The organism is Flavobacterium sp. (assembly GCF_043778725.1).
Lineage (GTDB): Bacteria > Bacteroidota > Bacteroidia > Flavobacteriales > Flavobacteriaceae > Flavobacterium.
On the sequence record NZ_JAYWFT010000039.1, the window covers coordinates 1 to 52,228 of the forward strand.

A 52,228-nucleotide genomic window follows, 5' to 3' on the forward strand; every position below is an offset into this window, starting at 1 on the left:
TTTTGATCCAATGAGTGCTGGTCGTCAAATGGGCGGACACTTTGCAACGCATTCACTAGACGAAAACGGAAATTGGAACAACCTAACCCAACAAAAAAACTCTAGCGCCGATATTTCTCCAACTGCTGGGCAAATGCCTCGTTTGTTAGGATTGGCGCAAGCTTCAAAGATTTTTAGAAATGTAAAAGGTCTTGAAGATAAAACCAATTTTTCTGAAAACGGAAACGAAATTGCTTGGGGTACAATTGGAAATGCTTCAACATCGGAAGGTTTATTTTTTGAAACCATCAATGCTGCTGGCGTTTTACAAGTACCAATGGTAATGAGCGTTTGGGATGATGAATACGGAATTTCGGTTCATGCAAGACACCAAACTACTAAAGAAAATATATCTGAAATTCTAAAAGGATTTCAACGTGACGAAGACAACAAAGGATATGAAATCATGAATGTAAAAGGTTGGGATTATCCAACTTTGGTGGCTACTTATGAAAAAGCAGCTGCAATTGCTCGTGAAGAACATGTTCCTGTTTTAATTCACGTTCAAGAATTAACACAACCACAAGGACATTCCACTTCTGGTAGTCACGAACGTTATAAAAATGCCGAACGATTAGCTTGGGAAACCGAATTTGATTGTTTGACACAAATGCGATCTTGGTTAATTGAAAACAATTTGGCTACAACCGAAGAGTTAGACGAAATTGACAATCAAGCAAAAAAAGACGTTCTTGAAGGTAAAAAAGCCGCTTGGATTGCCTTTGTAACTCCAATGAAAGAGGAACAAAAAGAATTGGTTGACTTATTAAATTCAATTGCAAACACTAGTGATAATAAAGTTTTTATAGATAAAATCACTGCCGATTTAGCAGCTATTAAAGAACCAATTCGCAAGGAAATTTTGACTACTGCACGCAAAGTATTGCGCATGATTATCAACGAAAATAGAAAATCAGAATTGGCAACTTGGATAACCAATTATACCAATAAAATTCAACCAAAATTCAGTTCGCACTTGTTTTCGCAGTCAGATAAAAATGTATTAAATTCAGTTGAAGTTGCTCCAACCTATGATAATGCTGCTGAAGAAGTTGATGCACGTTTGGTTTTGAGAGATAATTTTGATGCGATTTTTACAAAATATCCAGAAACATTAATTTTTGGAGAAGATTCTGGAAATATTGGCGATGTAAACCAAGGATTGGAAGGAATGCAAGAAAAATATGGTGAACTTCGTGTTGCTGATGTCGGAATTCGTGAAGCTACAATTCTCGGACAAGGAATTGGAATGGCCATGCGTGGCTTGCGTCCGATTGCCGAAATTCAATATTTAGATTATTTGTTGTATGCCATTCAAATAATGAGTGACGATTTAGCAACATTGCAATACAGAACTGCCGGAAGACAAAAATCACCATTAATTATTAGAACGCGTGGTCATCGTTTAGAAGGCGTTTGGCATTCGGGTTCACCAATGGGAATGATCATTAATGCCATTCGCGGAATTCATGTTTTGGTTCCAAGAAACATGACTAAAGCAGCCGGATTTTACAATACTTTACTGCAAACAGACGAACCAGCTTTGGTTATCGAATGTTTGAACGGTTATCGATTGAAAGAAAAAATGCCAACAAATCTTGGCGAATTCAAAACGCCAATTGGTGTTGTTGAAACTGTTAAAGAAGGAAATGACATTACATTGGTTTCTTATGGTTCAACATTGAGATTGGTAGAACAAGCAGCAAAAGAACTAGAAACTGTCGGAATTAATTGTGAAATTATCGATATTCAGTCGTTGTTACCATTTGATGTAAATCATGATATTGTAAAAAGTATTGCAAAAACAAATCGTCTTTTAGTAATTGATGAAGACGTTCCTGGTGGCGCAAGTGCTTATATTTTACAAGAAATTATAGAAGTTCAAAAAGGCTATAACTATTTAGATAGCGCACCACAAACATTAGCTTCTAAACCACACCGACCAGCCTATGGAACAGATGGTGATTATTTTTCGAAACCATCAGTAGAAGATATTTTCGAAAAAGTGCATGCTATTATGAGCGAAGCCAATCCTGAAAAGTTTAAAAGTTTGTACTAATTTCAAATAAAGAAACTAAAAACCATGCAGAAATGTGTGGTTTTTTTATACTAAAAAGTGGGATTTTAAGTTAATACAAAAGAAATAGTTATGTTATGAAAAAAATAGTTGTTCTAATTTTAATAAGTGCGTTCCTATCTTGCAAAAGCAAGAAAAATGGAACTACAACAGTTGCTGAACCTTATAATCGATACGTAAAAGTTGCTGTTGATGAAGTAATTGCAATAAAAACAAACAGAGCGTACGACTTGGGACGAAGATTATTAGAAACTTGCAACACGTCTAGATTTAAAACCTTTACTAAAAACGAAGCAACAGACAAAGTCATCCAAAACGCAACCGTTGAAAAAATTACCAAAACTTGCCAGAAAATGAACAATAGAAATGGCAAATTTATCGATTTACAACTTATAGAAGTCATTCACGATGTAGAAACCGATAATTATCAGTTTCGATATAAAATAATTTATGAGAAAAAATATTTTGAAAGAGAGCTAAGTGTTGTAGTAAATCCTGAAAATAAAGTGGATGCAATTTCAACTAAGGAAGTTCCTAAAAAACCATTGTAGTTCACGAGGTCGTTTAAACTTTTTTCATTGAAGCGAAAAATTAGGGTTTTTGTTTCAGATTTAGCTTTTTTTTATTGCATAGTAGCGCTACGGAATTAAAAAAAGATGAAATATGGGATGAAAATACAATTTTGCAGCCAATTGAAAAAAGTTTAAATGACTTCCATATAAAAAAACCTCCAAAATATTATTTTGGAGGTTTTATTTTTTATGAAAAAATTGTCTTGTAATTAGAAAACAAAAATAGCTCTTTCGCTCATCATTTCGTTTACTTCATCAGCAACTTGCTCAATAACAGCTTCGTCGGTGTGATTCATTAAAACTCTATCAATAAGTTCTACAACCTTTTCCATGTCTTGTTCTACCAATCCACGTGTTGTAATTGCAGGCGTTCCTACACGAATACCTGAAGTTACAAAAGGTGATTTATCATCAAATGGAACCATGTTTTTATTTACAGTAATTTCTGCTTTTACAAGTGCGTTTTCTGCTTCTTTACCAGTAATATTTTTGTTTCTCAAATCAATCAACATCATGTGATTGTCTGTTCCACCAGAAATTAATTTATAACCTCTTTTGTTAAAAGCTTCCGCCATAGCTTTTGCATTTTTTTGAACTTGCATTGCGTATCTAAAGAATTCATCTGTAAGACATTCGCCAAAAGCAACAGCCTTAGCAGCAATAATGTGCATTAACGGTCCGCCTTGATTTCCTGGGAAAACGGACATGTCCAAAATATGAGACATCATTCTAATTTCGCCTTTTGGAGTGGTTAAACCCCATGGATTTTCAAAATCTTTACCCATCATAATCATTCCGCCTCTTGGTCCGCGCAATGTTTTATGTGTAGTAGTCGTTACAATATGACAATGCGGAATAGGATCATTCATTAATCCTTTAGCAATTAATCCTGCAGGATGCGAAATATCAGCCAAAAGCAATGCTCCTACTGAGTCTGCTATTTCTCTAAAACGTTTAAAATCCATATCACGACTATAAGCAGATGCACCAGCAATAATCATTTTAGGTTGCTCTTTAGTAGCAATTGCTTGAATTTTATCATAATCAAATTGTCCAGTTTCGGGTTCAACACCATAAAAACTTGGAGAATATAATTTTCCTGAAAAGTTTACTGGAGAACCGTGTGTTAAATGTCCACCATGTGACAAATCGAATCCTAAAATTTTATCTCCAGGTTGCAAACAAGCAGCAAAAACAGCAGTATTAGCTTGTGATCCAGAGTGTGGTTGTACATTAACATAGTCTGCACCAAATAGTTGTTTGGCTCTATCAATAGCGATTTGCTCTACAATATCTACCACTTCACAACCTCCATAATATCTTTTTCCAGGATATCCTTCGGCGTATTTATTTGTTAAAACAGAACCAGCAGCTTCCATTACTTGGTCACTTACAAAGTTTTCAGAGGCAATTAGCTCTATTCCATGGATTTGTCTGTCTTGCTCATCAAGAATTAAGTCAAAAATTTGTTCGTCGCGTTGCATTTTTTTTGATTTTCGTTAAAAACTTTTCAAAATTACGAAATATGTTTGTCAAATAAATTCTAAATGATATATTTGATTACAATTTTTTCAACAACAAATCAACATATCAAAATATGCCAAATATAGCAAATGACCCAACTAGAAAATCATGGATTAATGTTCCCGAAAATAGTGATTTTCCAATTCAAAATATTCCTTTTGGAGTTTTTCTTACTAAAGAAGATGTAATCACAATTGGAACTAGAATTGGAGATAATGCTATAGATATGGGTGCTTTACAACAGTTAGGATACTTTGAAGGAATAGAATTAACAGACGATATGTTCATGCAAGATACCTTGAACGATTTTATATCGGATGGTAAAAAAACTTGGCGCTTAGTTAGAAACAGATTGGCTGAGTTATTTGACGAAAAAAACGCAATACTTAGAGACAATAAAGACCATTGTGAAGTAGTAATCTTCAATATTAGTGATATTGAAATGCTTTTACCAGTTCAAATTGGTGATTATACCGACTTTTATTCAAGTAAAGAACATGCAACTAATGTAGGAAAAATGTTTCGTGATCCAGAAAATGCATTATTACCAAACTGGCTTCACCTTCCGGTTGGATATCACGGTAGAAGTTCTACAATAGTTCCGTCTGGAGTTTCTGTACACCGACCAATGGGACAAACATTGCCAGCTGGAGAAACCTCTCCAGTTTTTGGACCGTCAAGATCAGTAGATTTCGAATTAGAAACAGCTTTTATAACGACTGATGTTAATGTTATGGGAGAAAATGTATCTATAAATGAAACCGAAGATTATATTTTCGGAATGGTTTTACTGAATGATTGGAGCGCAAGAGATATTCAAAAATGGGAATATGTGCCACTTGGACCATTCTTAGCCAAAAATTTTGCTTCCTCAATTTCTCCTTGGATAGTAACTATGGATGCGCTAGAACCTTTTAGAACCAAAGGTCCAAAACAAGAACCAACACCACTTCCTTATTTGCAACAAAAAGGAAAACATGCTTACGACATTAATCTTGAAGTATATATCGAACCTGAAAATGTAGCGCCATCATTGGTTTCTAAATCTAATTTTAAATACATGTATTGGTCAATGAGTCAGCAATTGGCGCATCATACTTCTAATGGTTGCAGAGTAAATTCAGGCGATATGATGGGTTCTGGAACTATTTCTGGACCAACAGAAGGCAGTTTTGGATCTATGTTAGAACTAACTTGGGGTGGAAAAAATCCGATAAAGATGAACGATGGAACCGAACGTAAATTTATCAATGACAACGATACGGTTACTATGAAAGGATTTTGTCAAAATAGTTCTGTACGAATTGGTTTTGGTGAAGTTTCTAGCAAATTGTTACCTCCTTTTGTTAGAAAATAATTAGCATTTATCTTTAGGCTCAATATTTGGATTGCTCCAAATAAAAACCATAAAACTATAAATCATGAAATCGAAGATTCACGAATTCAAAAAAATAAAAGCGCATGAGTAAAAAAATTACTTTACTAGTAACCTTTTTTGTGCTGATCACTTCTTGTGGTGTAAGACAAACTAGAGAATCATTAACTTCTGGCGACTACGACACGGCGATTCAAACTGCTGTAGAAGGTTTAAGAAATAGAAAAGACGCCAAAGGTAAACAAGATTATATTTATTTATTAGAAGAAGCTTTTGCAAAAGCTAAAGAGCGCGATTTACAAAACATCAATGTTTGGTTTAAAGATGCAAATCCTAGTAATGCCGAGAAAATTTACACAACTTTTGTTCAATTAAACAGCCGTCAAGAATTAATTAAACCAATTCTTCCGTTGAAACTTATTAAAGAAGGACGCAATGCTATTTTTCCATTTGAAGATTATTCCGATCAGATAATTAGCAGTAAAAATGCTCTTGCAAAACATCTTTATGACAATTCTAAAGCACTATTGGCAACAAAAGACAAAATGAGTTTTCGTCGTGCTTATGATGATTTGGTGTATTTGAATACGTTAAACCCAAACTACAAAGATGTTGCTGCTTTAACTAACGAAGCGCAATTAAAAGGAACTGACTTTGTGAGTGTTTATACAAAAAACGAAACCAATATGGTAATTCCGGTTCGTTTAGAAAGCGACTTACTAGATTTTAGTACTTTTGGATTGAACGACAAATGGACGGTTTATCATAGTAATAAGCAAAAAGGAATTACTTACGATTACGGATTAATAGTAGGTTTTAGACAAATAAATATTTCTCCAGAACAAATAAAAGAAAAAGAATTAATTAAAGAAAAACAAATTCTTGATGGTAAAAAAGCCTTGTTAAATGCTCAAGGTCAACCAGTAAAAGACAGTTTAGGTCACACTATTATGGTTGATAATTTTAAAACCATTAGTGCAACAATTTATGAATTTAGACAAAATAAATCGGCTCAAGTAACTGCCAAAGTAGATTATATAGATTTTAAGACCAACCAACTTATTGAGACATTTCCGCTTGCTAGCGAATTTATTTTTGATTATATCTATGCAAAATACAATGGCGACAAACGCGCTTGTGAAGAAACCTATTATCCAAATTTTGATAGAAGAGCTGTACCATTTCCTAGTAACGAGCAAATGGTTTATGACTCAGGTGAAGACTTAAAAGCAAAGCTAAAAGAGATTATTACTAGAAATAAATTTAGAAGATAATTTTCTTTTCTCTTAAAAATCTAAAAACCAAACAAATAAACTGGTTTATTAATTGTTAACTCCTTTGTAGTTGCTATTAGTAAGCCAGTTTCTTCATTTCTATCAAATACCGAAATCAAATTAGAACCTTGTGTTGCCACTAAAACATTCTTTTGATTGGTAGTAATTATAAAATTCCTTGGTGTTTTGGCTGTTTTTATAGTTTGAACAACCTCAAGTTTTCTGCCTTCGTTAATTTTTAAAACTACAATTTGATTGTCATTTCCTCTCACCGAAGCATACAGATATTTTTCATCTTTGCTCAATCTAATTTCAGCAGCCGAACCAGTTTTGGTTGGAGCAGTCAAAGCAATTGTCTCAATTTGCGTTAATTTATTGTCTTTATAATCAAATACCGCAACTTCATTAGTCAGCTCGTAAGTAACATACAAATGGTTTCCAGCTTTATTCCAAACCAAATGTCTTGGACCAGAACCAGCAGCAACTTTAGTAGAAATAGTTTCGTTTTCTTTCAAAAAAGGCGTCGAGTTTTTGTCAAACGGAATCAATTCTATAGCATCCGTTCCCAAATCGGCAACCGCAATTTTAGATTCTTTTGGATGAAAAACGATGCAATGCACATGCGGTTTTTCTTGACGCTCAGTATTTACACTTTTACCAACATATTGAATCAACTGATTGTTATCCGAAAGATTTCCAGCTTTATCAATAGAAAAAACACTAAGATTTCCGCCCGAATAATTTCCTACCAAAACATAATCTTCGTTAGGACTAAAAGCCACCGTACACGGATGATTTCCTTTAGTAAAAAAAGACGTTAATTTTTCAAAACTTTTGGACGATTTAGTATAAGAATAAGAAGTTACTTTGCCGCCATTATCACCTGCCGTTTCTTCTACCGCTAAAACAATTGTTTTGGATTTATTGGTAATAACAAACGATGGATTTGCAATTCCGGCAACAACAGATTGCAACGAAATATCCTTAGTTTTTTCATTAAATTTAATAACGTTAATGCCTTGACTTGAAGTATCGGCGTAAGTTCCAACCAAAAAGTTAGTTTCTTTTGTTGCCGAACATCCTACTAATAATAAAGTTAAAAAAAAGGCAGTTGAGTATAGAATTTTCATTTTTTTGTTAGTTTTTTTTATAAATATCGTTCTAAATCATTAGCATCAATATCGCCATGAGATACATTATATATTGCATTTCCATTTTTTATTACAATCAATTGTGGTGATTGATGTTCAACGTCAAAACGACTTGAAATCTCGTTAGAAATCGCTCTGTAATTTAGTAAATCCAGAAAGTACAACGTTATTTTATCGTCTAAAAGAAATTCGTTTTCAAATTGCTTTAATGCCATTCTACTAATACTGCAACGCGTGCTGTGTTTAAAAATAGCTACCGCTTTTGTGTTTGATAATTCACTAATTTCATTCAACTGACCCAAATCAGTCAATGGATTCCAATTCAGTTTTGAAGTTTTTGGTTCCTCTTCTGAACCTCCAAATATATTTTTAAATAAACTCATTTTTATTTTTTTAGTAGTACGTCTAATTGTTGTTGCAATATTACAGCATCTTTTTCTAAATCGTGTTCTTTTAAATAACTTATTAATCCTTTCAATCGCTGCTTATCGTCATATTTTAAATTCCAAGATAATTTTTTCAAACATTCCGAACACAAAACATTAGGCTTACTATCCGATTCCACAATATGATTAACGCCATTCATCAGGCAAACGGCATGCTTACAATGTTTCATAGAAAACATGTGACCAATTTCATGAACAGCCGTTTTTATAGTTCTATCCAAACAAAGTGTAAAATCATCATTTGTAAGAAACCTATTAAATGATGAAATTCCGGTTCGCTTTTCATAATTTGCCAAGCCAAAAACATAATTCCAGCTCGGACTAGGATATAAATCTTTAGCCGTAATTGCCATCAATACAATACCGTCTTTGGGAATCTTGTTAGGCAAAATTTTATTATTAATATAACTAGCATCCAATTGTTCAATTCCGTATTTAATTCTTTTTTTATTTGCAGGAATATAATTTTCTGAAATTGTAGGCAATACCAAGGTTTTTAATTTAAAAAATAACGAAATATAAGCTACTGTGTTTTCAACAATTTGGTTCTCCTCAGAAGTAAACATTCCAATGGGTTGAATATAAATTACCTTTCTTTTATCAGAAATTGAAATGGGTTTTATAGAACAATATTTTTCAAAACTTTGCGCGTCTTCTGGATGTTCAGCAAGCCACTCACCTTCTTTTGGAACACTTAATTTCACATCTAATTTAGCCAATTTATCCAATGGATTTTGCTTATCAACTGTAGTACAAGAAATCAAAAACAAAAACAGCAAACAAAAACTAACTACTTTCATAAAGTCCTTTTTATAAGTAACTGAATCTTTTTAAATTTAGTATAGAAAAACTGAAATTATGTCGCTCAACCCGACTTTTTGTCGTAACTTTAATAGTGTTTTCTTCTCAAAATCAGTCATTTTGACCTAAAATACCGATTGGAATAACTATTGACCAAAACATGAAAAACAACATACAACTAAAAATTACAAAAACACAACGTTAACAATATGAACTTCAAAATTTTAACCATTAAATCGCAAGAAGCTTTGCAACAAGCACAGCAAATTGCACAAAGTTTTGGGCAACAACAGCTCGAAAACGAACATATTTTCAAAGGAATTTTGGAAGTTGATGAAAACGTCACTCCGTTTCTATTGAAAAAACTCAACGTAAATGTTGACCTATTTAAAAAAGTACTAGATGCAACCATTCAAAGCTTTCCTAAAGTTTCTGGTGGCGAAATCATGTTCTCTCGTGAAGCCAATCATACATTAAACGAAGCAGAAAGTATTGCCAAAAAAATGAACGACGAATTCGTTTCTATCGAACATTTGGTACTAGCAATTTTTAAATCTAAAAGTAAGATTGCTCAAATATTAAAAGACCAAGGTGTAACCGAAAAAGGACTTGAAACAGCAATTGCCGAAATGCGAAAAGGCGAACGTGTAACCTCTGCTTCTGCCGAAGAAACCTATAATTCGCTAAACAAATACGCTAAAAACCTCAACGAATTAGCCAAAAACGGTAAACTCGATCCTGTAATTGGTCGTGATGAAGAAATTCGTAGAGTATTGCAAATTTTAACGCGTAGAACCAAAAACAATCCAATGCTAGTTGGTGAACCTGGTGTTGGTAAAACTGCCATTGCCGAAGGATTAGCCCACAGAATTGTTGACGGCGACGTACCAGAAAATCTAAAAGATAAAATTGTTTATTCGTTAGATATGGGCGCATTAATTGCTGGTGCTAAATACAAAGGCGAATTTGAAGAACGTCTAAAAGCAGTCGTAAAAGAAGTAACTTCTAGCGAAGGCGATATCGTTTTGTTTATTGACGAAATTCATACGCTTGTTGGAGCTGGCGGTGGCGAAGGCGCAATGGATGCTGCCAACATTCTAAAACCTGCTTTGGCTCGTGGCGAACTTCGTGCTATTGGTGCAACAACACTAGACGAATACCAAAAATATTTTGAAAAAGACAAAGCGCTAGAACGACGTTTTCAAAAAATAATAGTCGATGAACCCGATACCGAAAGTGCCATTTCTATTCTCCGCGGAATCAAAGAAAAATACGAAACACACCACAAAGTACGCATCAAAGACGATGCTATTATTGCAGCGGTAGAACTTTCGCAACGTTATATTACCAATCGTTTTTTACCAGATAAAGCCATTGATTTAATGGACGAAGCTGCGTCCAAATTGCGAATGGAAATCAATTCAAAACCCGAAGAATTAGACGTTTTGGATAGAAAAATCATGCAATTGGAAATAGAAATTGAAGCCATTAAAAGAGAAATAGAATATTCGTCGAACTCCTATGAAAAAGATAGCAATGTGAGACAGAATGATGAAACCAAACTGAAAGTTTTAGGAATGGATTTGGCAAACCTTAAAGAAGACCGAAACGAAATTTTTACCAAATGGAAATCAGAAAAAGACGTTGTCGATAACATTCAAAACATAAAACAAGAAATTGAAGATTTCAAAACCGAAGCAGAACAAGCAGAACGCAATGGCGATTACGGAAAAGTAGCCGAAATTCGTTACGGAAAAATAAAAGAAGCACAACAACGATTGGACGTTTTACAAAAACAATTAATCGAAAACCAATCGGGAACATCGTTAATTAAAGAAGAAGTTACTCGTGAAGATATTGCCGAAGTAGTGGCCAAATGGACAGGAATTCCGGTAATGAAAATGCTACAAGGCGATCGAGAAAAACTATTAAAACTAGAAGAAGAATTGCACCACAGAGTTGTAGGTCAAGAAGAAGCTATCGAAGCTGTTAGCGATGCTGTACGCAGAAGTCGTGCCGGATTGCAAGACATGAAAAAACCTATCGGAACCTTTCTTTTTCTAGGAACAACTGGCGTTGGAAAAACCGAATTGGCAAAAGCATTGGCCGAATATTTATTTGACGATGAAAACGCAATGACGCGTATAGACATGAGCGAATACCAAGAACGCCACAGTGTGAGCCGATTGGTTGGTGCGCCTCCAGGATATGTAGGTTACGACGAAGGCGGACAATTAACCGAAGCCGTGCGAAGAAAACCCTATTCTGTGATTTTGTTAGACGAGATTGAAAAAGCACATCCCGATACTTTTAATATTTTATTACAAGTATTAGATGAAGGACGATTGACAGATAACAAAGGTCGTGTTGCCGATTTCAAAAACACCATCATCATCATGACATCCAATATGGGAAGCGCAATAATTCAAGAGAAATTTGAAAACCTCAAAGGTGGCGTAGAAGCCGCAACCGAAGCAGCCAAACTAGAAGTCTTGGGATTGTTGAAACAAACCGTTCGACCAGAGTTCATCAACAGAATTGACGAAATTGTAATGTTTACGCCATTAACAGCGGCCAATATTAAGCAAATTGTTGGCTTGCAACTAAAAAGCGTAACCAAAATGCTAGCACAGCAAAACATCACAATGGACGCAACACCAGAAGCAATAGACTATCTAGCACAAAAAGGCTACGATCCACAATATGGAGCGCGACCAGTAAAAAGAGTCATTCAAAGAGAAGTACTAAATCAATTGTCTAAAGAGATTTTGTCGGGAAAGGTAACCACCGACAGCATTATTTTACTAGACAGTTTTGACGGACAATTGGTGTTTAGAAACCAAAGCGAAGAATTGATTACTAATTGATACCATTTAATTAGATTTGGTTTTAATTGATCAGACTAGATAGGTTTTAGAACTTGTCTAGTCTTTTTTTTAAATCTTAACTTGTTTCACATTCTCTGCATTTCAATGCTACAATGTTTGTCATACCGTAGGAATCTCTTTTTTTTGAGCGAATAGTTTGGTAGCTTTTGCGAACCATTTTCCTGCTGTCCGCACTACACGGTAGTTGCTCCCATCTGGGCTAAGCGGTGATGGTCTTTTATAAATACAGTATTTCAAGAGATAAATTAAAAAACCAATAACCATACGTTTGCTACGCTACAATTTTGCAACCCATTTATTAGCAAGTAGTACCTATTTGTGCGTTTCATACAAGATTTACTAGGACATAGCAGTAGTAAAACTACCGAAATCTATCCTATGTAAGCACCAATAGTATTCAGTAAAAAAAAAGTCCATTTGATGATTTGCAATTTATTTTTATATATTTGATTAAAATACGCTATTGAGTAGCGTTAATCATACCAAATATGGGTGTATAGACGCTATGATGTAGCGCCTATATACTAGTTAGTGGCAATATTTTCGGAACTCGCAGAAAAAAAGACAATATCAAAAATGACAGAACTAAAATTATACAAATCTAACTCGAAAGGAATAAAAATTCTTGCTTTGTGTTTACCTTTTGTGTTAATTGGAGTTTGGATGATTTCTGAAAAGCAAAATGGAACTTTTGATTATTATATGGGTTGGTTTATTGCTTCTTTTTTTGGTTTGGGAATTCCAGTTAGCATATTTACTTTATTAGACAAAAGACCTCAAATTATAATAAATGAAAATGGAATTTGGGACAGAACAACAAAACAGAAAGAAATCAAATGGGAACAAATTAAAGAGTGTTATTTGATAGATATTTATAATCAAAAATTCATATCTATAGTTGTCAACGAAACATTTGTGTTCAAAAAAAATGCTTTTAGTTGGTTAAACAAGTTAAATAAATATGTTGGAGCTCAAGAGTTGAATATAAATTTAAGTCAAATAAAAATTGACGAAAACAAACTGACAGATTTTATCAACAATATTAGAATGTCAGATAAAAATCTTCGAAATAATCAAATCAAAAACTTCAATTCTAATTTAACATTAAATAAAGCTTCAAATACTCAAAAATACATTACTTATTTGCTAATCTTAATTTGTATGCTAATTGCTTCTTTAGCTAATTTTTATGCGTTTTGGGTTATTATGATAACAATGGGAATTGGAGGCTTCATAGCAAGATGGTATAGAGGAACAAATAATAATTCCAACTTGAGAAAATACGCTGAACGATTAGCTTATTTAGGATTTACTAATATGGTTTTAATTGTACTTATTTTTAAAACTTATGATTACACAGCAAATAATATTGGAATTAAATTGACCAATAAAATAGAAACTTATAAAACTGAAAATGGAAATTATCCAAATGAAATAAAAACGTTAAAAGAAAAACTAAACTTAAACTTAATTGAAAAATATATTGCTGACAAAATAGTCTATAAAAAACTAGAAAATGAATATATTTTAGAACTTAAATTCTTAAATCACAACTTGAAAGAATTTGACACTGAAATTAAGGAATGGTATTAATACTGCCACTAACAGGCGTTTGGCAAGATTGCGAATTTTGTAGTAAATTCACGTTTACATTTCGCAAGAATTATTATCTTTAACAGAAAATAATCGGTTCCGAAGTTCGCAACCTCGCCAAGCGCCGGAACGTTATGCAACATTATATGAGACCACAACGAAATAACATACTTCTGATAATATTTTTTGCAACTTGTAATTTAACATTTTGCCAAAATAATTCTTATAAACTCGCTGAAAAAATTAATATTACATATATCGATCTGATTAAAGTGAAAGAAGCTGTTTATGGAAATCACAAACTTATAAGCTTGAATTTTACTCGAAAGAATGATAGTATTTCTTACATTACTAAAATCTACAACACTGATTCTGATCAAGAGAGATTTAATAAAATACCTTCTGAAATAAAAACTTCTATTTTTGACGAATTTGTTCAAAAACTAAACCAACTAGATATTGAAAAGCCAGAAATAGACTTCAACATTGCGGACGGAATTACATACTCTTTGTCTTTTGGCGATGGAAAACATACAATTAGTTTATCTGCTAATTCGGTTGACGAAAATGAAAGAAACAACTTTCTCGATGTTTTTTATTTTATTTGGAAAAAGTTTGAAGAATAACGTTGCATAACACAGGTTTTATGCTATTGCTGCGCTTGGGCTTTTTTGGACGCTTGGTCTCTTATCTTTTTTCTTTTTCATCATGTTTTATTTCCAAAAGTTTTCGGTATATTTGCTTTGGTCTGTGACAAAAACAGCAACAGACATAAAGCCTGGGAACGTTGGCAGAAACCTTTGACGAAAATTACGCATAATAAAAATGTTAAAAAAGCGTTAAACAAAAAACAGTTTCTAAAACGGATTTAAATAACAGCCTTGCACTTTGCGAAATGAGATAAAATAATAAAAATTAAATTATGAAACAAAAATTTAAAATTATTCCAAAGCTTTTAGGAGTATTAGCATTTTTTATGCTAACCAATTGTTCAAAAGATGAATTTGTAGAAAACATTAAAAATTCAAATGACAAAAACAATATATCATTTGAACAATTTAAAAAGGAAACAGGGTTAATTAACTTTGAAAGCTCTATTAGTATTAAACAAAACACAAACATTTCATCTGCAAGAACAGCAGATGGAAGTTATGAGTTGAGTGATTTTGATATTGATACTGATATAATTAAAAAGTGTGTTAATAATGAAAAAATAACCTACACTTTTAGAATTGAACCAAAAGAAAGAATAAATAAAAGTATTTTTAATTTGACAATGTTTTATAAAGATGGTTGGCAATCAACAATTCTTGAATTAAAACCTACTGAACAAAATTTAATTCAGTTAAAACAAGGTTTAACTGAAAAATTTGAAGGAACAGTTGCTAATCTTTATCAATCTAATCGTCAAATAGGTTCTCCGTGTACTTTTATTACTATAGAATTTTGGCATTGTACAGGAACAGGTCAATGTGCAAGTGGGACATGCGACCAATGCCATTGGTGCGTTAGTTATGATATGTACACGTTATGTGGTACAGAATCATCACATCCAGATTTGCATATAGAAGCTGGTGGTTCTAGCGGAGGCGGAGGCGGAGGCGGAAGTGATGGATCTTCTCCTAGTGGCAACACTCCAACAACACCAAGTGACAACGAAATTGCTATTTTACCAAATCTTGAAAATATTGAACCAGATATCGATGGTAATCCTAACACTATTGATGATGCGTCTAACATTAGACAATTGCAAAAATTAACCGATAATAAGTCTGATGGAACAAAAACATCTATAAAATCAAAAATTGATGGACAAAGAACAACATTGACATCAGGTTTATATGAAGGCGGTGCAATGTATAATTCAAGTCAAACTCCAATAAATCCTGATGTAACAACAGGAATATCTACAAATTGGTCTAATGTTCCAAAAGAATATTATATTAAGTTGCATCGCCATCAAAACAATTATATTCCAGCTGGAAGTAATACTTTGACTCCAACAAATCCAGTAGAATCAGATATGGATGTTGCAAATTTTTTAAAGCTAATTGATTACACAAATAACAATAATACAACCGATCTTTTTGTTTCTCGTGCTGGTACTTTTGCATTAAGAATTAGCAACAAAGATGATGCAAAGGATGCTTGGAATGCTTTATTTAATTCACCTTCAGAATGGACTTTGTTTACTCAAGAATATGATAAAAAAATTATTGATTTATATCAGCAATCCCCTCTTGATGTGGATAAAATGAAAAATGAATTTATCAATTTCATAAAAACATATGTTGTACATAAAGGACAAGAAAATGAACATGGAATGGGTATTTCAATATTTGAAGCAATCTTTGATGCTCAAGGAAATATAACTTGGATTAAACGCTAAATATAAAATAAATGAAAAATATTATAAAAATAATAACGATTATAATTAGTTTGCAACTAAACGCTCAAACTACAACTCCTGTTGAGCAAATGATGACTTTCATTAGAAATAATAATGAACAAAATCATTATTTTAAAGATGTTAATGGAGTTTTTGATAAATTTATTGGAAATTGGAAATATGAAACAGCAACAGAGAAAGTTGAGCTATTAATAGTTAAAGTTGAAATGGTAAATGGGCAAAATTACTATGAAGATGTAATTAACATTCTATTTAAATATACCAAAAATAATGTTGTCATTTTTGATACTATAAGTTCTAATATTAACTACTATATTTTTGGGGAAGGATTTTGGGAAATAGATAATTTTAATAAACATCATTTTAGATACTGGGAACCTAATCAAGATAGATTTGGAATTTATCAAACCGTTGATATTGAATATATACCAGTAAATGTCGGACAACCACAATTGAATTGGGTAGCAAAATATGAGCCAAAAGATTCATATACAGCTTCTCCACCCGAAATGCCAATGAATATGGTATTTACAAAATTGCCATAAACTAAGTTTAGAAAACAGGTTTGGCGTAGCCAAACCTGTTTTTTTTATGTTTAAAACCAATCGTAATAAGAAAACGAATTTTAAAGAAAAATAAAGGAATCTGCCAACAGCCGTTTCTCACAATTACGAATTTTGTAGTAAGTTCACGTTTGCGTTTCGCAAGAAATATTATCTTAGTAGAAAATAATCAGTTCCGAAGCTCTCTACTGCATGTAGTGCCGAAACCTTAGCAGTCATTTTGGAATTCCGTAATATGAAAAAATATTTCGTTACAATTTTAGTATGTATTCTAATAAGTTGTTCTTCTGCAAAGAAAATGACAGACAATTTCTATTCTGAGGATAAAAATGTAAATCTTTTTGCTTTTGTTGGCAAGAAAATATCCGTAACACAGTTTGATCCAAATGCTGAAGAAAAAGAAGTAATATCTACTGATAGTTTAACTGGAGAGAAAATCGTACAAAAATCATATATAATGGATTCTGGTTTTCGTTGTAAATATTTGGTTCTCAAAAATGTTTATAATCGTGTGGAAAATGACACCGTTGAATTTGTAGCATATGATCATTATAGAAGACCAAATTTTGAAAAATCTGAATATGTCTTATTATATATTTCTAAAAGTTCAAAAGGAAATTCCTATTTCCATCAAAAATATCAATATGATAACTTAAAAGTTGATACGGACAATAATTTCTATGGATACATTTTTAAATTGAAAAATAACACTTGGATTAAGCAAGAGAAAAAAGTTTCTGTCAGAGAATTATTTGATGAGAAGAAAAGAAATGTATTTAAAGAATTATTCAAATAAAAACGTATGCTAACGAAGAACTGTGCTTAAAATCAAATAAAATTAGATTTATTTTCACTATTTTTGGGTAGGAAAAACAAATTTAGTCTTGCCAGGAGAAAGTAATTTATTTCATTTTCTCTTTAAAAGAAAATTTAAATCATTTTGGGCTGCACTTCTATAATTTTCATTGTACTCCACTCCCGATTTTGCTTTGGCAAACTCTTGTTTTAACAATTTATTACAAACAGCAATAAATGCTAATTTCTTGCTGTTTCCATTTTCTGTAAACCATATAGTGCAAATATATCCACAACGGATAGTGCGGATTTGCAATCTACTATAAAGAAAACGTTGCTTAGTTAGAGTTTCTTTAAGAGTTAACTTCAAGCTTATATCCTTTGCCGCGAATAACAACTATATTACTATTCGGATCAAGCTCCAGTTTCTTTCTAAGTTTTGATATAAACATATCCAAGCTACGTCCTACAATAACTCCTTCATCTTCCCATATTTCTTTTTGCAGTCGGCTGCGCGCTATAGTTTCATTGGGAGACAATGCAAAAATGAGCAGCACTCGGGTTTCGGTTGCAGTTAGGTCTATGGTGTTATCATTTATTACCAATTGCCGCTTTGGCGCATCAAATAAAACCGAACCAAAAGTAAAAATCTTGCTTTCCTCCTCTTTAGGTAGATCTTTCTTGGGCTTAACCGATTTCTTAAAAACAAAACCAAAAATTGCTAAAAATGAAAGACTACCTAGAATATAGCCAATCTTTGCAGTATATCTTCCTACAGGTTTAAATTTAACGTTAATTACATAACATGCTTTAGGTTGCTTTCTTCCAATACAGCTTATAATATCCTCTTTTCTATTTTTGGATATAACAAATCCATAGACTATACTCGAAGTAACACAATTAAGTACGTTAACGACATAATCACCTGCAAACGCGTCTTTGGTTAACAAACGTTGTGTGCTATTTACTAGAAAATCAGATTGAAAAGTAAGCTGATTCTCAAAACTGATTTGGTATTCATTTTCGGCTATATTTTTTATGGGAAGAACTCTTGATGTGCTGTCGCCAGATTGTAAAAGTAGTTCGTGTCCGATTCTGCGGAGTAAAATTTCTCTTTTGGCAAAATTAAATTCGTCACTTTCTTCGCTACTAAAAGCCATGCAGATTATCGCAATAAACAAGAGTACCATCAATGGAAACAGGCACATGCGTTTTCCAGAAAGGAGATTTCGACTAAAATGCATAGTGTAAAGTTTATATTTACAAAGTTTACATTTTTATTTACAATTTAAATCCCTAAAGCCAAAAAATATCAAAGTAATTTCGCTAAATCAATTTAAAAAAATAAGAAACATATGAAAAAAATCTTCTATGCGCTAATCGTATCACTGGTTGTGGTAAGCGGACTAGTATTTGCAAATCATGAAATTAAAAACGAAACTAAGCCATCCCAAAAACCTTTGTCCATTACTGACAAGAAAGTCATGTTGGATAAAAGAAAAAAATGGGAAGCTTCACCAGATGGTATTCAATACAAAAAATGGGAAGTTTCTCCTGAAGGTAAAAAGGTATATGCCAGTCATGATAAAATAAGAGCTTCCATAAACGCTTTTACCGATATGGAAGCCGTTGTAACTTCTGTTACTTTTCGGCGTGAAAACGCAAAATTATCAGGTCCAAAATGGCTAATAGTCAGAATTAATGACGATGAATACATGATGCAATTTATTCCTAAAGAGTTTGAACAATTAAAAAACCTGAAAGTTAATGACAAAATAATTGTAAGAAGCCACAGCGCAGGTTATTCGCATAATCATCCTTACTTGATTATATCAGGCGATTATATTGCGCAAAATAATAAAGTACTTTTTAAACGTGACTTTAGCAAAAATAACGGTTGCTAAGAAGTAGGACTTTAAAAACCTGATGGTGTAAACTTGTGATCAGTGCTTATAAACAAAATCAAAAACTGCAATCCAAAATCTTGCAGTTTTTTTATATATTTACTCTTCAAAACTAAATCCATGAAATCAAAAATTGTCATTTTACTGCTCTTGTCTGTTTTCTTTGGTAAAGCACAAACCAATGCCATTAAAAAAGAAATAAAAGAAACAAACAACCAAAAACTAATTGAGTATGTGGAGCGTCAAGATAAGGTTTTTGAAGAACTTGAAAGCTATTTAAAAGAAATTAGCCAGCAGGATTTCAAATCTATAAATGATTCTATAAATGGCGCAAAGTTTTCAAAACTAATGGGGTTTTATTATCTGTTGAACAGAAATTCCGCCAAGTCATATTTGGCTCCACAATCTAAAAATCAATATATATTACTTGAAAATTATACAGTAAATCGCTTAAAAACTATTGATAGCCTATATGCAATTTTCACTTCTAAAAGAGTTGAAGAAAAAGTTCCATCCGAAACAAGCACAGTTTTATCGGTTAATGATAGTGGTCTTGAAATTCAACCACTATATGAATTATGCAAAGGCACGCCCGATGAAAAAACGTGTACATTCGATTTTATTCGAAAAAAATTAGCCAATAATTATCAAACTCCTGACCTGCGAGAACTTGGAAATCAAAGATTAAAAACAGTAGTACAATTTATCATTTCTAAAAAAGGTCAAATTGCTTTTGCATCTAATTCTAGTAGTTGCGGCTTTTTCGAATACGATATGGAACTTATTAGGGTTTTTGCTGAAAAATTTGCCAATGATAAATTCATACCAGCCATTCAAAACGGAAAAAATGTAAATTGTAGGTATGCAATTCCAATGACGGTTGTTATACAAGAATAAGTTAGTGAAAAGTTAGTAAAAATCAAATCTCCGAATTCAATAATTTAATGAAAAAAATAATAATTCTAATTGTTATCACTATTTGTACCAATGTTTTCGGTCAAGAAAGAGAAGCGACAATACTTTTCAATGACAGCACTTCAGTCAAAGGTTTTGGTGAAATCAAAAAAGAAAAAATATATTTTAGAGTAAGTTTAGATGCTAAAATAAAGGAATGGGATTTTAAAATGGCTTCTGGATTAATTTTTTCTGGCTATGGTTTCTCAGAAAAATATTTATACATTAAACCTGACAAATACTCAAAGAAACCAATCATAATGGAGGTTATGGAAGAAGGAAATGTTAACCTTTATAAAAAGTCGTTTATAACTCAAAAAGCTTATGTTGATCCGACTAAATCTTTAACTTATTTTAATTATAGAAAAATTTACGTTTATGATTTTGAAAGTACTTACTATGTAAAAAGAAAAAATGAAGAGAATGCAACTGACCTTTCATTTAGCTTTAAAATCAATTCAGTAAAATATTTTTCTGACTGCAAAATACTAGTTGAGAAAATAAACAAAAAAGAATTTAAAAAAGATAACATTGTAGAAATTGTCTACTACTACAACGACTATTGTGATGAAGAAGAAAATTAATTCCAAAAGCTAACAATTGTTTTCAAAAACCTAATTAAACATTAAAAAAACCTAACCAAAATAATAAAAATGGAAGAAAAAAGCCATCACAATTAACTGATCAAGAATTATTACAAGTAGCTAAAAAACTAAAATCGGCTTCTATCATCAATGCGATTTAATTGTATTTCTTATAGGAATTGTATTTTACAGTATTATCCAAAACAACTTAGATTTTTTTACAATAATACCGTTATTTTTTGCCTGAAAATTGAGCAATAATTCTAAAAATAATACCAAAGAATTAGAAAATATTTTAAAAAAGAAAATTTAAAATAGGTAAAATAACAACTCCTAATTTTATATTTAAAATGAATGTAGCAGCACAAATTAAAGAATACATTGCCAGTCAACCCGAGCTAAAAAGCAGCGACATGCAAACATTGCACAGCATGATTTTACAAATAAAACCTGAAAGTAAATTATGGTTCTTGGATGGCAAAAACAGCGAAAACAAAATTGTTTCAAATCCCAATATAGGCTATGGACTTCACAATATAAAATATGCAGATGGTACAACCAAAGCCTTTTATAAAATTGGTTTAAGCGCAAACACATCCGGAATATCTGTCTATATTCTTGGCATTAGTGATAAGAAATACTTACCCAAAACCTACGGAGAATTAATAGGTAAAGCAAGCGTTACTGGATATTGCATTAAGTTTAAAACGCTAAAAGACATTAATATTGATGTACTTAAAGCAGCACTACTTTTTGGGTTTGACCAAGAACAAAAACCATAAAAAGATTAGTTACTAAAATTGTTTTAAAAATAATTAACAACTAAAAAAGGAAAAGATAAACAGCTAAAAACTAGTTTTAAATCATTGCTGATATTGTGCTTAATTAATATACTTTTTTGTATTTTTTAGATTTATGTAGTATTGTAAATTTAGTTTCAATAAATCTGCATCAGACATATAAAATGCTAAAAAAATGACAAGTTGAATAACTCAATATGTCAAAACTCATAAAAATTACAAAAAAAAATCTGAATTTTACTTCAGATTTTTTTTATTTATTTAAGTTCTTTAATTTTTATATTTCTAAACCACACGTTATTTCCATGATCTTGCAGGCATAATTTTCCTTTTTTATAGGTTCCAAATCCCGGGAATTCATGAAACTTAGATTTGGCGATCATCGATCTCCATGCATCGTCCCACATTGTTGTTTCTACAACCTTAACTCCGTTTAAATAAAATTTTAAACTTCCATTATCAGATATAATTTCGGCATGATTCCATTGTCCATATTTTTTTACAGTTTCTATAGATGTTAATAAGTCATACAAATCACCAGCTCTATGTTTAATAATTTTTGCATCTGGATGACCATCATTATCTAAAACTTGCATTTCTGGTCCTGTCATCCATGGATATTTATATTGTGCTGGATCTTCATGAACATTAAATATTATACCGCTGTTTCCGTCTTTAGATATTCTCCAATCTACTTTAAGATGAAAATTTGCAAATTCATTGGTAGATAAAATATCTCCACCATTTTTTGTTTGCCAATCTTTCTTGTCTGAAACTTCAAGATGTATAGATTTATCGTTTATAACCCATGCTTTTCCTATAGAATCTGTGCCATACTTGTGCCAACCTTTTAAACTTTTTCCGTCAAATAATAATTTCCATCCTTCGGCTTTCTCTTTACTTGTTAAGGTATTTTCTTTGGCAACTTCACTTGTCATTGGTTGTTCATTTACAGCAAGCAATTTGGTTTCTTTTTTACAAGATAACAATGCAATTGCAATTGCTACCATTAGAATCATTTTTTTCATGTAACTTTATTTTAAAGATATAATATATTTTACCATTTGTGTTGCATCTTCTTTAGAAATACCTTCGTGTGCTGTCATTGGAATTTCACCCCAATTTCCTTTTCCTCCTTCAATTATTTTTGTAACCAACATAGCTTCATCTTTAGCACTATACTTAGCTGCAACTTCTTTGTAAGATGGACCAACAAGTTTTTCATCTATTTTATGACAACCCAAGCAATCGTTACTTGCAATTAGATCGGCTCCTTTTTTAAACTCGGCCGCAATTTCTGGTTTTACCGCTTCTGTTTTGGTAAATGAGGTATCTGCTGGATTAATTTCTACATCTTCTGTTGTTTCTTTTTTCTTATCACCACATGATGCCAAAATCGTTACAAAAGTTACTGCTATAATTAATTTCTTCATAAAAATATTCTTTGTGTTTTTTAAATTCCTAATACTCTTTTATTAAATTCTTTGTCTTGTGCTACTCCTGCAAAATCATCAAAGGCTTTGTCTGTAACTTTAATAATGTTATTTTTTATAAACTCTACACCTTCTTTAGCACCATCTTCTTGGTTTTTATAACAACATTCCCATTCTAAAACTGCCCAACCAGGAAAATCATAATGTGCTAATTTACTAAAAACTTTTTTAAAATCTACTTGACCATCACCTAGCGATCTAAATCGTCCTGCTCTGTCTGTCCAGTTTTGAAATCCGCCATAAACGCCTTGTTTTCCTGTAGGATTAAACTCGGCATCTTTTATATGACAAGCTTTAATTCGTTCGTGATAATGGTCTATATAAGTAACATAATCAAGACATTGTAAAACAAAATGTGACGGATCGTATAATAAACAAGCCCTTGAATGTTGGTTTACTTTATCCAAAAACATTTCATAAGAAATTCCGTCATGCAAATCTTCACCAGCATGAATTTCATAACATAAATCAACACCAGAAGCATCGAATTTATTGAGAATAGGTGTCCATCTTTTGGCTAATTCTGTAAATCCTTCGTCAACCAATCCTGCAGGACGTTGTGGCCAAGGATACACATTTTGCCAAAGTAAAGAACCGCTAAAAGTGGCATGAGCAGTTAAACCAAGATTTTCTGATGCTTTGGCTGCCCACATTAATTGTTGTACGGCCCATTTATATCTAGCAGATGGATTGTTTTTACATTCTTGAGGTGCAAAACCGTCAAATAATAAATCGTATGCCGGATTAACTGCAATTAACTGTCCTTGCAAATGGGTAGATAATTCGGTTATTTCTAGTCCGTAGCTATTTATCATAGCTTTATATTCTAGCGCAAAAATTTTATCTTCTGCAACACGTTGCAAATTAAAATAATTGGAATCCCAAGTAGGAATTTGAACGCCTTTAAAACCAAGATTTGCTGCCCATTGACAGATGTTTTCTATAGTATTAAAAGGTGCTTTTTCACCATAAAACTGAGCTAAAAATAGTGCTGGACCTTTAATTGTTTTCATTATAATTTATACTTATTTTCTAACTATTTTTTCATTTTTTTTAAATAATCAGCGCTTTGTTGTGCATCAAATAACACACCTTTATCATCATATTTTTCTTGCTCATAAATAAAATATTCCATTCCTAAAGCTTTTGCTTTTTTCAAAATTGCAGGATATTGTATTACACCTTCACCAAGAGTACACGATGCAAAAGGTTCTGAATTATTTTTTAATCGATCTTTAATATGACATAATTTAAAACGATTTTTGTATTTTGTCATGTATTCTATTGGATCAATACCAGCTGTAATTACCCAATAAATATCCATTTCAAAATCTACTAAACCCGCATCGGTTCTATCCAACATAAGTTGTTGCGGTATTTGTCCGTCTAGTTCTTTGAACGAATAATCGTGATTATGGTAGGCAAATTTAATACCTTCTTTTTTACAAACTTCACCAGCTTTATTAAATAAATCGGCATAGTTTTTAAAGTCGTCAATTGATTTTTGAGGTCCAAGCCACGGACAAATTAAATATTTTCCACCAACGCTAGCTACTTCTGCGGCTTTTCTTTGCAAATCAGTTTTCCAATCGCAATGAGAACTAATTAATTTTAAACCTTCACCATCAAGAAAAGATTTAAATTCGTTGGGTTTCATACCCCAAAAAATTCCTTTTTCACCTTCAAAACTCTCAATTTGTGTGTATCCCATTTTTCCAACCTCAGCAATTGTTTTTTGCGGATTGGCATTAATTATATCACGCAAAGTCCATAATTGAATTCCAAATTGTGTATAAATTCCTTTATAATCTTCATTTGTAGATGCGCAAGCAATATTTGGAAATATAGCTAACAATGCAGCTGCTTGAGCGCTTCGAGTAACAAATTTTCTTCTATCCATTTTTATTTTATTGATTTAAAAATTTAATCCAGCATACATTTTGTCTCCTTTTTTGTAAGGTACATCGCCAATAAATTTTCCTGGAACTGGAGTGTATCTAAACGAAGCTTGCAATCCTTTTTCTGATGATAAATAACTAAATAAAATAATTTGATACATAGCTAAAAACCCTTTGTCTTTTGGATTTTTTACTTTGTTAATTAATTCGGCTCTTTTATCTGAAGATAATTTTACAAAATCGTCACCCATAAGTTCTTTAGACTTATCATTAATCATTGTTAGTGCAGCTATAAATTGACTTTGTTCTTCTTCACTGTAAATATCTTGAAAAACTTTACTTATAAATTGGGCTACATTAGTTGCTTTAGCACCAACGGTTTCTGTTTCTGGAATAATAGTTTCACTAATTTCTGACAATAATTTTAGTAAATCTTCACTCAATACCATACTTCCAGCATCATCTCTTTTACAACTAGTTAAAAGAAAATTAGAACCAATGAACAAGCCTCCACTGATAATTGCTATATTTTTTATTAATTCTCTACGGTTCATACTTTTTATGTTTTAAAATTAATTGAATAGCTATTATAAATTTCCAGATTTTAATTCGCTAACGGCAAAATCTGCTGCTCTTGCAGTTAAAGCCATGTAAGTTAATGAAGGATTTACACAACTTGCAGAAACCATACAAGCTCCATCGGTAACAAATACATTAAGACAATCCCACACTTGATTGTTTTTATTCAATACAGAAGTTTTAGGGTCTAATCCCATTCTTGCAGTTCCCATTTCATGAATTCCCATTCCTGGAGTATAGGTACTTTCAAATGTAGTAACATTTTTAGCACCTGCAGCTTCCAACATTTCTTTCATGTCGTTTTTCATATCGATTTTCATCTTTTGCTCGTTCTCTTTAATTTCGATATCAAAATTTAAAACTGGCAAACCCCAATTGTCTTTTTTAGATTGGTCCAAAGAGATTTTATTGTCATGATACGGTAAAATTTCGCCAAACGCTGTTGCTCCAATATTCCATCCACCAACGGTACCAATAACATTTTTTAAGTCTTTCCCAATATTCATCTCGGCAACTTGGCTTTCCCATCCGCTTCTAGAGGCGCTACCTTGATAACCAAAACCTCTTTTATAATCGCGTTTTTCATCACCGTTAAGGTTTCTATATCTTGGAATATAAAATCCGTTGGGACGGAAACCATAATAGTAAGAATCTTCAAAACCTTCAAAATCTCCTGATGCACCAACTCTAAAATGGTGATCCATAGCGTTGTGTCCTAATTCGCCACTGCTACTACCCAAACCTTCTTTCCAAACATCTTTAGCAGAGTTCATTAATATCCAAGTAGAATTAAAAGAAGAGGCACACAAGAAAACAATTTTACTTGTAAAAATCATTTCTTCTTTACTTTGGGCATCAATTACGGTTACGCCAGTTGCTTTCTTAGTGGCTTTGTCATAGTTCACTTCTTTTACGATAGAAAACGGACGCAAGGTTAAATTTCCTGTTTTTACAGCAGCTGGCAAAGTAGATGCTTGAGTAGAAAAATAACCACCAAACTGGCAACCATTCCAACACATATTTCTAAACTGACATGGAGTTCTATCTTTTATAGCTTTAGTTACGTGTGCAACTCTACCTATTATTAAGGTACGAGCATTTTTATAATGTTCTTTAATTCTTGAAGCAACTGTTTTTTCAACAATATTTAAGTCCATTGGTGGTAAAAATTCACTGTCTGGCAATTGTGGTAAATTTTCTTTAGATCCACTTACTCCAATAAATTTTTCTACATAGCTGTACCATGGCGCAATATCTTTGTAACGAATAGGCCAATCTATTGCAATTCCGTCTTTTAAATTGGCTTCAAAATCTAAATCGCTCCAACGATAGGTTTGTCTTCCCCACATTAAAGAACGACCACCAACATGGTAACCTCTAAACCAATCGAATGGCTTAGTTTCTGTATATGGATTTTCTTTATCGCTTGCCCAATAAGACAAGTTTCTCTCGTTTAATGGATAATCACGTTTTAGAACAGGATAATCCTCAATCATTTGTTTGGTTGGTCTATAATGACGGTGCGGATATTCCCACACTGGTTTATTTTGCTCGGCATAATCTTTAATATGCTCAATATTATGACCTCTTTCTAAAAGCAATACTTTTAGTCCTTTTTCTGTAAGCTCCTTTGCTGCCCAACCGCCCGAAATTCCTGATCCAACAACAATTGCATCGTAATGATTATCTGCCATTTTTAGTTATTTTTTATATTATATTTTTTTTATATGTCGCACAATCTTACAGCTTGTTCTAAAGCCTTATTTTTATTAATTGCTAGTGGCATAAACTCTTGTGCAACATAGCCTTTATATCCAGTTGAAGCAATTGCTTTCATTATTGCTGGATAATATAATTCTTGTGAATCATCAATTTCATGACGACCAGGAACACCAGCTGTATGATAATGACCAAAATAGTGATGATTGGTTAGAATGGTATTTATAATATCGCCTTCCATAATTTGCATGTGGTAGATGTCATACAATAATTTAAAATTTTCACTGCCCAATGCTTTGCACAGCTCAATTCCCCAACTAGAGGAATCTGCCATATAATTGGGATGATTAATTTTACTATTAAACAATTCCATTTGAATAATCACACCTCTTTTTTCGGCTTTATTAATAATTTGTTTCAATCCAATCACACAGTTTTTTAATCCTTGCTCGTTTGAAATTCCGTTTCTGTTTCCGCTAAAGCAAATTAGATTTTTATAACCTGCATCTGCAACTAAATCAATATGTCTTGAATAATTATCTATAAGAATAGGATGGTTTTTTAAATCATTCCAACCTTCTGTAAGGCTTATTAAAGCGCCAGTACACATGGAGGAATAGATACCATATTTTTTAAGGATTGGAAAATCTTTTGGTTCCACCAAATCTATTGCAGAAAAGCCTATTTTTTTCACCAATAGGCAAAGTTCTTCAATTGTTAATTGGTCAAATGTCCATCGGCAAACCGAATGATTAATTGTACCTTTTAAAGATTTATTTGATTTTTCTAACGTTTCCGAAGAAGTAAAATTAAGTAGTCTTGGCAAGACCAAACTTCCCAAGGCTAAATTTTTTATGACTTCTCTTCTTTTCATTGTGTTATTTTTTAAAAGTAATTAAGCAGTTTTAACTTTAGTTTTTTCTCTAAAGAAAACAAAAAACAATAATGAAATTCCGGCTGCAAAAAGACAAGGGAAAATCCAAATTGCGTTCCAGTTGTGAGTCGTTCCAGTTACATTTTGGTCAGCAATCATTCCGGCAACATAGAAACCAATATACATACCAACGCCATAAGTTGCTAAAGTAATTAATCCTTGAGCAGAAGAGCGCACATTTTCACCTGCTTTTTGATCGGTATAAATCTGTCCAGTTACAAAGAAAAAGTCATAACAAATTCCGTGAAGAATTATTCCTAGATATAACATCCAACTGTTTTCTTCAATGTTTCCGTAAGCAAACAATAAGTAACGTACAACCCAAGCAATCATGCCTATTAAAAGCATTTGTTTAACTCCAAATCTAACAAAAAATAGAGGCATAAGCAATAAAAACATAGTTTCTGATACTTGTCCCAAAGTCATTTTGGCGGCAGCGCTTTCTAAACCTGCTTCATTAAGAAACTGATTGGCTTGACCATAATAAAATGCTAACGGAATACAAATTAGTATTGATGCAATAAAGAAAACTAAGTAATTTTTATCGGCCAATACTTTTAGAGCGTCCAAACCTAACGTTTCTGCAACACTCACTTTTTTACCAGCTTTTGGCGGAGGCGTATTGGGTAAAAAGAAACAATAAATTCCGAAACCTACAGAAACTGCTGCTGCAACTAAAAAAGTAATGTTAAGTGATTTCGGAGAAGCTTCCCAAGCCATCCAACCTATTGTTAATCCTGATGCTATCCATCCTATTGTACCCCAAACTCTAATACTGGCAAACTCTTTTTCGGCATCCTTAATTTGATTTAAAGAAATTGAATTTACTAATGCTAATGTTGGCATAAACAATATCATGTAAAATAACAATAAGGTATAAAAAGAATCAAATTCTGTTTTGGTCGATAGTAAGTAAAGTAAACCAGCACCAACCAAATGGAGAACGCCCAGAATTTTTTGAGCAGAAAAGAATTTATCAGCAATCATACCCACAATAAAAGGAGCAATAATTGCACCTAAACATTGAGTTCCATAAGCCAAGCCTGTTTGTGTACCAGACGCTGCAATATTTCCTTTAGTAAGAAATGTACCCATGGTTACAAACCAAATTCCCCATATAAAGAAATTGAAAAACATCATGGCAGAAAGCTGAATTCTTGTATTAATTTTCATATTTATTATCTTGTAATTATTGATAAATTATTATTATATATGTAAAAAATGTTCCTCAAAATTTAGTTTAATTTATCAAACTTACAAATTAATTTCATTTAATATAAAAAAAAAGTACTAAAAAATTGAATAAAAAAACAATTGCTTCATTTTCAAGCAATAATGACATTTAATTTATTTAAATGTTGTAAACATTATTTTTTTTATGCAAGTTTGCAATACAATTATTAAAATACAGCAGTTTATGAAAGCAAGAAAATTAAGAATGGGAATGATTGGCGGCGGAAGAGGTGCTTTTATTGGGGCAATTCATCGCCATGCATTGTTGATGGACGGTTTAATAGAAATTAAATGTGGCGCACTAAGCATTTCTCCTGAACTTGCTATTGCATCTGGAAAAGATTTGTTTCTTGATGAAAATAGAACTTATAAAGATTATCAAACTATGCTAACCAATGAAGCAAAATTATCTCCAGAGGAACGAATTGATTTTGTTACCATAGTCACGCCCAATTTTGCTCATTTTGAACCAGCAATGATGGCATTGGAAATGGGTTTTAATGTGGTTTTAGAAAAACCTATGACGCTAACTCTAGAACAAGCCAAATTATTAAATGCTAAAGTTAAAGAAACTGGTTTACGCCTTTGCCTTACACATACCTACTCTGGATATCCAATGGTAAAACAAGCCAAAGCAATGCTTAAAAATGGCGATTTGGGTGTGGTAAGAAAAGTATGGATTGAGTATCCGCAAGGTTGGTTAACTAACTTGTCCGAAAGTGAAGGAAATGCTCAGGCTGCATGGCGAACAGATCCAACAAAAAGCGGAAAAAGTGGAAGCATGGGTGATATAGGAACTCATGCAGCACATTTAGCCGAATACATTACAGGATTACAAATTACAGAATTATGTGCCGACTTGAGCATTAAAGTTGCTGGAAGAAAACTTGACGATGATGGCAATGTTTTACTTCGTTTTAATAATGGTGCAAACGGTGTTTTAATGGCTTCGCAAGTTGCTGCTGGAGAAGAAAATGCTCTAAAAATTAGAATTTATGGTGAAAAAGGTGGTCTTGAATGGCATCAAATGGAACCAAATTCATTGCAAGTAAAATGGCTTGACGCACCAACGCAAATATTGAGAACCGGAAGTAACTATGGAACTCTGAGTCCGTTTATGACTGCCAATTGTAGAACTCCTGGTGGACATCCTGAAGGTTATCTTGAAGCATTTGCAAATATTTACAAAAACTTTGCTCAAACACTTCTTTGTGAATTAAATGGTGAAGTTCCAAACGAAATTATGCTTGATTATCCTAATGAAGATGATGGTGTTCGTGGCATGCAGTTTATTGAAAATGTTGTAAATTCTTCACTTTCGAACGACAAATGGTATCCATTTAAACTTTAATATCAAATCAATGTTTCGTTATAAATACTACTTTTTTAGTAGAAAAAAATCTAAAATTAAACCAATTAATTTGCAAGTTATTGATTCACTACAGCAATAAAAAAAATGACTTTTAAATAATCTTTTAAAATTTATATTAAAGCAAAAAAGGTACGCAAAACGCACCTTTTTTTTTGTAAACCTAAGCTTTTAATTATTATTTATCTTTTGTAAAGTCAAAATTTTGTCCGCTAACAGCAAGTGTAAAAGCATTTTTAGCTTGATTAAATTGAATTATTAATCCTGCTTCATCCATCGTGAATTTTCCGTTTCCTTTGTCTTCTAATGGTGCTGCAGGTTGACCTGTTGCATTAATTACAAGGCTACCGTCTTCTTCTGTAAAGTTTACTTTAATTGGAATTTTAGCGCTTGAATAATTCCCTAAATAGGCATCTAAACTTACTGTTGCTTCTACACCATTTTTAGCATTTGTCCATACATTATTTTCATCATTTACATCAGGAAAAGCATTTTCTGGATCAAGTGTAATACTATCTAACTCTTCATTAGTATCTACTTTAAATGTCCAAGATTTATTGCGTTGCCAAATTTCGACTGGCAATGTTTTTCTAGAAACAGCTCCACTTTTAGTTTTTATTTCAAGAACTACAGGCATTGGCATTTTATCAAGATTTTCAACTGTAATTACAGCGCCATTTTTAGCATCACCTTTTACATATTTCACCTTTGTTATTGCTTGATCTAAAGCCCAATTGTTCATGATCCAACTTCTCCAAAACCAACCTAAGTCTTCACCTGCAACATTTTCTATAGTTCTAAAAAAATCATCTGGTTGCGGATGTTTGAATGCCCAACGCTCTACATAAGTTCTAAAAGCTTTGTCAAAACGTTCTTGACCTAGAATATTATTACGCAAAATATCAAGTCCTGAACCTGGCTTGAAGTAAGCCAAAACACCTAGATTTGCCTCTTTCAAATTATCTGGTGCAGCAATAACTGGTTCCATATCTGGGTTAGAAAGTGTGTAAGATGCCTGATGCATATTGGTTACTGGTTGTTTATACTCGCCGTTATTAAAATCTTGCGAACTCAATCCGTTTATGAAAGTATTAAATCCTTCGTCCATCCAAGCAAATAAACGCTCATTAGAACCAACAATCATAGGAAACCAATTATGACCAAATTCATGATCAGTTACACCCCATAAACTAGCTCCTTTATCTGTCCAAGAACAAAAAACAATTCCGGGATATTCCATTCCGCCTTCATTTCCAGCTACATTTGTTGCCGCAGGATAAGGAAATTCAAACCATCTTTTAGAATAATTTTCGATAGATGTTTTAGTATATTCTGTGGCACGACTCCAAGCATCATTACCATTACTTTCAACAGGATAAGCAGAAATAGCTAGTGATTTTTTTCCACTTGGCAAATTAATTTTAGCAGCATCAATAATAAATGAAGCAGATGAAGCCCAAGAAAAATCACGTGAGTTTTTAATCTTAAATTTCCATGTTAAAGTAGTTTTTCCTGCTGGACGAGAAGTTGCATTAGTCACTTCTTCTGCTGTTCTAATAATTACAGTTTTATCACTATTTTTAGCTGTAGCCCAACGTTTTTGTTGCTCAGTAGTATATACCTCTGTTGGATTTACTAATTCACCCGATCCAACAACAATGTGACTAGAAGGTGCAGTAATGGCAACATCAAAATCTCCATATTCCAAATAGAATTCTCCTGCACCAAGGTATGGTCTTGTATTCCAGCCAAGTACATCATCATAAACACACATTCGCGGATACCATTGTGCAATAGTAAATACTTTTCCGTTTTTGGTTTCTAAAACTCCTGTTCTATCTGAACCATACTCTGGGGAAATATAAGAAAAATCGATTTTAATTTTTACACTTGCGCCATTTGCATTTAATGATTGTGGCAAGTCAATTTGCATTCTTGTATCTACAACAGTAAATTTCACTTCTTTTTCGGCTGATTTTCCTCCAACGGAAGAAACTACCTTAACCGATTTTATTTTAAATCCGCCATCAAAGTCCTGACCTTTAGCACCTTTTCTACTTCCTTTAATTGGAATAATTGCGTTACCACGAGAATCTTTCTTAAATAAATTTTGATCTACATTCATCCATAAAAAACCTAATTTGTCTGGACTGTTGTTGGTATAAGTCAAAATTTCTGATCCTATAATTTCATTATTAGCATCATTTAAAGTTGCCGATAATGAATAATCAGCTCTGTTTTGCCAATATTTTGCACCAGGTTGACCACTTGCAGAACGTGTATCTGTTCCGTTTTTAGTATAAAAGTTGTTGCCAAAAGCTTCACTGTAATTATAAATTGAAGTAGGTTTTGAATCTTGAGCAACTACTGTTGTAATTCCAAAAATTAAAGCACTAATTGTAAAGGCTTTAAAAAAAATGTTTTTCATAAATTGATAGGGTTAATTGATAAAGCAAATAAAAGAAAAAAAATGCTCCTGAATCACTCAAAAGCACTTATATATGTATTACAAATTTTGTTTTTGTTACGCCGATTTATAAATTCTATTAATTGGGATTACATTTCCTTGTTTTAAAATCACTCTTTGATCTGTTAAACCCCAAACTGTAGTTTCTACAACTTTCCTAGATTGATTGTCTTCAAAGTAAATTTTTATCTTAGAATGTTCAAGATTTCCTAAAGAAAGCGCGCGATTGAGGTCGGAAAATCGTTGTGCAATATCAACATCATTTTCAAGAACATCTGTTTTTGGAAATGATAATTGTGCTATCGTTTCTTTTTCAATTAATTCGAATTGTGTAACCATAATTATTGATTTAATTTTAAATTAGATTTATTGGGCAGAATAAAATTAATAAAATATATTTACGCTACCTATTTTTTTAAACATAATTTCATTTAGACGATGATTGTAACGCTTTCAAATTCAAAATTATTAGCAAAAATTAACTCTAACGGAGCCGAACTTTTTTCGCTAAAATCAATTGCGCCCAATAAAGAGTATTTGTGGGAAGGAAATCCAAAGTTTTGGGCAAAACATTCGCCGGTGCTTTTTCCTATTGTGGGAACATTAAAAAATAATTCTTATTCCTATAAAAATCAACAATTTCAATTATTGCGTCATGGTTTTGCTAGAGATAATAATTTTCATGTAGTTAAACAAGAACAAAATCAAGTTCAGTTTTCATTGAAAGCATCTTTAGAAACTAAGAAAATATATCCGTTTGAGTTTGAATTGATACTTACTTACACCCTTTTAGAAAACAAATTAGAAATTAAATATTCAATAATCAACAAGGATAATGTCTCTATTCCTTTCTCTATTGGAGCACATCCAGCATTTGCATTGCCATTAAATTTTGAAAATTATTCTTTAGAGTTTCAAGAACAGGAAACCTTAAAATGTTTCACATTAGAAGACGATTTAGTATCAGACACAACATTTGAAATAGAACTTAAAGACAAAAAACTACCACTTACTTACGCTACCTTCAATAAGGATGCTTTAATTTTTAAAACGTTACAGTCTAAAGAAATAGCAATATTAGAAAACGACAAACCTTTTTTGAAAGTTTCCTTTTCAGATTTTGAAAACTTAGGAATTTGGACAAAAGTAGGTGCGCCTTTTATATGCATCGAACCTTGGTTGGGATATTCTGACACCATTCATTCTAACGGAAATTTATCAGAAAAAGATGGCATAAAAATTGTTAAAGAAAACAAAACGTTTGATTGTCAATTTTCGATTGAAATTTTATAAATTCACAAAAAATATTCCATGTTAGAAATCAATTTTCATCCTTTTAAAAATCTAGAAACTGAGCGATTATTACTTCGCCGAATTTCTGCTGACGATGTAAATGAAGTATTAGAACTTCGAGGAAATCCAGAAACTATGAAATATATTCCGCGTCCTTTAGCAAAAACTAAGGATGAAGCTTTGGTACACATTAAAATGATTGACGACAAAATCGTCAATAATGAAGGTATCAATTGGGGAATAACTTTAAAAGGAAACCCAAAACTAATAGGAATTATTGGTCATTATAGAATTCAACCCGAAAATCATCGATGTGAAATAGGTTACATGATTTTACCACAATATAATGGACAAGGAATTGTTACCGAAGCCATTAAAATAGTTTTAGAATACGGATTTGATGATTTGCAAATGCATTCTATTGAAGCTGTAATTGATCCAGATAATGTTGCATCGGAACGTGTTTTACAAAAAAATGGATTTGTAAAAGAAGCACATATTCTAGAAAACGAACTTTATGAAGGTAAGTTTTGGGACACCGTTATTTATTCGTTATTAAAAAGAAATTTGAAAAGATAAACCAACTATATGAACGAATTTGAAAAACAATATCAAGAGTTACAAAACTTTCTAAAGTTTGAAGACTTTTCTATTCTTACCAAAAGAATTATTGACTTAACGCTTGATACAGAAGATGTAAATCAGTACAAAAAAACCAATGAATTTCTAATTTGGCTAGATCAAAACGAAACCAACATTGAAGCCAAAAAAGATAAATATCAAGAAATTCTAACCAATTTGCATGCCACTTTGATCCATAAACCTCTTGCAGAAAAATTGGTTTTAGTTTCAACTTCTGGTTTGGTTAAAAATTATGGAAGTGCAAGTTTTGGACTTGGGCCAATTGAAATGGAACTACATCAAGGAGAAATTCTAGGTTTAGTAGGTGAAAACGGAAACGGAAAAACAACTTTATTACGCACTTTATGTGGCGAATTATACGCTACTTCGGGTAAAGTAAATTATAATTTCAAGTATGATGATAACTATGATTTAAGAACAAAATTGGTTTATATTCCGCAACGAACAGATACTTGGTATGGTTCTATGTTTGAAAATTTACAATTTACGGCTTCTAGTTATGGCTATAAACCCGAAGAAAATGAGCTAATTGTAGAATTAATTATTGCTCGATTGGGCTTACGAAAATTTAGAAATCACAGCTGGAAAAGTTTATCATCTGGATATAAAATGCGTTTTGAATTGGCAAGAATGTTGCTTAGAAAACCAAAAATATTATTGATAGACGAACCACTAGCAAATCTAGACATATTAGCACAACAAACTGTTTTAGAAGATTTTAGAGCTATTGCAAAATCACCTTTTAGACCAATCGGAATTGTGTTGAGTTCACAACAATTGTATGAAGTTGAAAAAACATCAGATCAAGTTATTTTCTTAAAACACGGAACGCAAAAAAATTTACACGAAAAAATAGTTGCAGAAAACGAAGTTAAAGTAGCTAATAATTTGGTCATAGAATTTGAAAGTTCATGGTCTCAAAGTGATCTTGGCGAACGATTTGCAAAACTAAACATGATTTCACTTCAATTTAATGGAGGAACTTTTATAGTTAATTTTCCTGACTCGGTTTCGGTTTATGATTTTATGCAATTGGTAATTGAAGATAAAATTCCGTTGCACTATTTCAGAAATATTTCCAATTCAACACGTCGCTTTTTTGTATCTTAAAACTATAAATCATGTTCAAAAACATTCAAAAATATTTACTCATCAATCAACCACTTTTGTGGAATTTAAAGATTGTACCTGCAAGTTTAATTCTGTTATCCATTGATATTATTTTCTTCATTCTAGGATATTTGAATGGCTCTATTGACTTTCACGAAACTAACGACAGTTATGGTAGCAATACCAACGAAGGCATAATTATTTTCTTTAGCGTTCTAGTTTCTATTTTAAGTACCATCATTTGGATTGTTTACTACTTTAAAAACAATGCTTTAAAATCGTTTTATCCTAAAAATAATTTTTCGTTGTTTAAAGAATGGTTATTGATTTTACTTATTTGCTTTTTAAATTGTACCTACATTATTGCTTTTAACTTTGGAAAAGATACCAGAGTAAGAGGTTATTACACCGAAAGCGAAGCTAAAAAACGATGTGAAACGTTAAGTCAAGGTTCGTTTTTTATTGAAGGTTCCTACAGCCAACATTATAATAATGATAATGCTGTAGCTTACCCTGATGATATGACAACTGAAACCGTAGAAGCAGTTGTTGATAGTGTAAAACCAAAAGATCATTTTTATTATAGAGGAAATCGCTATTTAAATTTTTCATTAATTGATAAGAATATTAATTCGTACAGTTTCTTTGATTTTAAAGAAGATTCACTAAGAAAAATAAAAATTAAAGATTGGTTGATTGACAATAAAAAAGAAGAAATTAGAACCATTTTCAAAAACTACTTGGCTATTGCAAAAGAACACAATTTAAAAGCTAACATTGACCAAAATAAGTGGTTGGATTTAATTTATGATTATCCAAAATTTGAAAAATATAAAAATGTTGGAAACCAAGAGTTTGAAGTTTCTTATGATTATAATTCTAACGGTCAAATAAAAATTGATTCTACAGAACAATATTATAAAACCGTAAAAGGAACAACTATGCTGTTCAATAGATATTATGTTCCAGAAAAGCAATTGAATTATGCCTACGACAAAATTGCACAAAGTTGGAATAATCCTTCAACCAATTTGGAAAGTTTTCTAATTGCGTTTTTTGTCTCTATTGGTTTATCACTTTTATTATTTTCTTTTAGAGTTACTTCGGGAAAAAACTGGTTGATTGCAGTAGTTTCATTGGGTATAATTAATATTGTTGTCGGAATTATAAGTGCATTTGCATCGTCAGAATATTTTTATTTCGGAATAATTTTGTTGCTATTTATTGCACTTTTCATTTACTTTTTGGTAGTAATTTCTAATAAAAAAGGAAAGGGAATTTCGGGCATAACACTTAATGCATTGTTATGGATTTTACCATTTTTTGGTCCGCTTTTATATGCTTTAGTTTTAAAAATAGCTAAAGAAGTAAGCGGTTACAATTTAGTAGTCGATATTGGATTGAGAGAAAAACAATTTCCGTTTATAACCTTTTTAAAGGAATATGGTATGGAACTTCTTTGGCTTAATGTTTTATTCATCTTTATAATGATGTGCTTTTTATCAAGAAAAATTAAACAATGGCGCGGTATTGCCGAAGGTTAAAAAAATAAAACCCTTTAAATTAATTTTTAAAGGGTTTTTAATTTTGGTAAAGTTCTTATATACAATTCCTCAACTTTTTTTCGTGCCCAATCTGTTTTTCTTAAAAAAGACAAACTAGATTTAATTGTTGGATTATCTGTAAAACATTTAATTTTTATAAGTTCACCCAATGTATCAAATCCGTAGAAATCTACTAATTGTTCTACTATTTTTTGAAGTGTAATGCCGTGAAGTGGATCTTTTGATTTTTCCATGACACAAAAGTAACATTATGAAACTAGTAAGCATAAAAAAAACCATCAAAAGTTTCCTGATGATGGTTTTCTTTATTTTTTAAACTATTGAACGGCTAAAAAAGCATTGATGTTTCCATATCCATAATCTGCATTTTTTGTTGGATAATAAGTAGACGATTGCTTCATTTTAGTTAAAACTTGATCTCTTGTCCAAGTAGGATTTTTAGCCCAAACCAAAGCAGCAATTCCAGCAGTAGTAGCTGTTGCCACAGACGAACCACCAACATAGTCTGTTTGATTATCATAATAACTATCAACTGGAACTGTATTTCCTGATGCACTTCTTTGCATTTGAATTGTAAAATCTATTTTACTTCCAGAATGACAAACATTACATCTTTGATTGGACGTTCCTTCAATAACTCCAGTAACCGCAACAGTTTCTGGCATCCAAGCAGGAAAAATAACGCCTACAAAATTGGTGAAACTTGTAGAAGTTCCGCCTGCACAAAAAATTAATTTACCTTTGCTGTAAGCATATTTTACACCATCTTCAATCTTTCCGACAGAGAAAATATGACCCATTGACATTGAAATAATCTTAACATTTACATTATTTGCTAAAGCAGTAAATGCATTTTTTACACCATTTTGCTCATGATATCCGTCAAGAACAACATTTGAAGCTGCACGATAAACTATTAAATTAGAATTATAGGCAACGCCAACTGGCAAGCCATTATCATTTCTTGGTGCCGCAGCCACAGATGACATACTTGTTCCGTGTCCGCATTGGTCATTTGGTCCATCAGTACCAGTACTCCATGGCCAAATAGAATCTACATATACTCCAAATTTTTGAATTGTTCTTCCAGTTGACAATCCATCGTTGAAGTTGCTTCCCAATAAAGTTTGATTTGGAGAAACACCGGTATCAATAATTCCAATAGTAATTCCTCTTCCTGTAGAAACGTTCCAAGCACTAGGAATGTTGTGTTGATAAAAAGTCCAAGGCACTTTTGCTCCAGGAGATATTGTAGTATAATCGGCAGGATTTAAAGTTTCTGCTTCATATCCGCAACCCGAAGAACCCGAAGAATTTGTTGTATTCGCATTAGGTTTTTCAACTTCAGAATTTGCAAAATAATTATAATCGCCAGGTTCAATATATCTGATAAATTTATTATTTCTTAGAGCAATTATTGTTTCTTGTTTTTCAATGTAAACATCCATTAAATTAAGATAAGTATCACTAGAAAGAACAATTTCTTCTTTTGTTTTTCCTTCATAATGTGCAATAATATTTAGTAAACTAGCTTGAAGTTTGGTGTTTTCTGGAGATTTACTTCTGTCAAAATCTGTTGAGGAAGATCCAAAACCAATAGTTACAATGTGATTTCCTCTAAAAGAAGCACTCCATAGTAAATGATTGGAAGCATCTTTCCAATTAAAAGCACCATTAGAAGTCATTGACTCATTAATTTTAGCGTTAATTTGTTGTATTGTTAGCGGATTTTTCTGTGATTGATCAATTGTAATTTCATTAAAAGAATCCTCCTTAGAGCAAGACACAAAAACAAACACAGATAAAACTATCAATTTTAAGATATTTTTTGTCATGTTAAACATTTTTATTGGTTAATTTTACGAATATAATATTTTTTTAAATATAAAATTAAAAAAAAGTCACCGTAAAAATTGATGACCTTTCCGTTCGAAATTAATCGAAACTAACCAATAACTAAAAATAATTTTGTTCTTAAAATAAGAATTTAACTCCAACTTGTAAATTACCTAAAGTTCTATCTCCAACAGAGTTCATTGGGTTTGCATTGAATTGAAATGTTGTTGTTTTATCACCAACATTTGGAGTTTCGGTTATTGTACCAACATTAAAAATTGTAAATGAAGTTTCTACAGTAATCCATTTATTAACAATATAGTCAAAACCAGGTGCTAATTCTAAAGCGAATGAAGAAGTTTTTGCGTCAGAAATTTTGTCTTTACCAATCATTACTGGCAATGCTGCTTGACCGTAAAAGAATAAACCTCCAGAAACGTTCCAGTATTTCCTAACTAATGGTTTAACAACAAAAGTGCTTGCATTGGCAGTCGTTGCTCCTGCACCATTAACCGTTTTTGAACTGATATTTCCAACACCAACACCAACTGTTACAGAAGGAGTAATGAAAGTTCCAACAATTGGCAAAATCATGTTTGATGTAGTTTTTGCATCACCAGTTTTTTCAGATGCAAATGATACTTGACCAGCAATCCACCATGTACCAAGTAAACCTTGACTTTCTTTTTTCTCTTGTGAAGTTGCAGTTAAACCAAATAAAGCTATTGCTGCAACTAATAAAAAATTTTTCATTTTGTTTATAGTTTTAAATTATAGGGCAAATTTATCGTCATTACTTCTTAGAAAAACTGATATAAATCATAGTTTGATTTTTTATTTCGAACTAAATAATTTCTTTTTTCTTTCATTAATTTGTTACTACATTTGCACCAATATGATTAAAACCGCTAACATACTTAACAAGAAAGCTAGATTCGATTATGAAATTATCGAAACCTATTCGGCGGGAATTGTTTTAACTGGTACTGAAATAAAATCCATCCGATTAGGAAAAGCCAATATTACCGAAAGCTTTTGCGAATTTAATGATGGTGGAGAACTTTTTGCCATCAATACCTCTATAGAAGAATATGCTTTTGGAAATCAATTTAATCACAAAGCCCGAAGCGAGCGCAAACTTTTACTTAACAAAAGAGAACTAAAATCGCTAGAAAGAGATGTTAATACAAAAGGCTTAACAATTGTTCCTTTGCGCCTTTTTACCAATGAAAAAGGATTGGCAAAGCTAGAAATCGGACTGTGCAGAGGTAAAAAAACTTATGACAAACGCGAAAATCTAAAAGAACAAGATACCAAGCGCGATTTGGCACGAGTTAAAAAAGAATTTAATTAAATTTTAAAAAAAATGTTTTTTTGTTTTTTTCTTCAAAAAAATGACTAAATTTGTCATGAAATAAAAAGTCATAAAAAAAAATGAAAACACTACTCAAAAATGCGCGAGAACAAAAAGGTTTAAAGACCAGAGAAGTGGCTCAATTACTAAAAATTGATCAAGCCTTAATTAGTAAATTTGAAAACGGCACGAGAAAACCTACCAAAGAGCAAGTAGCCAAACTAGCATCGCTACTTGAGATTGACTACGAAACTTTAATGATTGCGTGGTTAAAAGAAAGAATTCTTTATGAAATTGGTGATGATGATTTTGCAGTAAAAGCCATGCAACAAGTTCAGGAAGAAATAGAAAATAGTTATAAAAAAGCAAAACAATCTATTTCAAAAAGCTTGCAAACTATTCTTGATGAAATAGATGTCTTGAAGAAAAAACTTGATACTTTTAGAGAGTTTGACAGTTTTAGAATTGCACAAGCACTAGAACTTGAATATACATTTGAAAGTAATAGAATAGAAGGAAATACATTAACACTTCGTGAGACAGATTTGGTCATCAATGAGGGATTAACTATTTCTGGAAAAAGTATGCGCGAACATCTTGAAGCCATCAATCATGTTGAAGCAATTGCCTACATAAAACAATTAATGGAACGAAATTTTCCCTTAAATGAAAGAGAGTTATTATCGGTTCATAATTTAATCCTTAGAGGCATTATTCCTGAAGAAGCTGGTCGTTATAGAAGGGTTCAGGTGATGATAAAAGGTAGTGCTCACATGCCACCACAACCTTATATTGTTGCTAAGGAAATGGAAGATTATTTCTTTTGGTTTGAAGAAAATAAAAGTAAAATACATCCAGTAATTTTAGCAGCAGAAATGCACGAACGTTTGGTTACAATTCATCCATTTATAGATGGAAATGGACGAACTTCACGTTTAATAATGAATCTTATATTATTGCAAAATGGCTATGTTATTGCCAATATTAAAGGAGATTATGATTCTAGAATGACTTATTATCAATCTTTAGAAACAGCACAAACATTGGGCAATAAAGAAGATTTTTTAGTGTTTATTGCACAAATAGAAAAAGAATGTTTAGAGCGCTATTTAAACATTATAAGTAAATAAAAAAATCCATTTCAATACTATGAAATGGATTTTCTAGTTTATTCTTTGATAATCTTTCTGGTTATAATTTTTTCATCTGATGTGATTTTTATAAGATAAATTCCACTTGATAAATTAGAAACGTCAATTTGATTTGACAATTTATTGATTTCTTTAACAATTTTACCTTGCGTATTATATATTATACAACTGCCTACTATTAAATTATCGATATTTAAAATATTTTTTACAGGATTTGGATATAATGATATTTTATTATTTTCAAAATCTGAATTGTTTAAAATGCAATCTGGTGCATTTCCTGCAACTGATGAAAAAACTCCGTTAGTAATTGACCAGTTTTCCCAACTTCCACCTACTCCATTTGGAAATTGCCAGTTATTTAAATCAAATGTATTCGTTCCGTTCATTGTTCCAGGAATTTTATAAACTTTTAATGCGCCATCATTAAAATTCCAAGAAAAAGGTTGATTAGCAACACAATAAGGATTTCCATTAGTCCAATTACAATTGGGTTGAATAAAATATGCGAACTCCTGGTAGTTTGGATAATCACCATAAACATGTGCAATTCCGTCAGTTCCTATACATATTGCTACATATTCATTACATGCAATTCCGTTTACAGTTGTACCATAATCTGCTCTATATCGTCCTATAAAAGTTGCATGTCTTCCTTTTCTGTCTGGATTATCATAATGAGTATCTGTGATTACATTTTCTAAAAAAGGTACATTTAAAAAATCTGTCATAGGCAGCGTTGTTCCAGAATATCCTCCTAAAGTAACATTATTTGCATAAGGATTTGCCATTGCTTGTGCAGAAGTGACCGTTCCATTTTGGGCAGAAAAATATCTTCCTCCCAATATTGCCATTCCTGCACTTGTGCCGCCAATTGGTGCGTGCTTTACAGTTACATGATTATTAATTAAGTTTTCAAGTGCATTATCTTTAAAATATGAAATATAATTATATTGATCTCCACCTGCAAACCAAATCATCTCGGCATTGGCAACTTTATCTAAAACATAAGGATTTGTGGCGCCGGCAACAGAAGTAATTACTAAAGTTTCTACCGAATTTACTGTAACACCAAGTTGAGAATATAAGTAATCATTATATCCATTGCTTCCAGTGGAACGTAATACAACTACATCGCCACCATTAGCTTTTTGTAACAACCACGCCATTGCATTATCGTGCTCTGTGGCACCACCCATAAGACAAACCCCAAATTGTGGATTGGTCGATATATTAGTTGTATTTCCTGTAAAATAGCTTGTATATCCTTGTGAAAAAGTCATTATAGGAAAGAGGAAAAATAATAATTTTATTTTCATATTTTTTTATTTAAATCCAACAATTTGCTCTTCGGCAGCGATTACATCATCTACATATTTTTTAAATTCAGGATAATCTAATGTTGTAATTTTATCCCAATTTAAGGTGACAGTTCTAACTACTTTTAATGAATTTGGTTTCAATAATTCAAAAGAAATTACATATTTATGTCCTTTAAAAACAAATGTTTTTCCTTCTGGAATTTCAGTAATTTTTTTATCAATTGGAATATCTATTATTACTTCCGATAAATAATCATTACTTGTTTCATAATTAAAATAATCAATATCATATTTTCTAGTTTCTAATGATATTATGTCACGAGTATAAACTTTGTCTAGAAAAGGTACATCTGTAATTTTCAAATTTCCAACTGTTTGAATTCGCTCAGATACCATAAATTCTGTTTCAAATGTAATATCTTTATCATACATTTGATTGGTAATTACTTTAGAACTTTGTACAGTTACTACTTTTTTTAACTTAGCATTGTAATCTTCTTCAAATTTTTTCTTGCGAACATCCTCTGTTGTTGCCTCAGAAAACATTTCGTTATAATATGATTTATTAGCACCTTGAACATTAAATGTACTTTTATAACTTTTAGCTTTATCATCAATTGTCATTATTGTTCTAGTTGTTGCAGTGTTTTTTAATGCGTTGTCAAATGGTATTGCAATTATTTTAGACTTTTCGTTTTCTGCTTTATCAAATGAAATTACTAAAGCATTAGCATTAAATAAACTGCTTGGCAATGCTTTAAACGGCAAATATTTGTCTGTTAATTCAAGAAATTGCTCTTTATTGTCTAGCATTACTTTCACTATACAATGATTAAAATCGTTAGACGGAAGTAGCATAGATGTAAATCCGTTATCGTTTGTTGATACCAATACTAAATTTGCTTTTAGTCCTGCAAGTTGCGATAGCGCTACAAAAAGTGTAGATACATCTTTGCAATCGCCGAGTTTTGTAGTTATAGTTTTAGAAGGTTTTTGTGGTACATAACCACTTTGTCTAAAATCTAATGAACTGTAATTGATGTTCGTTCCTATATATGTATATATTTTTTTGGCTATTTCTTCTTGAGAAATTCCTGCTACACCATTAGGGAAAATTTCATCATATGTGTTTTTAGTAATTTTATCTAATTTTAAATTTTTCTTTACTAGATCAGAATACCAATTAGAAATTTCTTTCCAAGTTTTTATGGTACTTATTCTAATAGTGTTTGTCAAATCACTAAAATTAGGTGCATAAGATTCTACCAAAGCCATTGCTGGAACATTGGTTTTTTTCCAGATCATTACAGTTTTATTATTGATTTTTTTTGTGGAAGGCGTTATTGATCCGTTTATAAAATCTGAAATATATTCGGTATTTGGAGGATAAATAAATCCAAAAATAGATTCTAATGTTGGATAATAACTATTGAAATAACATGATAAATCAAAATCCTTATAAAATCTTCCAAACGAATTTTCATATCGCTCGTATTGAATAAAAATAACATCACCTACTTTTAAATCAGTAAAAACTAACGTTCCATCACCTTCTTCGGCAGGAACTATAGAACCATCAAGTTTTACAATTTCCGATTTTAGAACTGAATTACTGTTAGATTGAAGGTTGTATTCTTTCATTTCTTCAATTCCTTTTTCAGAAGTTATTTCATATAGAAATGTAACTTTAGATTTTCTTCCACCTTCTGGAAGAATATTTACAATATATTCATCTAATAATGTGGTCACGCCAAAATCTCCTTTAAGAGTTGAATTTCGTCTAGCTTTTATAACTTTATAAATATCTTTGGTAGCAACTTCCTCTATTTCATCAGGAATTTTAGTAATATCATACAATTGTTTTCTAAGAGAACTATTTCCAGAATTGTGTGATAATGATTGCCTAAAGAATTTTTCAGCTTCTTTAACATTATTCAAATTATTGTAAATACTTCCTTTTTTTTGCATTAAATCAAAAGAATACGGAAAATTAGCAAGTGCTTTATCAACTTCTACCAATGCTTCAGTATATTTTTTATCATCAATTAAAATATCAATATAATTAACTCTTAAATCGTTAGAATAGGCAAATCTATCACTTACATCATGCACCATTTTTTCTACGTCACTTTTTCTATTTGCAGCTATATAATATTGTTTCAGCTGGTTTAGAGCTACTAAATTTTCTTTTTTAGCAACCAATTCTTCCAACATAGAAATGGCTTTGGCTTTATCGTTTTTTAATTGTTGGTAAACGGATGAAAATGAAGTTATATAAAATTCATTATTATCAGATTTAGAAAATAACTCTTCTAGTTTTTGCAACATTAAGTTAATGTCAGATTTTCTTGATGCCAAAATAAAATCATACAATATAGTAACCATATCCGATTTTATTGTTTGCGCTTTATCTCTATATTTTTCAAGATCTACAATATTGGCAGTTTTCATCCAGTTCGTATCCTGAATTTTGTTTAATATATTGTAGTAATAATTTTCATCATTGATTTCTAAATTTTTGGCAATTTCTTCTACCTTTTGTGTCTCTTTTTTATTAGAGTAATTGGTCATTTGCATTACTTGAATCATTGATGACTTTGGATATTTTTTTACTAATTCTTCAATAACATCATTAGCCAATTCATTTTTACTGTTGTTAGAATATGCATTAAATAACAGTATTTTATAAAGTATATTATCTGGATTCTTCACTGTCAAATCTTTGAAAAAATCTTCAAATGAAGGATTTAATTCAACTACATTCAATTGCTCCAATATAGATTTTTTATAAGGTTTATAAGTATTATAAAAAATTAAATCTGAAAATTTATTATTTAAATCATCAGTAAGTGAAACGAAAAAATTATCATTACTTGCAGTAGATGAGAACTTTACTAGCAATCTATTTATTCCTTTTTCTAATTTGAATTTCAGTTTGTAAGCATTCAAATCTGTATGTTGTGCCATATTATTGGCGTAAATTTCGGTATCATTAACGAAAATTTTAATGGAAGAACTAGTTCCAAAATTTAGAAAAACATCTTTATCAGATGGTGATTCAATAAAAACTTGCGAATAGATAATTCCATCACCATACTCAGATTCATTTGTATAAAAATGATAGCCTTCATTTTGCTTTATTTCTGGAACATACCAACCTATTTTTCCATTACTATTAGCGTCAAATAATTTATCATTATTGGCATAAATTTCAGGTTCATATTCGGTTTCTAGACCACTATCGTTTAAGTTTTCAAAAACGCCACAATACTGCCAATCTTCAATAGCATTTAATTTTTTTATTTGAGAATTAAAACCTTCATAGTTTTTTCTTTTTCTATCACAAATTGCTTTAAAATAAGTTACTAAAGGATCGTTTCCAAAGGAAGAAGCTGCTAATAAATCAATTTTTTTATAGGTATAATCATTGTATCCATTAGAATTGGCATTATCCATAATATAAGGTTTGTACCATAAAGGATACAAGTATTCTTTTTGTTTACAAACCAAAATAAATTTTTGCAAATAAGTATCGTCAAATGCTAATTTGCCCAATTCATAATCTATCATTGCATCCAAAATTAGATAATCAACATTAGAATTTTCTTTAGATTTTAAATCCTTGTCAAATAATTTTCGTGCCTCTTCTCGCTTATTGGACAACAATAAATCCCAAACTTTTTTCTCACTAGTTTGTGCAAAAGCAATGTTGACAAACAGAATACAAATGGTAATTATTTTTTTCATTAATTATTTTTTGAATAGTTTTAGACGCTACAATATACTAATTTTTATTTTCTAACAAGGGTACAAATTTAAAATCACCAAATTCGTGTTTTTCAAATTGGGTTTCGTTTTTTCGGATTAACATGGTCATAATCTGGTCTTTTTCTCCAACAGGAATTACCAATTTCCCTCCAATTTTTAACTGAGCCATAAGCGGTTGCGGAATAATTGGTGCGCCAGCCGTTACAATAATACTATCAAATGGAGCATGATTTGGCAAACCTTTATAGCCGTCGCCAAACGATAAATGCTTTGGTCGAATTCCTAATTTTGGCAATAATAATGACGTTGTTTTAAACAATTCATTTTGTCTTTCAACGGAATAAACTTTTGCTCCAAGCAAACATAGAACAGCAGTTTGATAACCACTTCCAGTTCCAATTTCAAGGATTTTATGATCTTTTTTAACTTCCAATAATTGACTTTGAAAAGCAACAGTATAAGGTTGCGAAATCGTTTGTCCAGCACCAATAGGAAATGCCTTGTCTTGATAAGCAAAATCTTCAAAGCTAGAATTCAAAAATAAGTGTCTCGGAATTTTTTTAATCGCTTCCAATACATTTTTATCCGTAATTCCTTTCTCTTCTAAAACTTTAGCTAGTTGATTTCTAAGTCCTTGATGCTTGTTAGTATTGTTCAATTTTATAGTAAATTAGTTTTCGTAAAATAACATTAAATAATTGAATTTTCAAATTATGAATTACAAATTCTCTCCGATTTTTTTGAATTGGAATTTGGAATTTCAATATTGGAATTTCTTTAATAATTTGTACTTTTGATAAAATTTAATTCTATGCTTAAAGTTGGCGTTTTAGGTGCTGGTCATCTCGGAAAAATACATTTACGATTATTAAATCAATCAGAAAAATATGAATTAGTAGGTTTTTATGATGAAAATCACGAAAACGGAGCTAAAATTGCAGCCGAATTTGGATACAAACAATTCGATACAATTGCCAAATTAATTCACGCTGTAGATGTTATAGATATTGTAACTCCTACTCTTTCGCACTATAAATGTGCTAAAGTTTCTATAAAATCTGGTAAACACGTTTTTATAGAAAAACCAATTGCCACAACAGTTGAAGAAGCCGAAGAAATCATTGCTTTATCTAAAGAATATAATGTAAAAGGACAAGTTGGTCATGTAGAACGATTTAATCCTGCGTTTACTGCTGTCAAGAATATGATTGATAGTCCAATGTTTATTGAAACACATCGATTGGCCGAATTCAATCCGCGTGGTACAGATGTTCCTGTAGTTTTAGATTTAATGATTCATGATATTGATGCAATTTTAAGCGTTGTAAAATCGAAAGTTAAAGCCGTTCATGCAAGTGGTGTTTCTGTTTTAAGTCAGTCGCCAGATATTGCCAATGCTCGAATTGAATTTGAAAACGGTTGTGTAGCAAACATTACTTCAAGTAGAATTTCAATGAAAAACATGCGTAAATCTCGTTTTTTTCAAAAAGACGCTTACATTTCTGTGGATTATTTAGACAAGATTTGCGAAGTTGTAAAAATGAAAGATGCACCAGAAATTCCAGGAGATTTTGATATGATTTTGCAAAATGCAGAAGGCGAAAAGAAACAAATTTATTTTGCAAATCCAGAAGTTGAACCCAACAACGCTATTTTGGATGAACTAGAATCATTTGCAGATGCAATAGTAAATAATACAACTCCAATTGTAACTTTAGAAGATGGAACAGAAGCTTTAAGAGTTGCTTACATGATTATTGATTCTATGAACGAGAAATAAATGAAAATATTACTATATCTTATCTTTTCTATTTTAATATTATCAATTATTTCTTGTCAATTTAAAAGAAAAAGAGATAAAGATGAATTAGTTCTTGGTGATTATATAATTGAAAAAAACGGAGTATATTATGTGGGAGATTGCGAAATACATAGTAGCGAAAAATATACTGGAATTGATACTTTTTATTTTGATAATAGAAAAACCAAAGGAACTTACTCAATTAAAAATGGTTTACCCGATGGACATTGGGAACAATTTAATGATAATGGAACAAAAAAGTTAGATTTATATTTTGAAAATGGAAATCTTATCAAAAAAACTAAAACAAACTAAACAAACATAATGAAGCAAGTACTTCTTGAAATCAAAAACAATAAAAAATCATTCATAATAGCACTTGTAATTTATTGTGTTATTATAAGTTTTTATATGTTCAAAAGTCACAACGATTTTACAGGCAGCATATTAACTTCAACTTTACATTTATTCTTTTTCAATTTATTTACATCATTATTTAATATTAAATCCAAAACGCTAACTTTTTTAACTAGGATATCAGTAATTCAATGGATATTCGTTTTTTTATTTAGAGGAATAAATCATAATACGATTTCTACATTAATCACTTTGATTATTATGATTACTTTATTCTCAATAAACTATTATTTAAAGAAAAAACAAATTAAACAAACATAATGAAAACAATAGCTGTAATAGGCGCAGGAACAATGGGCAACGGAATTGCTCACACTTTTGCACAAAGCGGTTTTACCGTAAAATTAATTGATGTTTCCGAAAAATCTCTCGAAAAAGGAATGGCAACAATTGCTTCCAACCTTGATCGAATGGTTTCTAAAGGAACAATCACCGAAGAAGACAAACACAAAACCATTGGAAATATAATCACTTACACCGACATAAAAGATGGCGTTGTTGGAACCGATTTGGTAGTTGAAGCTGCAACAGAAAATGTAACATTAAAACTAAATATCTTCAAGCAACTAAGTGAAGTTTGCGACCACAATGTGATTTTGGCAACCAATACTTCATCTATTTCAATAACTCAAATTGCCGCACAAGTAGTTCATCCTGAACGTGTAATCGGAATGCATTTTATGAATCCGGTGCCAATAATGAAATTGGTTGAAATTATCCGTGGCTATTCGACATCGGATGAAGTGACTAAAATTATCATGGAATTATCTATAAAACTGGGGAAAACTCCAACAGAAGTAAACGATTATCCCGGATTTGTTGCCAACAGAATCTTGATGCCAATGATTAATGAATCTATCGAAACGTTATACAATGGTGTTGCTGGAGTTTCTGAAATTGATACAGTTATGAAACTAGGAATGGCGCATCCAATGGGACCATTGCAATTGGCAGATTTTATTGGACTTGACGTTTGTCTTTCAATTTTAAACGTTATGTACGACGGATTCAAAAATCCAAAATATGCTCCTTGCCCACTTTTAGTAAATATGGTTATGGCTGGAAAATTGGGTGTAAAATCTGGTGAAGGTTTCTACGATTATTCTGAAAGTAAAAAAGCAGAGAAAGTTTCTAAACAATTTAGCAAATAAAAGTCGTTAGTACTTAGTCCTTAGTTAAAACTATTACCAACTAAGGACTAATTACTAAGTACTAAAAAACTATAAATGAGCAAAATAATCCCTTTCAAAGCCGTTAGACCAACTCCTGATAAAGTAGCATTGGTAACTTGTCGTAATTATGATGATTATTCGCCTGCTGAATTAGCTTCATGGTTGGATTTCAATCCTTATTCGTTTCTACACGTAATAAATCCTGCGTATGTACATTCTCAGAAGATTACTTTAGACAAGCGTTTTAAAGGTGTAGCTCATAAATATCAAGATTTTAAAAACGATGGAGTTTTTTTAGAAGATGAAAAATCGGCTTTCTTCTTGTATGAAATTCAGACTAAAAATCAGTCTTTTATTGGAATAGTTGCCGGAACTTCGATTGAGGATTACAAAAATAATATCATCAAGAAACACGAAGATACGTTGCAATATCGTGTGGAATATTTTAAGGATTATTTACAACAAACTGGTTTTAATACCGAACCTGTTTTGATTACTTATCCAGATAATCTTGAAATAAATTCGTGGATTTCTGAAAAGAAAAAGGAACAGCCAATCTATCATTTTTCGACAACCAACAAAGAAAAACATACACTTTGGAAAATTGAAACCGAAGCTGAAATTGCTTGGTTGGAAAATCAATTTGAGAACATTCCAGAATTATATATTGCCGATGGACACCACCGTTCGGCTTCGGCAGAATTATTATACGATCAAAATATAGCTCAAGGAAATAAGAACTTGAATAATTTTATGAGCTTTCTAATAGCAGAAAGTAATGTGAAAATTTATGAATTTAACCGAATTATTCGAGATTTAAATGGTCATTCAAAAGAAGATTTTCTTGAACAATTAGCCAATCATTTCATTATTAAGCCAAAAGAACAAGAATTGTGGAAACCACAAAGTAAATTTGAATTTGGAATGTATCTTGATGAAAGTTTTTATGCATTATTTTACAAACAAGAAAGCAATGACAATTTCAATGGCAATGTCAAAAATAAAAATAAAATATTAGAAAATCTCGATGCTCAAATTTTATATGATAAAGTTTTACAACCCATTCTAGGAATTGAAGATTTACGAAACGACGAACGCATTGAATACATTCCTGGAAAACAATCTATTTTAACCATAAAAGAATTGGTTGACGAAGGTGAATTTGAAGTTGGATTCATGTTATTTCCATCGGACATTTCAGAAATTAAAGCTTTGGCAGACAATAATTTAATTATGCCACCGAAAAGTACTTATATTGAACCGAAGTTTCGTAGTGGGTTGATGGTTTATGAGTTATGATTCATCACGACACATATATATTTTTTAAAAGATATAAGGTTATTTTATTTTTTTTT

At 31.5% G+C, this 52,228-nt stretch carries 47 protein-coding genes; 25 read left to right on the forward strand and 22 right to left on the reverse strand.

The genetic code is table 11. The features are described 5' to 3' along the window. Together ACH2CG_RS03440 and ACH2CG_RS03445 are read left to right on the forward strand one after the other, a co-directional pair. Positions 1 to 2,098, forward strand: a 2,098-nt coding sequence (locus ACH2CG_RS03440; RefSeq protein ID WP_395062220.1) for a transketolase C-terminal domain-containing protein, incomplete at its 5' end; no start/stop codon positions are given. Between the two features lie 95 nt (positions 2,099 to 2,193). Continuing rightward, the gene (locus ACH2CG_RS03445; RefSeq protein WP_395062222.1) at positions 2,194 to 2,667 is read left to right on the forward strand and encodes a hypothetical protein; all 474 of its coding nucleotides are present in this window, start codon (positions 2,194 to 2,196) and stop codon (positions 2,665 to 2,667) included. Positions 2,668 to 2,897: 230 nt separating this feature from the next. Here ACH2CG_RS03445 and glyA read toward each other — a convergent pair whose 3' ends face one another. Further along, complete coding sequence (gene glyA, locus ACH2CG_RS03450) at positions 2,898 to 4,172, reverse strand: serine hydroxymethyltransferase (protein ID WP_395062224.1); 1,275 nt, start codon at positions 4,170 to 4,172, stop codon at positions 2,898 to 2,900. A 113-nt stretch (positions 4,173 to 4,285) separates the two neighbouring features. Here glyA and fahA point away from each other — a divergent pair, with 113 nt between their 5' ends. Together fahA and ACH2CG_RS03460 are read left to right on the forward strand one after the other, a co-directional pair. Continuing rightward, complete coding sequence (fahA, locus tag ACH2CG_RS03455) at positions 4,286 to 5,569, forward strand: fumarylacetoacetase (RefSeq protein ID WP_395062226.1); 1,284 nt, start codon at positions 4,286 to 4,288, stop codon at positions 5,567 to 5,569. Between the two features lie 104 nt (positions 5,570 to 5,673). Further along, on the forward strand, positions 5,674 to 6,861 hold the full coding sequence (locus ACH2CG_RS03460; RefSeq protein WP_395062228.1) for a hypothetical protein: 1,188 nt from the start codon (positions 5,674 to 5,676) through the stop codon (positions 6,859 to 6,861). Between the two features lie 20 nt (positions 6,862 to 6,881). On the opposite strand, the gene ACH2CG_RS03465 is transcribed toward ACH2CG_RS03460, so the two are convergent. The 3 genes from ACH2CG_RS03465 to ACH2CG_RS03475 are packed head-to-tail and all read right to left on the reverse strand — an operon-like array spanning position 6,882 to position 9,258. After that, the gene (locus ACH2CG_RS03465) at positions 6,882 to 7,991 is read right to left on the reverse strand and encodes a lactonase family protein (protein WP_395062230.1); all 1,110 of its coding nucleotides are present in this window, start codon (positions 7,989 to 7,991) and stop codon (positions 6,882 to 6,884) included. A 17-nt stretch (positions 7,992 to 8,008) separates the two neighbouring features. Then, on the reverse strand, positions 8,009 to 8,395 hold the full coding sequence (gene ytxJ / locus ACH2CG_RS03470) for a bacillithiol system redox-active protein YtxJ (RefSeq protein WP_395062232.1): 387 nt from the start codon (positions 8,393 to 8,395) through the stop codon (positions 8,009 to 8,011). Positions 8,396 to 8,397: 2 nt separating this feature from the next. Further along, on the reverse strand, positions 8,398 to 9,258 hold the full coding sequence (locus ACH2CG_RS03475) for an archaemetzincin (RefSeq protein ID WP_395062234.1): 861 nt from the start codon (positions 9,256 to 9,258) through the stop codon (positions 8,398 to 8,400). A 210-nt stretch (positions 9,259 to 9,468) separates the two neighbouring features. On the opposite strand from ACH2CG_RS03475, the gene clpB reads away from it, so the two are divergent. From clpB to ACH2CG_RS03505, 6 genes are all read left to right on the forward strand, one after another. Next, entirely contained in the window at positions 9,469 to 12,126 is a 2,658-nt protein-coding gene (gene clpB, locus ACH2CG_RS03480) for an ATP-dependent chaperone ClpB (protein ID WP_395062236.1), read from the forward strand. A gap of 597 nt (positions 12,127 to 12,723) precedes the next feature. Next, positions 12,724 to 13,740: an STM3941 family protein gene (locus ACH2CG_RS03485; RefSeq protein WP_395062238.1), complete on the forward strand. Its 1,017-nt coding sequence runs from the start codon at positions 12,724 to 12,726 to the stop codon at positions 13,738 to 13,740. 272 nt (positions 13,741 to 14,012) lie between these two features. Further along, positions 14,013 to 14,366, forward strand: coding sequence for a hypothetical protein (locus ACH2CG_RS03490; RefSeq protein ID WP_395062240.1), 354 nt, complete (start codon positions 14,013 to 14,015; stop codon positions 14,364 to 14,366). Positions 14,367 to 14,662: 296 nt separating this feature from the next. Then, the gene (locus tag ACH2CG_RS03495; RefSeq protein WP_395062242.1) at positions 14,663 to 16,129 is read left to right on the forward strand and encodes a hypothetical protein; all 1,467 of its coding nucleotides are present in this window, start codon (positions 14,663 to 14,665) and stop codon (positions 16,127 to 16,129) included. Between the two features lie 11 nt (positions 16,130 to 16,140). Continuing rightward, positions 16,141 to 16,695 carry a DUF6705 family protein gene (locus tag ACH2CG_RS03500; RefSeq protein ID WP_395062244.1) on the forward strand — a complete coding sequence of 185 codons (555 nt, stop codon included), beginning with the start codon at positions 16,141 to 16,143 and terminating at the stop codon, positions 16,693 to 16,695. 253 nt (positions 16,696 to 16,948) lie between these two features. Further along, positions 16,949 to 17,509, forward strand: a complete 561-nt coding sequence (locus ACH2CG_RS03505; RefSeq protein WP_395062246.1) for a hypothetical protein — start codon at positions 16,949 to 16,951, stop codon at positions 17,507 to 17,509. A 111-nt stretch (positions 17,510 to 17,620) separates the two neighbouring features. On the opposite strand, the gene ACH2CG_RS03510 is transcribed toward ACH2CG_RS03505, so the two are convergent. Continuing rightward, positions 17,621 to 17,878, reverse strand: a complete 258-nt coding sequence (locus tag ACH2CG_RS03510) for a hypothetical protein (protein WP_395062310.1) — start codon at positions 17,876 to 17,878, stop codon at positions 17,621 to 17,623. Further along, positions 17,862 to 18,752, reverse strand: coding sequence for a winged helix-turn-helix domain-containing protein (locus ACH2CG_RS03515; protein WP_395062248.1), 891 nt, complete (start codon positions 18,750 to 18,752; stop codon positions 17,862 to 17,864). Before ACH2CG_RS03515 ends, ACH2CG_RS03510 begins: the two co-directional genes overlap by 17 nt. Before the next feature lie 111 nt (positions 18,753 to 18,863). Between ACH2CG_RS03515 and ACH2CG_RS03520 the strand changes: the two genes are divergently transcribed. The 4 genes from ACH2CG_RS03520 to ACH2CG_RS03535 all read left to right on the forward strand — a co-directional run bounded on the left by ACH2CG_RS03520 (position 18,864) and on the right by ACH2CG_RS03535 (position 21,732). Then, positions 18,864 to 19,412 (forward strand): hypothetical protein, encoded by a 549-nt coding sequence (locus ACH2CG_RS03520; protein WP_395062250.1) that lies wholly within the window; start codon positions 18,864 to 18,866, stop codon positions 19,410 to 19,412. A gap of 120 nt (positions 19,413 to 19,532) precedes the next feature. Continuing rightward, positions 19,533 to 20,309 (forward strand): hypothetical protein, encoded by a 777-nt coding sequence (locus ACH2CG_RS03525; protein WP_395062252.1) that lies wholly within the window; start codon positions 19,533 to 19,535, stop codon positions 20,307 to 20,309. Between the two features lie 47 nt (positions 20,310 to 20,356). Next, positions 20,357 to 20,950, forward strand: coding sequence for a hypothetical protein (locus tag ACH2CG_RS03530; protein ID WP_395062253.1), 594 nt, complete (start codon positions 20,357 to 20,359; stop codon positions 20,948 to 20,950). A 350-nt stretch (positions 20,951 to 21,300) separates the two neighbouring features. Next, a complete protein-coding gene (locus ACH2CG_RS03535; protein ID WP_395062255.1) occupies positions 21,301 to 21,732 on the forward strand; it encodes a DUF1801 domain-containing protein in 432 nt (143 codons plus the stop codon). A gap of 275 nt (positions 21,733 to 22,007) precedes the next feature. On the opposite strand, the gene ACH2CG_RS03540 is transcribed toward ACH2CG_RS03535, so the two are convergent. The 8 genes from ACH2CG_RS03540 to ACH2CG_RS03575 are packed head-to-tail and all read right to left on the reverse strand — an operon-like array spanning position 22,008 to position 29,546. Continuing rightward, complete coding sequence (locus ACH2CG_RS03540) at positions 22,008 to 22,778, reverse strand: DUF1080 domain-containing protein (RefSeq protein WP_395062257.1); 771 nt, start codon at positions 22,776 to 22,778, stop codon at positions 22,008 to 22,010. A gap of 6 nt (positions 22,779 to 22,784) precedes the next feature. Continuing rightward, on the reverse strand, positions 22,785 to 23,183 hold the full coding sequence (locus ACH2CG_RS03545) for a c-type cytochrome (protein WP_395062259.1): 399 nt from the start codon (positions 23,181 to 23,183) through the stop codon (positions 22,785 to 22,787). Between the two features lie 20 nt (positions 23,184 to 23,203). Next, complete coding sequence (locus ACH2CG_RS03550; RefSeq protein ID WP_395062261.1) at positions 23,204 to 24,256, reverse strand: sugar phosphate isomerase/epimerase family protein; 1,053 nt, start codon at positions 24,254 to 24,256, stop codon at positions 23,204 to 23,206. A gap of 23 nt (positions 24,257 to 24,279) precedes the next feature. After that, positions 24,280 to 25,143: a sugar phosphate isomerase/epimerase family protein gene (locus ACH2CG_RS03555; protein ID WP_395062263.1), complete on the reverse strand. Its 864-nt coding sequence runs from the start codon at positions 25,141 to 25,143 to the stop codon at positions 24,280 to 24,282. Between the two features lie 15 nt (positions 25,144 to 25,158). Further along, positions 25,159 to 25,695: a gluconate 2-dehydrogenase subunit 3 family protein gene (locus tag ACH2CG_RS03560; protein ID WP_395062265.1), complete on the reverse strand. Its 537-nt coding sequence runs from the start codon at positions 25,693 to 25,695 to the stop codon at positions 25,159 to 25,161. Positions 25,696 to 25,728: 33 nt separating this feature from the next. Continuing rightward, entirely contained in the window at positions 25,729 to 27,414 is a 1,686-nt protein-coding gene (locus ACH2CG_RS03565) for a GMC oxidoreductase (RefSeq protein ID WP_395062267.1), read from the reverse strand. 29 nt (positions 27,415 to 27,443) lie between these two features. Then, a complete protein-coding gene (locus ACH2CG_RS03570) occupies positions 27,444 to 28,313 on the reverse strand; it encodes a hydroxypyruvate isomerase family protein (protein WP_395062269.1) in 870 nt (289 codons plus the stop codon). Positions 28,314 to 28,334: 21 nt separating this feature from the next. After that, complete coding sequence (locus tag ACH2CG_RS03575) at positions 28,335 to 29,546, reverse strand: nucleoside permease (RefSeq protein WP_395062271.1); 1,212 nt, start codon at positions 29,544 to 29,546, stop codon at positions 28,335 to 28,337. A gap of 244 nt (positions 29,547 to 29,790) precedes the next feature. Here ACH2CG_RS03575 and ACH2CG_RS03580 point away from each other — a divergent pair, with 244 nt between their 5' ends. After that, positions 29,791 to 30,957: a Gfo/Idh/MocA family protein gene (locus ACH2CG_RS03580; RefSeq protein ID WP_395062273.1), complete on the forward strand. Its 1,167-nt coding sequence runs from the start codon at positions 29,791 to 29,793 to the stop codon at positions 30,955 to 30,957. Between the two features lie 196 nt (positions 30,958 to 31,153). On the opposite strand, the gene ACH2CG_RS03585 is transcribed toward ACH2CG_RS03580, so the two are convergent. Both ACH2CG_RS03585 and ACH2CG_RS03590 read right to left on the reverse strand, forming a co-directional pair. Continuing rightward, positions 31,154 to 33,403 carry a M1 family metallopeptidase gene (locus ACH2CG_RS03585; RefSeq protein ID WP_395062275.1) on the reverse strand — a complete coding sequence of 750 codons (2,250 nt, stop codon included), beginning with the start codon at positions 33,401 to 33,403 and terminating at the stop codon, positions 31,154 to 31,156. 96 nt (positions 33,404 to 33,499) lie between these two features. Next, positions 33,500 to 33,781, reverse strand: coding sequence for a hypothetical protein (locus tag ACH2CG_RS03590; protein ID WP_395062277.1), 282 nt, complete (start codon positions 33,779 to 33,781; stop codon positions 33,500 to 33,502). Between the two features lie 99 nt (positions 33,782 to 33,880). Between ACH2CG_RS03590 and ACH2CG_RS03595 the strand changes: the two genes are divergently transcribed. Genes ACH2CG_RS03595 through ACH2CG_RS03610 form a run of 4 tightly spaced genes read left to right on the forward strand, consistent with a single transcriptional unit; the run spans position 33,881 to position 38,031 of the window. Next, positions 33,881 to 34,735: an aldose 1-epimerase family protein gene (locus ACH2CG_RS03595; RefSeq protein ID WP_395062279.1), complete on the forward strand. Its 855-nt coding sequence runs from the start codon at positions 33,881 to 33,883 to the stop codon at positions 34,733 to 34,735. Positions 34,736 to 34,753: 18 nt separating this feature from the next. Further along, entirely contained in the window at positions 34,754 to 35,314 is a 561-nt protein-coding gene (locus tag ACH2CG_RS03600; RefSeq protein WP_395062281.1) for a GNAT family N-acetyltransferase, read from the forward strand. 9 nt (positions 35,315 to 35,323) lie between these two features. Beyond that, a complete protein-coding gene (locus ACH2CG_RS03605; RefSeq protein ID WP_395062283.1) occupies positions 35,324 to 36,487 on the forward strand; it encodes an ATP-binding cassette domain-containing protein in 1,164 nt (387 codons plus the stop codon). 11 nt (positions 36,488 to 36,498) lie between these two features. Then, positions 36,499 to 38,031: a hypothetical protein gene (locus ACH2CG_RS03610; protein ID WP_395062285.1), complete on the forward strand. Its 1,533-nt coding sequence runs from the start codon at positions 36,499 to 36,501 to the stop codon at positions 38,029 to 38,031. A 26-nt stretch (positions 38,032 to 38,057) separates the two neighbouring features. Here the strand turns inward: ACH2CG_RS03610 and ACH2CG_RS03615 are convergent, their stop codons facing one another. The 3 genes from ACH2CG_RS03615 to ACH2CG_RS03625 all read right to left on the reverse strand — a co-directional run bounded on the left by ACH2CG_RS03615 (position 38,058) and on the right by ACH2CG_RS03625 (position 40,641). Beyond that, positions 38,058 to 38,285, reverse strand: coding sequence for a VF530 family DNA-binding protein (locus ACH2CG_RS03615; RefSeq protein WP_395062287.1), 228 nt, complete (start codon positions 38,283 to 38,285; stop codon positions 38,058 to 38,060). A gap of 84 nt (positions 38,286 to 38,369) precedes the next feature. Beyond that, entirely contained in the window at positions 38,370 to 39,887 is a 1,518-nt protein-coding gene (locus tag ACH2CG_RS03620; protein WP_395062289.1) for a S8 family peptidase, read from the reverse strand. Between the two features lie 139 nt (positions 39,888 to 40,026). Then, entirely contained in the window at positions 40,027 to 40,641 is a 615-nt protein-coding gene (locus ACH2CG_RS03625; RefSeq protein WP_395062291.1) for an outer membrane beta-barrel protein, read from the reverse strand. 142 nt (positions 40,642 to 40,783) lie between these two features. Here ACH2CG_RS03625 and smpB point away from each other — a divergent pair, with 142 nt between their 5' ends. After that, complete coding sequence (gene smpB / locus ACH2CG_RS03630; RefSeq protein ID WP_395062293.1) at positions 40,784 to 41,242, forward strand: SsrA-binding protein SmpB; 459 nt, start codon at positions 40,784 to 40,786, stop codon at positions 41,240 to 41,242. 80 nt (positions 41,243 to 41,322) lie between these two features. Further along, a complete protein-coding gene (locus tag ACH2CG_RS03635; protein WP_395062295.1) occupies positions 41,323 to 42,372 on the forward strand; it encodes a Fic family protein in 1,050 nt (349 codons plus the stop codon). A gap of 38 nt (positions 42,373 to 42,410) precedes the next feature. Here ACH2CG_RS03635 and ACH2CG_RS03640 read toward each other — a convergent pair whose 3' ends face one another. The 3 genes from ACH2CG_RS03640 to ACH2CG_RS03650 are packed head-to-tail and all read right to left on the reverse strand — an operon-like array spanning position 42,411 to position 48,141. Then, positions 42,411 to 43,712 carry a T9SS type A sorting domain-containing protein gene (locus ACH2CG_RS03640; protein WP_395062297.1) on the reverse strand — a complete coding sequence of 434 codons (1,302 nt, stop codon included), beginning with the start codon at positions 43,710 to 43,712 and terminating at the stop codon, positions 42,411 to 42,413. Between the two features lie 6 nt (positions 43,713 to 43,718). Continuing rightward, positions 43,719 to 47,462: a transglutaminase domain-containing protein gene (locus tag ACH2CG_RS03645; protein WP_395062299.1), complete on the reverse strand. Its 3,744-nt coding sequence runs from the start codon at positions 47,460 to 47,462 to the stop codon at positions 43,719 to 43,721. A gap of 37 nt (positions 47,463 to 47,499) precedes the next feature. Further along, positions 47,500 to 48,141 (reverse strand): protein-L-isoaspartate(D-aspartate) O-methyltransferase, encoded by a 642-nt coding sequence (locus ACH2CG_RS03650; protein ID WP_395062301.1) that lies wholly within the window; start codon positions 48,139 to 48,141, stop codon positions 47,500 to 47,502. 153 nt (positions 48,142 to 48,294) lie between these two features. Here ACH2CG_RS03650 and ACH2CG_RS03655 point away from each other — a divergent pair, with 153 nt between their 5' ends. From ACH2CG_RS03655 to ACH2CG_RS03670, 4 genes are all read left to right on the forward strand, one after another. Continuing rightward, on the forward strand, positions 48,295 to 49,263 hold the full coding sequence (locus tag ACH2CG_RS03655) for a Gfo/Idh/MocA family protein (RefSeq protein ID WP_395062303.1): 969 nt from the start codon (positions 48,295 to 48,297) through the stop codon (positions 49,261 to 49,263). Beyond that, positions 49,264 to 49,599 (forward strand): hypothetical protein, encoded by a 336-nt coding sequence (locus ACH2CG_RS03660; protein ID WP_395062304.1) that lies wholly within the window; start codon positions 49,264 to 49,266, stop codon positions 49,597 to 49,599. Positions 49,600 to 49,961: 362 nt separating this feature from the next. Continuing rightward, positions 49,962 to 50,852, forward strand: coding sequence for a 3-hydroxyacyl-CoA dehydrogenase family protein (locus ACH2CG_RS03665; RefSeq protein WP_395062306.1), 891 nt, complete (start codon positions 49,962 to 49,964; stop codon positions 50,850 to 50,852). A gap of 75 nt (positions 50,853 to 50,927) precedes the next feature. Continuing rightward, on the forward strand, positions 50,928 to 52,172 hold the full coding sequence (locus ACH2CG_RS03670) for a DUF1015 domain-containing protein (RefSeq protein ID WP_395062308.1): 1,245 nt from the start codon (positions 50,928 to 50,930) through the stop codon (positions 52,170 to 52,172). Positions 52,173 to 52,228: the final 56 nt, after the last annotated feature.

Excerpts from the sequence above, each read along its gene's own strand:
- ACH2CG_RS03445 (WP_395062222.1), top strand. The coding sequence starts at position 2,194 with ATGAAAAAAATAGTTGTTCTAATTTTAATAAGTGCGTTCCTATCTTGC.
- glyA (WP_395062224.1), bottom strand. The coding sequence starts at position 4,172 with ATGCAACGCGACGAACAAATTTTTGACTTAATTCTTGATGAGCAAGAC.
- fahA (WP_395062226.1), top strand. The coding sequence starts at position 4,286 with ATGCCAAATATAGCAAATGACCCAACTAGAAAATCATGGATTAATGTT.
- ACH2CG_RS03460 (WP_395062228.1), top strand. The coding sequence starts at position 5,674 with ATGAGTAAAAAAATTACTTTACTAGTAACCTTTTTTGTGCTGATCACT.
- ACH2CG_RS03465 (WP_395062230.1), bottom strand. The coding sequence starts at position 7,991 with ATGAAAATTCTATACTCAACTGCCTTTTTTTTAACTTTATTATTAGTA.
- ytxJ (WP_395062232.1), bottom strand. The coding sequence starts at position 8,395 with ATGAGTTTATTTAAAAATATATTTGGAGGTTCAGAAGAGGAACCAAAA.
- ACH2CG_RS03475 (WP_395062234.1), bottom strand. The coding sequence starts at position 9,258 with ATGAAAGTAGTTAGTTTTTGTTTGCTGTTTTTGTTTTTGATTTCTTGT.
- clpB (WP_395062236.1), top strand. The coding sequence starts at position 9,469 with ATGAACTTCAAAATTTTAACCATTAAATCGCAAGAAGCTTTGCAACAA.
- ACH2CG_RS03485 (WP_395062238.1), top strand. The coding sequence starts at position 12,724 with ATGACAGAACTAAAATTATACAAATCTAACTCGAAAGGAATAAAAATT.
- ACH2CG_RS03495 (WP_395062242.1), top strand. The coding sequence starts at position 14,663 with ATGAAACAAAAATTTAAAATTATTCCAAAGCTTTTAGGAGTATTAGCA.
- ACH2CG_RS03500 (WP_395062244.1), top strand. The coding sequence starts at position 16,141 with ATGAAAAATATTATAAAAATAATAACGATTATAATTAGTTTGCAACTA.
- ACH2CG_RS03505 (WP_395062246.1), top strand. The coding sequence starts at position 16,949 with ATGAAAAAATATTTCGTTACAATTTTAGTATGTATTCTAATAAGTTGT.
- ACH2CG_RS03515 (WP_395062248.1), bottom strand. The coding sequence starts at position 18,752 with ATGCATTTTAGTCGAAATCTCCTTTCTGGAAAACGCATGTGCCTGTTT.
- ACH2CG_RS03520 (WP_395062250.1), top strand. The coding sequence starts at position 18,864 with ATGAAAAAAATCTTCTATGCGCTAATCGTATCACTGGTTGTGGTAAGC.
- ACH2CG_RS03525 (WP_395062252.1), top strand. The coding sequence starts at position 19,533 with ATGAAATCAAAAATTGTCATTTTACTGCTCTTGTCTGTTTTCTTTGGT.
- ACH2CG_RS03530 (WP_395062253.1), top strand. The coding sequence starts at position 20,357 with ATGAAAAAAATAATAATTCTAATTGTTATCACTATTTGTACCAATGTT.
- ACH2CG_RS03535 (WP_395062255.1), top strand. The coding sequence starts at position 21,301 with ATGAATGTAGCAGCACAAATTAAAGAATACATTGCCAGTCAACCCGAG.
- ACH2CG_RS03540 (WP_395062257.1), bottom strand. The coding sequence starts at position 22,778 with ATGAAAAAAATGATTCTAATGGTAGCAATTGCAATTGCATTGTTATCT.
- ACH2CG_RS03545 (WP_395062259.1), bottom strand. The coding sequence starts at position 23,183 with ATGAAGAAATTAATTATAGCAGTAACTTTTGTAACGATTTTGGCATCA.
- ACH2CG_RS03550 (WP_395062261.1), bottom strand. The coding sequence starts at position 24,256 with ATGAAAACAATTAAAGGTCCAGCACTATTTTTAGCTCAGTTTTATGGT.
- ACH2CG_RS03555 (WP_395062263.1), bottom strand. The coding sequence starts at position 25,143 with ATGGATAGAAGAAAATTTGTTACTCGAAGCGCTCAAGCAGCTGCATTG.
- ACH2CG_RS03560 (WP_395062265.1), bottom strand. The coding sequence starts at position 25,695 with ATGAACCGTAGAGAATTAATAAAAAATATAGCAATTATCAGTGGAGGC.
- ACH2CG_RS03565 (WP_395062267.1), bottom strand. The coding sequence starts at position 27,414 with ATGGCAGATAATCATTACGATGCAATTGTTGTTGGATCAGGAATTTCG.
- ACH2CG_RS03570 (WP_395062269.1), bottom strand. The coding sequence starts at position 28,313 with ATGAAAAGAAGAGAAGTCATAAAAAATTTAGCCTTGGGAAGTTTGGTC.
- ACH2CG_RS03575 (WP_395062271.1), bottom strand. The coding sequence starts at position 29,546 with ATGAAAATTAATACAAGAATTCAGCTTTCTGCCATGATGTTTTTCAAT.
- ACH2CG_RS03580 (WP_395062273.1), top strand. The coding sequence starts at position 29,791 with ATGAAAGCAAGAAAATTAAGAATGGGAATGATTGGCGGCGGAAGAGGT.
- ACH2CG_RS03585 (WP_395062275.1), bottom strand. The coding sequence starts at position 33,403 with ATGAAAAACATTTTTTTTAAAGCCTTTACAATTAGTGCTTTAATTTTT.
- ACH2CG_RS03590 (WP_395062277.1), bottom strand. The coding sequence starts at position 33,781 with ATGGTTACACAATTCGAATTAATTGAAAAAGAAACGATAGCACAATTA.
- ACH2CG_RS03595 (WP_395062279.1), top strand. The coding sequence starts at position 33,881 with ATGATTGTAACGCTTTCAAATTCAAAATTATTAGCAAAAATTAACTCT.
- ACH2CG_RS03600 (WP_395062281.1), top strand. The coding sequence starts at position 34,754 with ATGTTAGAAATCAATTTTCATCCTTTTAAAAATCTAGAAACTGAGCGA.
- ACH2CG_RS03605 (WP_395062283.1), top strand. The coding sequence starts at position 35,324 with ATGAACGAATTTGAAAAACAATATCAAGAGTTACAAAACTTTCTAAAG.
- ACH2CG_RS03610 (WP_395062285.1), top strand. The coding sequence starts at position 36,499 with ATGTTCAAAAACATTCAAAAATATTTACTCATCAATCAACCACTTTTG.
- ACH2CG_RS03615 (WP_395062287.1), bottom strand. The coding sequence starts at position 38,285 with ATGGAAAAATCAAAAGATCCACTTCACGGCATTACACTTCAAAAAATA.
- ACH2CG_RS03620 (WP_395062289.1), bottom strand. The coding sequence starts at position 39,887 with ATGACAAAAAATATCTTAAAATTGATAGTTTTATCTGTGTTTGTTTTT.
- ACH2CG_RS03625 (WP_395062291.1), bottom strand. The coding sequence starts at position 40,641 with ATGAAAAATTTTTTATTAGTTGCAGCAATAGCTTTATTTGGTTTAACT.
- smpB (WP_395062293.1), top strand. The coding sequence starts at position 40,784 with ATGATTAAAACCGCTAACATACTTAACAAGAAAGCTAGATTCGATTAT.
- ACH2CG_RS03635 (WP_395062295.1), top strand. The coding sequence starts at position 41,323 with ATGAAAACACTACTCAAAAATGCGCGAGAACAAAAAGGTTTAAAGACC.
- ACH2CG_RS03640 (WP_395062297.1), bottom strand. The coding sequence starts at position 43,712 with ATGAAAATAAAATTATTATTTTTCCTCTTTCCTATAATGACTTTTTCA.
- ACH2CG_RS03645 (WP_395062299.1), bottom strand. The coding sequence starts at position 47,462 with ATGAAAAAAATAATTACCATTTGTATTCTGTTTGTCAACATTGCTTTT.
- ACH2CG_RS03655 (WP_395062303.1), top strand. The coding sequence starts at position 48,295 with ATGCTTAAAGTTGGCGTTTTAGGTGCTGGTCATCTCGGAAAAATACAT.
- ACH2CG_RS03660 (WP_395062304.1), top strand. The coding sequence starts at position 49,264 with ATGAAAATATTACTATATCTTATCTTTTCTATTTTAATATTATCAATT.
- ACH2CG_RS03665 (WP_395062306.1), top strand. The coding sequence starts at position 49,962 with ATGAAAACAATAGCTGTAATAGGCGCAGGAACAATGGGCAACGGAATT.
- ACH2CG_RS03670 (WP_395062308.1), top strand. The coding sequence starts at position 50,928 with ATGAGCAAAATAATCCCTTTCAAAGCCGTTAGACCAACTCCTGATAAA.